Consider the following 57,392-nt stretch of genomic DNA (forward strand, 5'->3'; position numbering starts at 1 on the left):
GTCGGGGCGGGTCGTCAGTCGGGTTGGGTCGTCGGGCGAGGGCAGGTGCGGGTGCGGGTGCGTCGTGGCATGTCGCGCCCACGCGGCGGAGCCGCACATTCGATACAGCCCCGCGCCCCCTGAACGCGCGCCCTCGTGGGGGGGGGGGGGCGGCCCTACGCCGTCGCCAGCCGTCGCTCCCAAGTCGCGTCCGGGGTAGCCATGGCCTGGTCGTAGCGGTGCAGGACCAGGCTCGCCATCGCCGGGTGGGTGCCCAGGGGGGCCGAGGCGATCCAGGGGGCCGCCTGCGCGCACTCCGTGGCGAAACGGCCGGGGGCCGTGAAGCAGGAGGCGACCGCCACCCGGGTGCGGCCCCGGGCCGCGAGGGCGGCGACGGCGTCGGGGACGGTGGGCGCGGCGGTGGTGGCGTAGGCGGGGACGACGGGCACGCCGAGGCGTTCGGCGAGGAGATGGGCGGTACGGCCGGTGTCGACCCTCGACTCGGGGTCACGTGAGCCGGCCGCGGCGAGGACGACGGCGCTGGTACGGCGGGTCTCGGCGTCCATGCGGGTGCGCCAGCCGGCCTCGACGAGACGGGCGTGCAGGGTCTCCACGAGGAGCGGGTGCGGGCCGAGCGGAGCGGCGACACGCGCGCGTACCGCGCTGTCGGCGGCCATCTCGGGGATGTCCCGCTTGACGTGGTAGCCGCGGCTGAGGAGGAGGGGGGCGAGGACGGCCTCACGGTCACCGAGAGCGGCGAGGGTGTCGGGGAGCAGGGGCTCGTTCAGCTCGATGTGGCCCAGATGCACCGACAGACCGGGGCGCTGCTCGCGCACGCGGTCCATGAGGGTGCGCACGGTGGCGAGGGCGCGGGGGTCGCGGCTGCCGTGCGCCACCAGGACGAGCGCGGGGGCGGGCGGGGCGGGGCGCCGGGTCCCGTTGAGCGAGACGAGGCTGAGCTGACTGGCCAACTGGTCACCGATCCGGTTCATGAGGTGCGCCGTACTGGCGAGGTCCGCGTTCGGCTGGCCCGTCGTGTTGCTCGTCGTCGCCGTCATGCGTCGATGGTGTCGGGATGAGGTTGCCTCCCCGTTGCACCGTGGTGACGGGTGTTTTCCAGCGGTTCACGGCGTGCCCTGCGGGAGTGTGAGCCCCCCTTGACCTGCGATTTCAACACGATCGAGTGAAACTTGCCACGCTCCGCGGTGAACCGGATCACCGTCGATGACGTCTTCGTTGGTCGGAAGGACGGGCCGGGTCGGGTCCGTCGAAACAAGCACGACACAAGTGTGCGTGCCACGGACGGGGGCTTGCGGTGGGACGTGTGAGACGGGTGCTCCGGCTGCCGCGAACCCGTACGGGGCGGCGGCGTGCGGTGCAGGTGGCGATGGCGCTGTGCGTACTGGCGCTGCTGCCCTCGACCTGGATGTTCACCGCCGCCGACGGCCGGCTGCGGACCACGGCCGACGTCCCGCGCACGCAGGTCGCGATGGTCTTCGGGGCGGGGCTGTGGCAGGGCGAGCCGTCGCCGTACCTGGCGCGACGACTGGACGCGGCGGCCGAGCTGTACCGCTCGGGCCGCATAGAGGTCGTGCTCGTCACCGGCGACAACAGCCGGGAGGAGTACGACGAGCCCGACGCGATGCGGGCCTACCTCACCGACCACGGGGTGCCCGACCGGCACATCGTCAGCGACTACGCCGGGTTCGACACGTGGGACTCCTGTGTCCGCGCCAAGAAGATCTTCGGCGTCGACCGCGCGGTGCTCATCAGCCAGGGCTTCCACATCCGCCGGGCGGTCGCCCTGTGCCAGGAGGCGGGCGTCACGTCGTACGGCGTCGGCGTGCAGGACCGGCACGACGAGACCTGGTACTACGGCGCCACCCGCGAACTGTTCGCCGCGGGCAAGGCGTCCCTCGACGCCCTGTTCGAGCCGGACCCACGGTTCCTCGGACCGGAGGAGCCGGGGGTGGCGCGGGCGCTCGCGTCGGCGCGCCAACGCTAGTGGATCAGCGCGTTCGCGAGGATGATCGCCAGGCCGATCAGCATGTCCATGGTGCCCGCGCGGCACGCGGACGGCCATCCGTAACCGGCGGTGCGGGCGGTCACCACGCCCCACCCGAACAGGGCGACGGTGTTGAACAGCAGGGCCACGTTCACCGCGACCGACTCGGCCCACCAGCCGGCCGCCGCGCCGAGCAGGAGCGCCACCGTGGGCAGAACGGCCGCCACCAGCGGCCACTCGCCGAGCACCAGCCGCAGCCTGCTCGGGACGGCCGCCCCGTCGGCGGACGCGCGGTGTGCGATGACGTGCGCGTACCCATGTGCGGCGGCCGACGCCAGCGCGGTGAACACGACCCACAGCGCGTCCGAGCCGGGGTCCGCCTCCTCGCCCGCCGGGTCGAGCGCGGCAGCCAGGGCGCTGGCCAGGACCAGCCCGTAGATGCCGTTGAACAGGGACTGCTCGGGCGGCCGGTGCCGTGAGGTCCACCCCGGCGCGGCGCCCTCGGTGCGGATGTGGCCGGAGCGGTCGGGCATCGCATCGCCTCGGTCGGGAAGGGGGGAGCTGGATCCGCCCATGCTGGGCCGTGCGCGCTCGGCGGGCGTGGCGCCACGCGGGGGCGGCCCGAGCGGTGCGCCCCAATGGTGGCGTGCGGAGGACGGGTCACCGGGGCCTCGGGCGTCACGGCCTCACGGCCTCACGGCCTCACGGCCTCACGGCGCCAGGGCCAGGGCCTCGGGGCCGAATGTGCCGCCGGACTCGCCGGGCCTGCCGGCTTCGCTGCCGACGTGGTGCGGGCCGCCGACATGCGTCGGCCGGGGCCCCTGTGTCGGGACCCCGGCCGATGCAACACGGGACAGGCCCTAGTTGTGGTCGATCGTGCCCCACCAGCCCTGGTCCACGGCGCAGTCCCAGCCCTTGCCGCGGACGGTGAGCTTGACCTCGTAGTCGCGCTCGACGTCGCCCATACGGGTCTTGACGCGGAAACCGGACTTGCCCAGGGCCGCCAGCTTCTTGGTGGAGACGGTGACGGTCTTCGTCGTCCGCTTGGTGATCTTGCTGCCCTTGGTCGGCGTCGCGTAACCGAACGTCAGGTTCTTGGGCTTGTTGATCGTGAGGCTGACGCTGGTGAAGCTCTTGCTCTTGCTGGTGTTCTTCAGGCCGAAGTACAGACCGCCGTTGGTCACCCAGCCGTTGTGGTCGACGTAGAAGCGCTTCGGGGTGGAGATCTTGATCGGGCAGCCGCCGGCCTGGGCGTCGGCGCCCGCCGCGGCGGCGGTGCCGGCGAGGCCCAGCTGGGCGGCGGTCAGGGCGCCCGCGGCACCCAGGACGGCGACGGTCGTGCGCATGCGGTTCACGGTGATGATCCTTCTTCCCCCTACGGCCCTCCCGGGCCACGTGACAGGACGTGCGCCGCACGGGACTCATGCCACGACCCCCGTGCCGGTGCGCCCGTAGTTCTAGCACGCGGCACCGAACGCCTGGACGGTCAGCGCCCGGACGGCCGCACACGGTGACAGAACTGCGACATCGCCCGAACCGTTCACGCACCCACCGCCCGTCCGCACCTCACTCCCGCCCGGCACCCGCCGGGAGGTCCCCGTGCCGGTCGCGTAACGCCAGGGCGCCCCGGCGCGTAACACGCCCGACGCACGCTGAGTGGTATGCCGAACTCCGCGACGCCCACCCACTGCCCGTACTGCGCCCTGCAGTGCGGGATGAACCTGACGCCCGCTGCGGACGGGACCGACGGTGTCGTTGTGGTCTCGGAGCGCGCGGACTTCCCGGTGAACCGGGGCGCGCTGTGCGGCAAGGGCCGTACGGCGCCGGCGGTGCTCTCGTCCCGGGTGCGGCTGACCACTCCTCTGGTCAGAAGGGCGGGCGTCCTGGAGCCCGCCTCCTGGGACGAGGCACTCGACCGGATCGCCGAGGAGCTCACCCGCACGCGTACGGAGCATGGCCCGGACGCGTGCGGTGTGTTCGGCGGCGGCGGACTCACCAACGAGAAGGCGTACGCGCTCGGCAAGTTCGCCCGGATCGTGCTCGGCACCTCGCAGATCGACTACAACGGGCGCTTCTGCATGTCCTCCGCCGCGGCCGCCGGCATCAAGGCGTTCGGGCTGGACCGGGGGCTGCCGTTCCCGCTGGAGGACATCCCGAGGACGGGGTGTGTCGTCCTCGTAGGGTCGAACCTCGCCGAGACAATGCCGCCGGCGCTGCGGTACTTCACGGAACTGCGGGAGAACGGCGGCAAGCTCGTCGTCATCGACCCGCGCCGCACCCGCACCGCCGAACAGGCCGACCTGCATCTCGCGCCACGGCCCGGTACCGATCTCGCGCTCGCCCTCGGACTGCTGCATCTGATCGTCGCCGAGGGACGCACCGACGAGCAGTACATCCTCGAACGGACGAGCGGCTGGGAGGAGGCGCGGGCCGCGGCCATGGCGCACTGGCCGGAGTACGTGGAGCGGATCACCGGGGTGCCCGTTCCCCAACTCCGGGACACGGTACGGCTGTTCTGCGAGCCGGAGCACGCGATGGTGCTCACCGCGCGCGGGCCCGAGCAGCAGTCCAAGGGCACGGACACCGTCGGCGCGTGGATCAATCTGACACTGGCGACGGGACGCGCCGGGCGACCGCTGTCCGGGTACGGGTGCCTCACCGGGCAGGGCAACGGGCAGGGCGGGCGGGAACACGGGCAGAAGGCCGACCAGTTGCCCGGCTACCGCAAGCTGGTCGACCCCGAGGCGCGCCGGCACGTCGCCGAGGTGTGGGGCGTCGACCCCGACAGCCTGCCCGGCCCCGGGCGGAGCGCGTACGAGCTGCTGGACGCGCTCGGCACCGACATCCGGGCGCTGCTGCTGATGGGGTCCAACCCGGTGGTGTCCGCGCCGCGCGCCGCGCACATCGAGGAACGGATCAAGTCGCTGGAGTTCCTGGCGGTGTGCGATGTCGTGCTGTCGGAGACGGCGGCGCTCGCGGACGTCGTACTGCCGGTGACGCAGTGGGCCGAGGAGACCGGCACGACGACCAACCTGGAGGGCCGGGTCCTGCTGCGGCGGCGGGCGATCACACCGCCCGACGGTGTCCGCAGCGACCTGGAGGTCATGCACGAGCTGGCGGACCGGCTGGGCGTCGAGAAGGGGTTCCCGACCGACGCGGAGGAGGTCTTCGAGGAGCTGCGGCGGGCCAGCGCGGGCGGGGTGGCCGACTACTCGGGGATCACGTACCGCAGGCTCGCCGAGGAGAACGGGGTGTTCTGGCCGTGCCCGGCGCCGGGGGGCGCGGCGGAGGGAGCGGCGGGTGACGAGTTGGGGGCCCGTGGGGGTGCGGATTCGGGCTCCGGTGGGGGCGCGAATCCGGGCTCCGGTGGGGGCGCGAATTCGGGCTCCGGTGGGGGTGCGGATTCGGGCTCCGGTGGGGTAGCGGTTTCGGGCTTCGGTGGGGAGGGCGTGGCGGGTGAGGGTGCGCATCCTGGGACGCCGCGGCTCTTTCTTGAACGGTTCGCCACGGAGGACGGGCGGGCGCGGTTCGTGCCCGTCTCGCATCGGGCGGCGGCGGAGGAGCCGGACGACGAGTATCCGGTGCTGCTCACCACCGGGCGGGTCGTGGCCCAGTACCAGTCCGGGGCGCAGACGCGGCGCGTGGACGAGTTGAACGCGGCGGCGCCGGGGCCGTTCGTGGAGCTGCATCCGCGGCTGGCCGAACGGCTGGGCGCGGCGGAGGGGGACCCCGTGGCCGTCGTCTCGCGGCGGGGGCGGGCGGTGGCGCCGGCGCGGATCACCACGGCGATCCGGCCCGACACCGTGTTCATGCCGTTCCACTGGCCGGGGGAAGGGCGTGCCAACACGTTGACGAATCCGGCGCTCGACCCCACGTCCCGGATGCCGGAGTTCAAGGCGTGCGCGGTGCGGGTGGAGGCCGTGGGGAAGTAGGGGGCGGGGCGGTCGGTCCCGGGTGCGGGGGGGGCGGTGGCGTGCGGGGGGGGGCCGCCCGGTGCGTGGGGCGCCTCGGTTCGTGGGGCGCCTCGGTTCGAGGGGCGCCTCGGTTCGAGGGGCGCCTCGGTTCGTGGGCGGCTATCTGTGCGTGGGGCGCCTCGGTTCGTGGGGCGGGGCCGTGCCGGTGCGTCAGCCCGTCGCTTGGTGCCCTACTGCCCGGGGGTGAGGAGCGACGCGTTCTCTGGGCCGCTCTACGCGACGGGCTCGACGCACCGGCACGGCCCCTTCCGTGCGGGGGCGGCCGACCCGCCGTCGGGGTGGCCGCTTGAGCATTCGGGCGTTGTTTCTCGTAGACCTCAAGTGGTGCTCACGGCGGGTGGCCGGGGCTGCCGTGCACACCGGGAGCACCGTCGAGCCGGGGGGGGATCGCATGCCGCAGTCGGAGAGTGAGTGGGCCAACGCCTTCCCGTGGAGCCTCTCCTATCGGTGGGGGCATTCCGCGCTCGCCGTCGACTTCGACCTGAGCGGTGACACGGCGCGGTTGGTGCGCGTACGGCGTCCGGGTGATCCGGAGGAGGTCGAGGCCGACGTCCTGCTGCCGCTGGTCGATGTCGTGCTGCACGGGGAGGGGAGCGGGAGGTCTCGGCCCCCGTTCACGGGTTCCGTGCTCGGTGAGCGGCTGCGCTACCGGGCGCATCGTTCGGCGCTCGAAGCGGAGGGCGGACCCGGTGTCCGCTGGCATCGACTCGTCGTCGAGTTGCGGGACCCGGAGAGCGGGGTGGCCGCCTTCGTGGAGTTCGCCTCTCCTGACGGGGTCTGCGTGCTGCGGTCCCGGGTGCGGCTGCGCAACGAGGGGGACGCGCCGGTCACCATGCGGTCGCTGGGGAGTCTGCTGCTGGGCGGGCTGCCCTCCCCCGAGGAGTTGACGGTGTTCCAGGGGCGCGACGAGTGGCTCACGCAGTGTCCTTGCTCGGGGGACGGGCCTTTCACGATGGGGGCCCTGCGGTGCCGTACGGACGGGCGGACGTGGCTGTGGCAGATCGAGTCCGCGTCGAGTGGGGTGGGGGAGGTGGGCGAGGCTGCGGGGCGGACGTATCTGGCGCTCGGCGGGCCCGCCACCGGTGAGCACCAGGGGGGTGAGGGGCTGAAGCCGGGCGCGGAGTTCGCGAGTGGGTGGGTCGCGCTGGCGCTCGGTACGGGCTTCGACGGGGCGCTGGCCGAGCTGACGGCATACCGCCATGCGGTACGACGACCGCGGTTGGGGGTGGGGCCGGGCGCCTAGGAGCTCGGGGGCCACTGTTGTCGGGCGGGTGCGGGGCCGTCGTGGTTTCTCGCGCAGTTCCCAGCGCCCCTGAAAAGCGACCGGGGCTGCGCCCCGTTCCCTTCAGGGGCGCTGGGAACTGCGCGAACAGACCCCACCCACCCGCAGCTGCCCACGAACCCGCGGCCCCGAGCTATGAGGCGCCCACACGCCCCTCCCCCGACCAGTCCCCGCTCTCGATCCGTGTCCCCCGCGCCCGCAGCCGCGCAGCGACCGTCGGCGCGGCGACGTACACCCACGCCTGCACCGACGTGCCGTCGGCGAGGACGGCGGCGCGGCTGACTCGTTCGTACAGGTTGGTGGGGGCGCCGGGGCTGTACTCCTCCAGGTGGTCCAGGGACCGCAGGAGCGCCTCGTACGCCTCGGGGCGGGCCGTGATCAGGTCGCCCTTCACCGCCGCCGCTTCGCCGGGAGCCTCGACGGCGTACGGGTAGCCGGGGCCGGCGTAGAGCGTCAGGCCCCGCATCGTCGCCGGTTCCTCGGACCTCGTGCGGCCCCGGAGGAAGAGGTCGTGGTTGTGCTCGCCGGGGCGCAGCGTGCCGTAGACGAAGAAGGGGAGCACCGTTCTCCTCTCCAGGGTCGGATGCGGGCGGGGTGTCACTCGGCCAGGGGCGGGAGGGCGTCCGTGTAGCCGTTCGTCGGGCGGGTGATCTTCTCGATGGTGCGGACGTCGAGGGCGACGTCGGCGGAGTTCGTGCCGAGGGTGCCGCCGACGTGCCAGGTGCCGGTGACCGTGACCCAGGTGTCCGCGGACGGGGCCGGGGTGCCGTGGGCGCGGACCTTCACGAACTGTGTGTCCGCCGCGCAGCAGCTGAAGATCGAACGGGTCAGGTACCAGCCGTCGCCGCTCCCGTCGGGCGTCGCGAAACCGGTCATCCGGACCACTCGCCCCTCGATGGCCTTCGCCCGGTCCTGCTGCACCCGGCTGGTGAAGTCCGTGAGGGTCATCGGCAGCGGTGACGTCGCGGGGAGCGGATCGAACTCGTCCTGGTCCTTCACCGCCACAGCCTTCGGCGCCTCACGGGACGCGCTGTACGCGCCGATGGCCGGCGGCGCGTAGAAGAGCAGGCTCAGGGCGGGGAGCAGGAGGAGCCACGCTATGCGGGGCGGGGTGGAGTGGTCATGGCCGTGGTCATGACCGTGGTCATGGCCGTGGTCATGGCCGTGGTCATGGCCGTGGTCCTCGTCGGGGGTGGCTTGCGCGTTGTTCGGGGTGGGGGTGGTCGGTTTGCGGAGCGACCACGCTTCCGCCGTGCCCAGTAGGAGCAGCACGGCCCCCGAGACGATGAGCAGAGGGCGCATGCCCTCCTTCACGTACCTGAGGTAGAGGTCCGTGAACACCGTCGCGTGGAGCAGGCCGAGACCGCTGACGAGGAGCAGGAGGGCCTGAAGAGGTCGTTTCACAGCAGGACGCCTCCGATCAGGGCGCTGGCGAGGATCGCCACGATGACAGTCGCGGCGGAGAAGCGGAGCGCGAAGGCCCGGCCGAACGTGCCCGTCTGCAGGGCGATCAGCTTCAGGTCGACCATCGGTCCCACCACCATGAACGTCAGCCGCGCGAGGGGCGAGAAGCCGGAGAGGGAGGCGGCGACGAAGGCGTCGGCCTCGGAGCAGACGGACAGGAGGATGGCGAGCCCGGCGAGGAACAGCACCGAGAGCCAGGGCGAGTCGGCGAAGGTGTCGAGCACGGAACGCGGGACCACGACGTTGAAGGTGGCCGCCGCCATCGCGCCGACGACCAGGAAGCCGCCCGCGTGCAGGAAGTCGTGCTGGAAGCCGAGCCGGAACTCCGTCCAGCGGCTGCGCCCCACGTGGTGTCCCGTGTGGCGTGGGACCGGCTTCAGCCACTCGGCGCGGCCCAGCCACAGCCACAGCCAGCCCATCGCGGCGGCGGTGAGGAGCGAGGCGAGCAGCCGGGCCAGCACCATCTCGGGGCTGCCGGGGAAGGCGACGGCGGTGGCGACGAGGACGATCGGGTTGACGGCGGGGGCCGACAGCAGGAAGGCGAACGCGGCCGCCGGGTCGACCCCCCGGCGTATCAGGCTGTTCGCGACCGGCACGGACGCGCACTCGCAGCCGGGCAGGACGACTCCGGCGGCGCCCGCCACCGGGACCGCCAGGGCGGGGTTGCGGGGCAGCAGCCGGCTGAACACCTGCGTCGGTACGAACGCGTTGATGGCCCCCGACAGGGCCGTACCGAGGAGCAGGAACGGCAACGCCTGCACGGCGATGGACAGACACACCGTCCGCCACGCCTGGACGGCCGGTTCCTCCAGCCCCCGCCCGACGAGGAACAGCACGGCACCGGGGACGACGGCCGCGCCGAGGAGCAGGAGGAGCCAGTGGCGGGGCCAGGAGTGCTCGGCCGCGTCCTCGGGCGTGTCCGAGTCGATCGCCTTCGAGTCGGCCGCGTTCGAGTCGGTCGCCTTCGGGTCGGTCGCCTTCGAGTCGCGCGCCTTCGCTTGGGCCGGTCTCACCGCCGCCGTCTCCTCGGCCGGTTCGTCTGTCTTCTGCAATGCCAGCTCCGAATGTCGGATGAACGGCTCGAACATAGCGGGCGGGTCGGGTGACGGGGGTGCTGGGTGGACAGCAGAGGCCGCGGGTGTAACTCGCTGTGTCGCGCATCACGTTGAGTGATTGCTTGAGTTTTTCGTCATCTCTACATACAAAATCGACCTCGTCCCATCAGCAGGCGACAAGAGAGCGTTCCTGCCATGACCGACGGTCCCGCCACCCCACCGGCCGCGCCCATTACGCCCACCGTGCCCGCCCAGGGGTCCGCGCCCACCGTGCCCGCCCAGGGGTCCGGGCCCGGGTCCCACTCCGCGTCCGCCACCAAGGCGTACACCCGGATCTACGAGGAGCAGCACTCGCGTCTCGTCGCCTACGCGCGCTCCCTCACCCGGAACAGCTGGACGGCGGAGGACCTGGTCGCCGAGGCGCACTTCCGGGTCTGGCGGCGCCTGTCCGCGGGGCACGAGATCGACAACGTACCGGCGTATCTGATGACGACGGTGCGGCATCTCGCGGCAGCCGCCGGGAGCGCGGTCCGCGAGACGCCGCAGGACCCAACGGCGCCCGAGCGGGCCGACGCCGAGGTCCACGCGGACGGCGCGGCCGACCCGGCCGAGCAGGTGTCGTCGGTGGATCTGCTGGTGCGGGTGCTGGGCCAGTTGCCCGAACGGTGGGTGCGGGCGCTCTGGCTCGCCGAGGCGGAGGGCCAGCCGTTGGAGGCGGTCGGGCAGCGGATCGGTGCCAAACAGGGGGCGACGGCGGTGCTGTTGCACCGGGCGCGGGAGGGGATGCGGCAGGCGTTCCTTCGGGAGCAGCCGGGGGCGCCGGTCGATCCGGCGTGCCAGGTGCGATGGGGGCGGATGCCGGCGTATGTGCGCGGGACGGCTACCGCGCGGCAGTCGGAGCAGTTGCTCAGCCATGTGGACGCGTGCGACGACTGCCGGGCGCGGCTCGCCGTCCTCATGCGCACGAACGACCGGCTTCCCGCGCTGGTCGGTCCGGCGCTGGTGGTGTGCGCCGTGGGCGGGAGCGGGGCCGGGGGCAAGGTCCTGCTGTCGTTCGTCGCGGGGAGTGCGGGGAGCGCGGGAGGTGCAGGGGGCGCGGGGAGCGCGGGAATTGGCGGCGCCGCCTCGCATGGGGTGCGGCAAGGTGTGGTGGGTGGGGTGAAGGCCAAGGGGCCGGGCGTTGCGGTCATGGGTACGGCCGTCGCTGCCGCTGCCGTCGCCGCGGGGATCGTCCTCGGTGGCCTCGGGCCCTCGACGACCCCGCCGGAGAGGGTGCCGGTGGCTGAGGCGCCTGCGCCTCGGGGGCCGGAGGCACCTCGGGCCGAGGAAACCGGGCCGGCTGCTGACACCGACACCGACACGACCGCGGTGGACTCGTCCGGTGAGGACTTGGGGGCGGGTGCGGATGAGTCGGCGGGCGGTGGGGGTGCGCCTGGCGGGAGTGGGGACGGGGGTCGTAGTACGGCTGAGCCTCCCGGGGGAGAGGGGGAGCGGGAGGTTCCTGCGCAGCCCGAGGTGCCAGCCCACCCTGACGTGCCAGCCCACCCTGACGTGCCTGTCGAGCCTGACGTGCCTGTCGAGCCTGACGTGCCTGTCGAGCCTGACGTGCCTGTGGAACCCGAAGTGCCCGCTGAGCCTGAGGCGCCTGCGCAGGAACCCGAGGTGCCCGCCGAGCCACAGACGCCTGCGGAACCCGAGGTGCCCGCCGAGCCCGAAGTGCCTGCGCAGCCGGAGGGGCCGACGACTCCTGAAGTCCCGGGCACACCGGGCTCACCGGATACGCCGGATACACCGGATACGCCCGACGCGCCAGGTGGTCCTGATGTGCCGGGTACCCCGGAGGTTCCGGGTGGGCCAGGTGCTCCGGAAGGGCCAGGCACACCGGATGTACCGGAGGGTCCGGGTGCGCCCGGTACCCCAGAGGGTCCGGGTGTGCCGGACCATCCGGATGCACCGGGGTACCCGGGAACGCCGGACGGTCCAGGTACTCCGGACGGTCCAGGTACTCCGGACGGTCCAGGTACTCCGGACGGTCCGGGAACGCCGGACGGTCCGGGAACGCCGGGAACACCTGGTGGACCGGGGACTCCGGACGGTCCAGGTACTCCGGGTACTCCTGGCGGTGGTTGCGGGGGGTGAGCGGTCGTTGTGGGGGCGCATCAGGGTTTCGCCCCCACCACCCCTACCCGTTCCCATTCCCCAGGGGCTGCGCCCCTTCGGCCCCGCTGGGGCGCCTTGGGGCTCGGGGGTGCGGGTGGCTGCGGCGGGTGCGGGTGCGTTGTGGTTTCTCGCGCAGTTCCCCGCGCTCCTGAAGCGCGGCCTCCGACCAACGCGATCCGAGTCCGGGGCTCACCTTTTCTGTTATCGCCCGCTCCGTGTCACGTCTCCTCTACGCAGGCACCGTCCCCACGAAAGCCCGAGGAACGACGCAGTGACACTTCGGATCAGTCGACGCAGCATGCTCAAGGCCGCTGGAGCGGCGACCGGCGCGGTCGGTATCGGTATCGGCACGGGCGTGGCCGCATCCCCCGCGGCGGCGGCGGGCACGCCCTTCGTGCACCCGGGGATGCTCCACACCCGGGCCGATCTCGAGCGCATGGCCGCCAAGGTGAAGGCGGGCGCCGCCCCCTACACGGCGGGTTTCGAAAAGCTCACCCTCACCACCGGCCGCCACTCGCAGGCCGCATGGCGGCCCAACCCGCAGGTGACCCCGATCCGGGGAGGGAGCGGCGTCCAGAACTACGGGGCCCTCTACCGCGACATCCACGCCGCCTACCAGAGGGCGCTGCGCTGGAAGATCACCGGCGACACCGCATACGCCGACACCGCGCGGGACATCTGCAACGCCTGGTCGGGGACGCTGAAGGGTATCGGCGGAGGCTCCGAAGTCGTGCTCCTGGCGGGCATCTACGGGTACCAGTTCGCCAACGTCGGCGAGCTCTTGCGCGGCTACCCCGGCTTCGACCTGGCCCGTTTCCAGGACATGCTGGTCAAGCACTTCTATCCGATGAACCGCCACATGATGTACCGCGAGACCAATTGCATCGGCCACTACTGGGCGAACTGGGACCTGTGCTCCATGGCGTCGATCATGGCCATCGGGATCCTCTGCGACGACCGGGCCAAGTTCGACGAGACGGTGGACTACTTCTACAACGGCGAAGGCAACGGCGCGCTGGCCAAGGCGATCCCCTACGTCTACAACGACGTGGGCCTGGCCCAGTGGCAGGAGAGCGGGCGCGACCAGGCCCACAGCATGATGGGCATCGGCCTGATGGGCACCATCTGCGAGATGGCCTGGAACCAGGGCGTCGACCTCTACGGCGCGGACGACTCCAGGTTCCGCAAGGCGTGCGAGTACGTCGCCCGGTACAACCTCGGCTACGACGTGCCCTACACCCCCTACACCTGGACAAATGGCGTGCACTGCGTGGATACGGTGCAGAACACCATCTCCGAAGGCGGCCGCGGCGGTGGGCGCCCGGTCTGGGCGCGGGTCTACAACCACTACGCCAACAGGCGCCGCATGGCCATGCCGAACACCCGCGAGATGCTGGCCCGCAGCGGGCCCGAGGGAGGCGGCGGCCACTACGGGCCGAACAGCGGCGGATTCGACGAACTCGGCTTCGGCACACTGGCGTACACCAGGGACAAGGCCACCGCGGCCGAGGCGGCGGCCTCACTGTCCCCGCCGAAGTCGGCGACCGCCAAGTCCGGCACCTCCGGGAAATCCGGTTCGTCCAAGTCCTCGGCCGGGCAGTCCTCCGGGGGCGTCAGCACCCAGGGCGCAAAGAGCGACAAGGACCTGGCCGCCACCGGTACCTCGGACCTCCCTCTGTGGACGGCCGCGACCGGCGTCACCGCGGTCGCCGGCGGCCTCCTGCTGCTCCGCCGCCGCGGCCAGGCCCGACGCGACGCGGAGTGACACCCGCGGCGACATGACACACGGCCGCCCCCCACACACACATCGACCCGCAGGGCCGTTCAGGGGCGCGGAGCCGATCAGGGGCGCAGGGCCGTTCAGGGGCGCGGGGAACTGCACGAGCAGCCCCCACTCAGCCGCACCCGGCCAGGCACCCCAAGCCGCCCCTCACCCGTACGGTCGCCTCTCCTTCGCCTCCCTCAGGGCCCTCCCCCACCACGCCAGCTGGTCCAGCATCACCTTCGCCGCGGCGTCGGGGCCGGTCGGGTCCTTCAGGCGGCCGGTGTCGTCGAAGGAGCCGTGCGCGTTGTGGAAGGAGACGGTGTCGCGGACCGTCGTGGCGTGCAGCTCGGCGAAGACCTGGCGGAGGTGCTCCGTCGCGCGGAGGCCGCCCGAGACCCCGCCGTACGAGACGAGGGCGACCGGCTTGGCCCGCCACTCGTGGAAGTGCCAGTCGATGAGGTTCTTCAAGGCCGCCGGGTAGGAGTGGTTGTACTCGGGCGTCAGCACCACGAACGCCTCCGCGGACGCCAGCTTCGGCGTGACCTCCGCCAGCTGCGCCGTCACCTCGGGAGTCGGCGCGAACGTCGTCGGAAGGTCGATCTCGGCGACATCCACGACGTCCACCTCGAAGTCGTCGTGTTCGTTCACGCGGTCCACGAGCCACTGGGCCACCACCGGCCCGAACCGGCCCGTGCGGTTGCTCCCGACGACCACCGTCACCCGTACCGGGGCGGAGGACGAGGAGGCGGAGGCGGAGGAAGGGGTCACGGCGGTGTGGGGAGCGGCTTGCTCACCTGTCGAGGTCGTCATGGCGACCACCCTCCTACCTCAACTGAACTTGAGGTCAAGTCGCAGCCGCACCCCTGTCCGTCCTCCTCAGCCTCCTCCCCGCTCACTCCCAGCCCTCCCCCGCGTCACCCATTCGTACGTCCCCCGCCCCCTCCACCCCACCCGCTCCCCCCACCGCACCAATGACCTGCCCAAACACCGTCCACCCCCACCCGTGTCCGCCCTCCCCCAGCCCCCGCCACCCCCCTTTCTGACGAGCCCTCAGCGAGCGCCGCGCTCCATGTGCCCCTTACCTCGAAAGGGCAAGGTGGACTCACGGGAGGAGCCGGCTCGATGCGACGTATCGCCCGCCCGCTGACCGGCACCGCGCTCGCCGTCCTCACTCCGGCCCTCATCGCGGCTCTCCTCCTCCCCTCCGCCCCGGCGTACGGCGGGGAGGACCGTGGGCGGCTGGAGTTGACCCCCGCCGATGTCATCCCCGGTGACGAGGTGACCGCCCGTACGGCGGCCTGCGGTGCGGACGGTAAGGGTGCGGGCGACGCCAGCGCGGTCGGGGCCGGCTCCTTCCCGCTCGCGCCCGGCGCCGGCCGGCCCTGGCCCAGCGGGCGGTTCGAGGTGCCGCCGAGCGCCCAGCCGGGGACGTACGAGATCGTCGCGACCTGCGCGAAGGGCGGACGGCGGGTGGCCGGGGACCTCGTGGTCTCGTTGACCGGCGGTCACAGCGCGCCGCCGGCGCATCCGAGAGGGAGTGTGAAGACGGGGGTCGGCGGCGCATTCGGCACCGATCCCGTGCAGACCGCGGCCGGCATGGCGGCTCTCGCCGTCGCCGCCGCGGGCGGTACCTGGCTCCTGCATCGCCGGGCGAGAGGCGACAGGATCTGACGGACGCCCTCCGCAACCCGTCCGCCGGTACCGCCGCCCTCCCCTCCGGGCCTTCCTCCCCTTCGGCCCGGAGGGGAGGAACAAGACGAACAAGATGACGACCGGCCGCCAAGCCTGGAGGAGGCCCCGTGCGATGACTGGAGGAGACCCCGTGCGGCGGTGCGTCGACGTCGTCCTGACCGGTGTCACCGTCGTCGCCCTCTGCTGCGGTGCCTGGCTGGTGCGCAGCGGTACCGCCTCCCACGCGCCCCCGCAGCCGTCAGCGGCGCAGGGGCTCGGTCGGGGGCAGAGTCGCCCGGGGCCCGAGGGGGCGGTCGTGGCCGCCCTGGCTCCCTCGCCGCCGGAGCGGATCCGGATTCCCTCGATCCGTGTGGACGCCCCGCTGACCGGGCTCGGCCTCACCCCCGCCGGCAGCCTCGACGTGCCGCCCGCCGAGAAGGAGAACCTCGCCGGCTGGTACGCGGCCGGCACCAGCCCGGGCGAGCGGGGCACCGCGATCGTCGCCGGGCACGTCGACAACGCGGACGGGCCGGCCGTCTTCTACGACCTCGGCGCGGTGCGGCGGGGCGCCACGATCGAGGTGGACCGGCGGGACGGCGGCACCGCCGTCTTCACGGTGGACGCGGTCGAGGCGTACGCCGCGCGGGACTTCCCCGACGAGAAGGTGTACGGGGCTGCCGCGCGACCGGAGTTGCGGGTCATCACCTGCGGCGGCCCGTACTCCCGCTCGACCGGCTACGAGGGCAACGTCGTCGTCTTCGCCCACCTCACCGGCAGCCGCCTCCGCTGAGGGGAGCCCCTCGCCCTCGTTCCCGCCCTCGTCCTCATGCCAGCCACTGTTCGTACGCCATCTTCGCCACCAGCGTGAACACCACCGTCAGCAGCACGACGCGGACGAAGCCGCTGCCCTTCTTCAGTGCCGTGTGCGCGCCGACCGTGCCCCCGACGAGGTTGAAGACGGCCATCAGCGCGGCCAGCTGCCAGTACACCGTGCCCTTCCAGGCGAACGTGGCGAGGGCGCCGGCGTTGGTGCAGCAGTTGACGATCTTCGCGGTCGCGGAGGCGGTGACCAGGTCGAGGTGGAGGACCGCGGTGAGGGTGAGGACGAGGAACGTGCCGGTGCCGGGGCCGATGAGACCGTCGTAGAAGCCGATGCCGACGCCCGCGAGGCCGATCGCGGCGAGGACGCGGCGGGGTGAGACCGGGCCGGTGGCGGGTGCCGTGCCGAAGGAGGGGCGCAGGATGACGAACGCGCCGACGCCCAGGAGGACGACCATGACGACCGGTTTCAGGATCTCCGTGCTCATGCCGGCGGCGACGAACGCACCGGCCGTCGAGCCGGCGAGCGCCGCGAGGCCGATGCGGACGGCGATCCGTACGTCGACCGGGGTGCGGCGGGCGTAGGTCACGGCCGCGCCGGTGGTGCCGACGATCGCGACCGCCTTGTTGGTGCCGAGGGCGTACTGGGCGGCGGAGGCGCCGTTCGGCAGACCGAGGAGCAGGGCGGGCAGGAGCAGCAGCCCGCCGCCGCCCACCACGGCGTCGATCCAGCCGGCCGCGAGAGCCGCGAGGCACAGGACGACGACCATGGTCAGCGATATGTCGGGCATGATCGGACCCTACGGGTCGACATAGGTGTGCCGTCCATCGACCTGAGGGTTTTCTGAGGTTCCCCGTCGGCCCGCTCGCGGCGGGGGCGATCGGGCGCCGTCCTCCAGTAATCGGGCGACCGTCCTCCCGTATACGCCCGCGTCGCGGGCCGTCTCTCCTGGTCAGGGGTGGTCCGGGCGTTGTTCTCACACCCCGCCCCGACCCTCCGGAAACCCCTCACACTCCTGTGCGGGTCGTGGGGAGGGCAGCGTTCCTCGTGGGAAACAGGGGTGATGCGATCGGGTAACACCGGCACCGCACGCTCAAGGACATGACCTCGAATGAGCGTGTGGTGGTGATCGGCTCCGGCCTCGCGGGCGTACGTCTCGCCCGGCGGCTGGGAGAGCTCGGTGTGCCCGCCACCCTGGTGGGCGAGGAGGAGCACACACCGTACAACCGGGTGCTGCTCGCCGATGTCCTGGCCGGGCGGTACGCGCCCGAGGTCATCGCGCTGCCCGCGCCCCCTCGGCTGAGCCGGGGCCGGGTCGTCCGTATCGACCGCGAGATGCGAGCCGTACATCTCGCGGACGGTACGGAGATCGCCTACGACACCCTTGTCCTCGCGACCGGTTCGAACCCCGTGCTGCCGCCGCTGCGCGGTCTGTGGGACCCCGAGCGGCACGAGTTCCCCGAGGGTGTGCACGCCTTCCGGACCATGGACGACTGCCTGGGGCTGTCGAAGGCGGTGCGGCCCGGTGTGCGGGCCGTCGTCATCGGCGGCGGGCTGCTCGGCGTCTCCGCGTCGCGGGCCCTCGCCCAGCGCGGCGCCCAGGTCGTCCTCGCCCAGCAGGGCGAGCGGCTGATGGAACGCCAGCTCGACCCGTCGGCGTCGAAGCTGGTCCGCCGACACCTCACCGAGCTGGGTGTCGAGGTGCACACCGAGACCCGGGTCCGCGCGGTGCGCAGCGTCGGCGGGAGCGTGCGGTCGGTGTCCCTGGCCGACGGGTACGCGCTCGACGCGGACCTCGTCGTCATCGCCTGCGGAGTCCACCCCCGCGTGGGTCTCGCGCAGGACGCCGGACTCGCCGTGCACAAGGGCGTCATCGTCGACGAGGAGCTGCGCACCTCCGACCCGCACATCCACGCGATCGGCGACTGCGCCCAGTTCGAGGGCACGGTCTACGGCCTCGCCACCCCGGCGCTCGAACAGGCCGACGTACTCGCCGAGTTGCTGGCGGGGGACACGGGCTCCCGCTACACCGGCACCCGCGCCCTGACCCGGCTGACGCTCGCCGGGCAGGACTTCCTCGACCTCGCCGCGTTCGGCGAGCCCGACGCCCGGCCCGGAGACGACGTCATCCAGCTCGCGGACGCCACCCGCGGCACCTACCGCAAGGTCGTCGTCCGTGACGACCGCCTGGTCGGCGGGGTGCTCGTCGGCGAACTCGGCACTGTCGGCGCGCTCGCCCGCGCCTGGGAGGGAGCAGAGCCGCTCCCCGACAACGGCCCTCTGCTCCACCTGCTCACCAACGATGGAGGCTCCTGATGACCGCCACTGGGGCGAACCCCACGATCGTGCTCGTCGGCCATGGCATGGTCGGCCAGCGCTTCCTCGAAGCGCTCGCCGAGCGCGGCCTGACCGCCACGCACCGCGTGGTCGTGCTCTGCGAGGAGCCGCGCCCCGCCTATGACCGTGTGGCATTGACCTCGTACTTCTCGGGCAGGACGCCCGAGGACCTGTCAATGACGGACATGGCGTTCATCGAGAGCCACGGCATCGAGCTGTACATCGGCGACCCCGCCGAGACCGTGGACCGCGAGGCCCGCAAGGTCACGGCACGGTCCGGGCAGGTCTTCGACTACGACGTCCTCGTCCTCGCCACCGGCTCCTACCCGTTCGTGCCGCCGGTGCCGAACAAGGACGCCGAGGGCTGCTTCGTCTACCGCACCATCGAGGACCTCCTCGCGATCGAGGAGTACGCGAAGAGCCGGGCGCGGGTGGGTGCCGTGGTCGGCGGCGGACTGCTCGGCCTGGAGGCCGCGGGCGCGCTCAAGGGCCTCGGGATCGAGTCGCACATCGTGGAGTTCGCGCCGCGGCTGATGCCGGTGCAGGTCGACGAGGGCGGTGGCGCGGCGCTGCTGCGGACCATCGAGGAGATGGGCCTGTCCGTGCACACCGGGGTGGGCACCCAGGAGATCGTCGTCGGCGAGGACGGCGCTGTCACCGGGATGAAGCTGTCCGACGGCTCCGAACTCGCCACCGACATGGTGGTGTTCTCCGCCGGTGTCCGCCCCCGCGACCAGCTGGCCCGCGACTGCGGCCTGACGGTCGGCGAGCGCGGCGGCATCACGGTCGACGAGCAGTGCCGTACGGTCTCCGACCCGCACGTGTTCGCGATCGGCGAGTGCGCGCTGGCCTCCGACGGCCGGGTGTACGGCCTGGTGGCCCCCGGTTACGAGCAGGCCGAGACGGCCGCCGCGACGATCGCCGAGGACGAGGCGGAGTTCACCGGCGCGGACCTGTCCACCAAGCTGAAGCTCCTCGGCGTGGACGTGGCGTCCTTCGGCGACGCGCACGGCACCACCGAGGACTGCCTGGACGTCGTCTACTCCGACTCCCGCTCGGGCCTGTACAAGAAGCTGGTCATCGGCCGGGACGGCACGCTCCTCGGCGGCATCCTGGTCGGCGACGCGGAGGCGTACGGCACGCTGAAGGCGTTCACCGGGTCGGTGCCGCCGGTCTCCCCCGAGTCGCTGGTGCTGCCCGCGGGTGCCGGGGAGTCCGCCCAGCTCGGCCCGACCGCGCTGCCGGACGACGCGATCATCTGCTCCTGCAACAACGTCCGCAAGGGCACGATCCGCGAGGCCGTCACCGAGCACAAGTGCACCACCGTGCCCGAGGTGAAGAAGTGCACCAAGGCCGGTACGACCTGCGGCTCCTGCGTCAAGGTCCTCGGCCAGCTGGTCAACGCCGAGCTGGAGGCCGGCGGTGTCGTCGTCGACAAGGGCCTGTGCGGCTGCTTCTCGCAGACCCGCGAGGAGCTGTACGAGATCGTCCTGGCGCTGCGCGTCAACACGTACCAGGACCTGCTGGACCGGTACGGCCGCGAGGAGGCCCGGGGCGGCGACGGCTGCGAGATCTGCAAGCCGGCCGTCGGCTCGATCATCGCCTCCCTCGCCCCGACGATCGGCGCCGACGTCTACGTCCTGGACGGCGAGCAGGCGGCCCTCCAGGACACCAACGACCACTTCCTCGCCAACCTCCAGAAGAACGGCTCGTACTCGGTCGTCCCCCGCATCCCCGGTGGTGAGATCACCCCCGAGGGCCTGATCGTCATCGGGGAGATCGCCCGCGACTTCGGCCTCTACACCAAGATCACCGGCGGTCAGCGGATCGACATGTTCGGCGCCCGCGTCGAACAACTCCCGCTCATCTGGACCCGGTTGGTGGACGCCGGCTTCGAGTCGGGCCACGCGTACGGCAAGTCCCTGCGTACGGTGAAGTCCTGCGTCGGGCAGACCTGGTGCCGCTACGGTGTCCAGGACTCCGTCCGCATGGCGATCGACCTGGAGCTGCGCTACCGGGGCCTGCGTTCTCCGCACAAGCTCAAGTCGGCGGTCTCCGGGTGCGCCCGCGAGTGCGCCGAGGCCCAGTCGAAGGACTTCGGCGTCATCGCCACCACCAACGGCTGGAACCTGTACGTCGGCGGCAACGGCGGCGCCACCCCGCGCCACGCGGACCTGCTGGCGCAGGACCTCTCCGACGCCGAGCTGATCCGGCTGATCGACCGCTTCCTGATGTTCTACATCCGCACGGCGGACCGCCTGGAGCGCACGTCGACCTGGCTGGAGCGGCTCCCCGGCGGACTGGACCACGTACGGGACGTGGTGGTGGAGGACTCCCTCGGCATCTGTGAGGAGCTGGAGTCGCTGATGGCGGCGCACGTCTCCCACTACCGCGACGAGTGGGCCGACACCATCAACGACCCGGAGAAGCTCGCCCGTTTCGTGTCCTTCGTGAACGCGCCGGACACCCCCGACCCGGTCGTGGGCTTCGTGCCCGAGCGCGACCAGATCAAGCCCGACCTGCCGCTCCTGTCCATCGGCCTGCGCCCCGCCGAAGACGTCCTGGAAGGAACCGCCCAGCGATGACCCTGGCACCCGAGACGACCGACCTGAAGGTCCAACTGCGGCTCACCGACGGCTGGCTCACGGTCTGCGACCTGAGCGCCCTGCTGCCGGGCCGCGGTGTGGCGGCCCTGCTGCCCGACGGCGAGCAGGTGGCCCTGTTCCGCGACCGCGCGGGCACCCTCTACGCCATCGACAACCGCGACCCGTTCGGCGGCGCGGCGGTCCTCTCCCGCGGCCTCACCGGCTCGCACCAGGGCCGGCCGTTCGTCGCCTCCCCCCTGCTGAAGCAGCGCTTCGACCTGGAGACCGGGCAGTGCCTCGACGACGAGACGGTGCGCGTCAGGACGTACGAGGTACGGGCGTCGTAAACCCTCCCCCGTCGTGCGTGGGCGCCGGAACGGGCACGTACCGTTCCGGCGCCGCCGCGTTCACCGCCGGCCGGTACGGGGCGCCGCTGCCCCGGGTCAGGACTTCAGCTGGTCGAACGTCACCCCGGTCAGCCGCTCCGAGCGCTCCCAGAGGAGTTCGCCGGCCCGGTCGTCGAGGGTCCAGGGGGCGCGCGGCGACCTGGCGGGCGCGCCGCGCCACATCAGGAACCGGGGGCCGATGAAGGAGTCGGGTGCGACGCCGGGCGCGGTGGCCGCGTACAGCGTGGGCAGGGCGCCCGCGTCGGCGGACTGGGCGAAGAACCGGTTGCCGACCCGCATGAACCGCTCGGTCGCCTTGCGGCCCTCCGCCTTGGCCCCGGCGGTCTGGAGGTTGGTCGCCGCGTACCCGGGGTGGGCGGCCGCGGCGACGACGTCGGAACCGGCCGCCGCGAGTCGCCGGGCCAGCTCGTGCGTGAACAGCAGATTGGCCGTCTTGGAACGGCCGTACGCCAGCCAGCGCCCGTATCTGCGCGCGGTGTCCAGGTCGTCGAGGTCGATGTTGGCGCGCAGGTGCATCCCGCTGGAGAGGGTCACGACCCGCGCGTCTGCGGTGGCGAGCAGCAGGGGCGCCAGCAGTCCGGTGAGCGCGAAGTGGCCGAGGTGGTTGGTGCCGAACTGCGTCTCGAACCCGTCGGCGGTACGGCCCTCGGCCACGGCCATCACGCCCGCGTTGTTGATCAGCAGATCGAGCCGCTCGTACGTCTCCTCGTACGCGGCGGCGAACTCCCGCACGGAGGCGAGGTCCCCGAGGTCCAGCCGCAGCAGCTCGACATGGCCGCCGGGCACCTCGGCCCTCATCCGCTCCAGGGCGGCGAGACCCCGCTCCTCACTGCGGCAGGCGAGCACGACCCGGGCACCGCGCCGGGCGAGCTCACGGGCGGCGACGTACCCGATGCCACTGTTGGCACCGGTCACGACGGCGACACGGCCACGCTGGTCCGGAATGTCGCCCACGTTCCACCCCGCCATACCGCCACCCTTCCGAAAGCCCCTTTGACCCCGCCAGCGTAGGAGCAGCCGGGACGCTTGTCTGCGGGTGTGACACACCGCGGGCCGCGGGGGAAGCGGGGCGCAGCCCGGCCTCCCAGGGGCGCGGGGACGGCCGATGCCTGCGGGCCGCGGGGGAAGCGGGGCGCAGCCCCGGCTTCTCAGGGGCGCGGGGAACTGCGCGAGCGACCACGACGGACGCCGCACTCGCCGACGCACCCCCGCCCCCGAGCTGGAAGGCGCCCTACCAGCCGGCCCAAGCCTCCTCCTCCACCCCCTCCGGCATCGGCCGCGTATCGAGATAGAACCACTCGGCATCAGGCCCAGGCCCAGGCGACCCGGTCGGCACCTGCACAACCCCCGGCACGGGCACCGGCACCGACATGGGCCTCGACACCGGCGGAGCCTCCGGCCGCGGCGGCACGGCCCCCCGCCCCTCGGGGACCGACCCCGTCGCCGTCAGCTCCGGCATCAGCAGTTCGACCCGCACCCCTGCTCCCCGCTGCTGCGCCACGAACTCCTCCACCTGGCTGCGGCACGCATGGTCGAGATGCGTGACCCCCAGCAGATCGAGCCGGATCCGCGGCTTCCCGGAGGCCGCCGCGTTCTCCAGCGCGTCGATCAGCCGCGGCAACCGCAGAAACGTCGCGTTGCCCGCCATGACGACCTTCGCCGTGTCGTCCTCGATGTGCTGCCGTACCACGGTCTGCGACATCCGCAGCGCGGCCAGCACGACACCCGCCGCGAGTCCGAACAGCACCCCTTCGAGCAGCGCCGTCGCCGTGATGACGAGCGTCGTCAGCGTCATGACGGCGAACTCACCGCGGTCCTGCCGCCACATCTTGGGGAACTCCTCCGGCGCGAACAGTTTCCACCCGCTGTGAACCAGCACGCCCGCGAGCACGGAGATCGGGATGAGGGCGAGCACCTGCGGCAGCAGCAGCGCGAAGGCGAGCAGCCAGAGCCCGTGGAGCGTACGGGAGAGCCGTGTCTTGGCCCCGGCCTGCACATTCGCCGAACTCCGGGCGACGACGGCGGTGATGGGCAGCGCGCCGAGGAGACCGGCGACCGTGTTGCCCGCCCCCTGCGCGATCAGCTCGGTGTTGTAGCGGGTGCGCGGCCCGTCATGCATCCGGTCCACCGCGGCGGCGGTGAACAGGCTCTCCGCCGAGGCGATCACCGTGAACGTGAGGATCGCCGTGATGATCCCCGCGTCGGCGAGCCCGGCGAGCTGTCCCGGTCCGGGTACGTCCACGGAGGCCAGCAGGTTGCCCACCTGGAGCGTCCGCACGTCGACGCCCGGCAGGGAGGCGACGGCGATACCGATGCCGACCGCCACGAGCGCGGCCGGGATCTTCTTGACGGCCGCCGGACCGGGCAGCCGCTTCCACAGGAAGCTCAGCACGACGGTGACGATGCCGAGCCCGGCGGCGACGAGCGCCTGCGGATCGGTCAGGGTGTCGGCGATCAGCCCGGGGACTCCGGCCATGTTCTCGAAGGGGGTGCCCGGCGCCTTCGCGTCGGTCAACGGGTACAGCTGGCTGAACATCAGCGGCAGTCCGATGCCGGCGAGCATGCCCTGGACGACGGCGAGGGAGATCGCCTGGAACATCCGACCCAGTCTCACCAGGCCCAGCACGATCTGGAGGATGCCGGAGAAGAGGACGATCACGCCGAGCATGGCGACGCCGAACTCCATCACCGTCTCGGCGACCAGCGCGGCGAGCCCGGCCGCCGGCCCGCTGACCTGGAGGGTGCTGCCGCGCGCGGCGCCGACCACCAGACCGCCGATCACCCCGGAGATGATGCCCAGCTCGGCGGGGACCCCGGAGGCGACGGCCACGCCGATGCAGAGCGGCAGCGCGACGAGGAACACCACGAGGGAGGCGGTGATCTCGGTACCGAGGTCGCCCCGCCCACCATCCCGCGCCCGCCCGGCACGTTTCGTCGAGGCGGAGGCCCCGGCGGGCGACTCCGGGAACAGCGCCTCGGGCGGCCCCCACTCCGCTCCTCCGGGGCTGCCGCCCCACTCCGCCCCTCCAGGGCCACCGCCCCAGTCGGTCGCGGGGGGCCTCCGGTGGGCGCCCGCCGCGTGTCGGCCGTGTGCGCCGCTCATGAGCCGTGCACCTCGAACCCGCCGTCCTCGTCGAGTTCATGGATCGTGCCGGTGTCGATCTCGTAGTACCAGCCGTGCAACCGCAGCCGTCCGGCCTCCAGTTGCTGCCGGGCGACGGGGTACTCGCGGAGCACGGCGAGCTGGTTGCGGATGTTCAGCTGGACGACCTCGCGCAGGGCGGGGTCGTCGGACACGGCGGCGACCCCCGTCGCGGGCCCGCCCTCACCGTCCGCCCCGTCTCCGTCGCGCAGGACGGGGGCGAGCGCGGGGCGGGCGTAGTCGAGCCACGCGTCCACCCGGGGCAGCCCGGACAGGTCGGCGCGGTACTTCAGCGCGCCCATCGCCCCGCAGTGCGAGTGACCGCAGACGACGATGTCCTGAACGCCGAGGACCTCCAGTGCGTACTCGATGGTGGCGGCCTCGCCGGAGGCCGCTCCGTACGCGTCGTGCGGCGGCACGATGTTGCCCGCATTCCGTAGCTCGAATATCTCTCCGGGGCGCGCTCCGGTGATCAGCGCGGGAATCACCCGTGAGTCCGAGCAGGTAATGAACAACGCCTCGGGGAATTGCCCGACGGCGAGTTTCCGGTATTCGTCGCTCTCGAAGTCGACCCGGCGCCTGAACGACCGGGCGCGATCCAGCAACGCCTTCATCCTGCCCTCCTTGCTGCTTCCGACCAGGTAGGACGACCGTAGGGGGGCGATCACCAGAGGAAGGTTAAGCGAACACTAAAACGCCGCCAGGGTTTCCATAGATTTCAGCCAGGGCACCCTTCTCCGCAGGTCGACCGGCTGAATACAAGCGGTTTCTGAGGGTCATTTCACAATGCTCCGGATTCGCTGCGCATCACTGTTCGGTCTCTTGTAGCGTGGTCGATCCCACAGCACGGGAACCGTGTTGTACGGACCCTTTGGAGAGACAGGACGCCATGGGCGTACGAGTGCTGCTCATCGAGGACGACGAGACGATCGCCGAACCGCTCGCAGACGGGCTGCGCCACTTCGGCCTGACGGTCCACCACGTGGCCACCGGCGCGGACGGGTTGAGAGGTCCGCACGGCGATGTCGTCCTGCTGGATCTCGGTCTGCCCGACATGGACGGCATCGACGTCTGCCGTGGCATCCGCCGGTCCTCCGACGTCCCCATCATCATCCTCAGCGCGCGGGGCGAGGAGGCCGACCGCGTCCTGGGCCTGGAGCTGGGCGCCGACGACTACCTGGCGAAACCATTCAGCATCCGCGAGCTGGTGGCCCGGATCCGAGCGGTGTCCCGACGGCGCCAACGGCCCGGGCCGGAACCGGGACAGGGAGCGGGACCGGCACCGGTACCGGGTTCGTCGGGCGACCCGTTCGCCCAACCCGACTTCCGGACAGGGGAGTTCACGGTACGAGGAGAGGTGCTGTCCGGGACCGCGTCCGTACCGGGGGCGTCCGGCGCGCGGCGCGGCATCGGTGCCTCGCCCGAGTACGACTGGGCGACGGCGTACGAGACGCCCGCGCACGGCACCCGTGTGAACGAACCCCCTGCCGGCGACCACACCGTTCACGAACCCCCGGTCTACGAGCCGACCGCCTACGAGCCCCCTGCCTACGCACCCCCCTCCTACGAACAGGCCCCGGTCGAGCCCCGTGACGCCTCCGGCGTGGCCAGCGCGGGCGGTGCGGGCAGCGCGGGTGACCGTTCCGTGCCGTCGCCCGGGCCGCTGGTCGTGGACCGGCGGACCCGGCAGGTGTGGGTGGGGGACGTGCCGGTCGCGCTGACGCCGAAGGAGTTCGAGCTGCTGGCGCTGCTCACCGAGGACCCGGGGGCGGTCTACTCCCGGCAGCAGATCCTCAACCGCGTCTGGGACGACCACTACCAGGGCCCCACCAAGACCCTGGACGTGCATGTCGCGACCCTGCGCCGCAAGTTGGGCGACCCGGCGTGGATCCAGACCCTGCGGGGTGTCGGCTTCCGGCTCGCCGTCCGTGGGCCCGGGCCGGGGCAGGGCCGCGGGCCGGGGCCCGGTCCGGGCCGGCACCACACGCCCGAGGCGGCGGCCTCATGACCCGCCGGCTGCTGCTGAGCTACCTCAGCCTCGCCGCCCTCGTCCTGCTGGGCCTGGAGATCCCGTTGGGCTTCGTCTACTCACGGGCCGAACGCGAGCGGATCGTCAACTCCGCCAATGACGAGGCCGAGTCGGTGGCCGCGTTCGCCGCGCTGTCCCTCGCCGCCCGGCGTCCGGACGAACTCGCCGAACGGGCCGCGCACTGCGCCGAGCGCATCGGCGGCAAGGTGGTCATCGTCGACGCGCGGGGGAATCTGCTGGCCACCTCGCACGACCTGTCCGCGGAGGAGAGGCGGGACCTGGCCTCCCTCCCCGAGATCTCCGCCGCGCTCCAGGGCCGCGCCACCACCGACGTACGCACGACGACGACCGGCGGGGTCCACTACCTGTCCGTGGCGGCCCCCGTGGGCCACACGGCCACGGCCACAACCGCCGACACCGCCCCAGCCACAGCTGCAAGCCCTGGCTCAGGCCCAGCCGCCTCGACGGTCACGCACACGCGTGCGCGTACGACCCCCCGCTCCGCCGACGAGGCCCCGGCCGCCGTCGGCCCGGCCTCCGTCGGCGCGACCCAGGGTGCCGTGCGCGTCACCCTGCCCACGACCATGGTGCACGCGCGCGTGTTCGCGGTGTGGCTGCTGCTCGTGCTGGCCGGGCTGGCGGTGCTCGCCGGTGTGACGGTGGCGGCGTTCGCGTTCGCGCGGTGGGCGGGGCGGCCCATCCGGCAGTTGGAGGAGGCCACGCACCGTCTCGCCGAGGGCGGCGCGGCCACCTCCGTGAAGGTCACCTCCGGCCCGCCGGAGGTGCTCCGCCTGGCGGCGGCCTTCAACACGACCGCCGCCCGGCTGGAACACCTGCTGGCCTCGCAGCGGGCCTTCGCCGGGGAGGCGTCGCACCAGCTGAAGACACCGCTGGCGGCGCTGCGGCTGCGTCTGGAGAACCTGGAGCCGGACATCGCCCGGCCCGCCCGGCCGAGCCTCGACGCCGCCGTCACCGAGACCGACCGGCTGGCCCGGATGATCGAGGGACTGCTCGCGATGGCCCGCCTGGAGGAGGCGGCGGCCATCCCGGTGCCGGTCGACGTGGGCGCGATCTGCGCGGAGCGGCACCGCACCTGGGGCCCGTTGTTCGAACGCGAGGGGGTCTCGCTGGTCCTCTTCGCGGGCAGCGTGGGACCGGTGACCGCACTGCCGGGGGCCGTGGAGCAGCTGCTCGACAACCTGCTCTCCAACGCGCTGCGGGCCTCCCCGTCCGGCAGCACGGTCACCATGGAGCTACGGCTCCTCGTCCCGGCCCGACGGAGCCTGCGCGACGCCCGGCCCGCCTGGGTCGACCTCCATGTCACCGACGAGGGGCCCGGGATGACGGCCGAGCAGCGGGCCCGTGCCTTCGACCGCTTCTGGCGCGCCCCCGGCGCCCCCAAGGGCGGCACCGGACTCGGCCTCTCCCTCGTCCAGCGGCTCGCGCACGCCAGCGGCGGCGAGGTCACGCTCCACGAGGCGGCCACGGGCGGCCTGGACGCCGTCGTCCGCCTGCCCTCGGCGGAACCGCCGGTCCCGCCCGGCGGCCACGGTTTCGGTACGCGCCCCGGTCCGCGCAAGCGCGAGGCGCCGCCGCTGCCCGCGTGAGCCGGCGCCCCCGGCTCGGGGGGCGCGCGGCGTTCAGCGACCGCGGCCCCCGCCCCGTCGGGGCGGGCCGCCCGAGAACGCCCCCGCACGGCCATTGATTGTCCATGCTCCGTCAATCACGCTCGGCTAAGTTCCGTCACCGCGCGACCCCGCCGCCGACCGGCAGGCGGGCCGGTCAACGCACCTTTGGAGCGACAGTGGAACGTCGTACCCTGCTACGCGCGGCCGTCCTCGGCGGCACCTCGATCGCGTTCGGCGGAACCCTGTGGCGCGGCGCCGCGTACGCCGCGCCCGCCCAGCCCGGCGCGGGCCCGTACGGTGCGCTCGGTGCGCCGGACGCCAACGGCATCAGGCTCCCGAGCGGTTTCACCAGCCGGGTCGTCGCCCGCTCCGGCCAGCGGGTCCCCGGCACGTCGTACACCTGGCACAACGCGCCCGACGGCGGGGCCTGTTACGCGGACGGCAGCGGCTGGATCTATGTCTCCAACTCGGAGATCAGCCCGTCCGGCGGTGCGAGCGCGGTGCGGTTCTCCTCGACGGGCACGGTCACCTCGGCGTACCGCATCCTCTCGGGCACCCGGACCAACTGCGCGGGCGGAAAGACGCCCTGGGACACCTGGCTGTCCTGCGAGGAGGTCGACCGGGGATACGTCTACGAGACCGACCCGTGGGGTGTGAAGGCGGCGGTGCGCCGGGACGCGATGGGCCGGTTCAAGCACGAGGCGGCAGCCGCCGATCCCGTGCGCGGGGTCGTCTACCTGACGGAGGACGTCACCGACGGCTGCTTCTACCGCTTCCGGCCGACGACTTGGGGCGATCTGTCGTCGGGCACGCTGGAGGTCATGGTGGCCGGCACCGGCACCAGCGGCCCGGTGACCTGGACCAGGGTCCCCGACCCGTCCGGCGCGACCGCCACCCGCAACCAGGTGTCGGGCGCCAAGCGCTTCAACGGCGGCGAGGGCTGCTACTACGCCGACGACACCTGCTGGTTCACGACGAAGGGCGACAACCGCGTCTGGCAGTACGACGCCGCCGCGCAGACCATCGAACTCGCCTACGACGACTCCCTGGTGACCGGCGGCAGTGCCCCGCTCACCGGCGTCGACAACGTCACCGGCACGGCCTCCGGCGATCTGTTCGTCGCGGAGGACGGCGGCACCATGGAGATCTGTCTGATCACCCCGGACGACGTCGTCGCCCCCTTCCTCCGCGTCGACGGCCAGTCCGCCTCGGAGATCACCGGCCCGGCCTTCTCCCCCGACGGCCGCCGGCTGTACTTCTCCAGCCAGCGCGGCACCAGCGGCAGTTCGTCGGGCGGCATCACGTACGAGGTGACGGGTCCGTTCCGTACCTGAGCGTTCCCCCGGGAGAATTTCGAACTCTTTTACACCTAAAACTCATTCTATTTGCCTTCTGCTAGGTTCTGCGCGTGGTCATGCCCAAAGAATCAGGGCCGGCGAGCCCCGGAATCGGCATCCGCCCGCGCAAGGTTCTCCTCGCGGCATGCGGTACCAGCGAGGACGTGCGGCCCTTCCTCGCACTGGCCGTGGCGCTCCGTCGCCACGGCCACACACCGTTATTGGCCGCTCCGCCGCCGTACGCGTCCGAAGCAGCCGCGTACGGGGTGGATTTCGCGTCGATCGACGACGGCCCCACCCGGATTCTCGACGAGCCGGAAACCCGCCGGATCATCGACAACGGGCTGCTGGGAGTACGTGGGAACATCGCGGCCGCGAGAACGGTCGCCCGACTGAAGAAACTACTGATTCCCTCGCTGCAGGACGTGGCAGCGATCGCCCACGATCACGGGGACGTGGCGGCCGTGGTGCATTCGGCGGCGTTCCCCGCCCAGCATGTGGCCGACATGCTGGAGGTGCCCGCCGTCGTCGTCGCCCTGCAGCCCGGCTGGATTCCCACCGATGAATTCCCCTGCTCTCTACTGCCGTTGCCGCGGGTACCCCGTTTCCTGAACCGGAGCACCTACGCCGTCGTGACGGCGACCCAGCGGTCCCGTGAGGTGGAGCGCTGGCGGACGACGGAGCTGGGGCTCACGGCGCGCAGGTACGGCGCCCGGGGGTGGCTGCGCGATCCCGAGGGCAAACGGCGGCTGGTTCTCCAGTCGTTCAGCCGGCATGTGATGCCCGTCGACCCCGTCTGGGGCGACGCCGTGCGCACCACGGGCTTCTGGTTCATGCCGGCGCGCCACGACTGGACGCCGCCCGCGGAGCTGACCCGCTTCCTGGACGAGGGACCTGCACCGGTCTGCATCGACTTCGGGAGCATGTCCGACACCTGGGCGCCCTCGTACAACGCCCTGGTCCTCGAGGCGGTCCGGCTGTCCGGGGTGAGGGCCGTCGTGGCGACGGGGCGCGGCGGCATCGAGCCGTCTCCCCCGTCACGGAACGTCCTGACGATCGACGCGGCGCCCCACGACTGGCTCTTCCCGCGTACGGCGGCGGTCGTCCACCACGGTGGCCCCAGCACCGTCGCGGCCGCCCTCGCCGCCGGTCGCCCCCAGGTCCTCTGCCCGCACATGGGCGACCAGTCCTACTGGTCCGAACGGATGCGGGCGCTGGGCGTGGCCCCCGCTCCCGTCCCCGCCCAGCGCCTCACGGCGGAGAGGCTCGCGGAGGCGATCGGCCGGGCGGTCGAGGACCGGCACCTGTGGTACCGGGCGACGGAGATGGCCCCCTTGATCCGCGCCGAGAACGGCGTCGACGCGGCGGTGAGTTCTCTGCTGGCCCGACTCGCTTGACCTGTTTCCCCGATTCCCGGTGCCCGGTTCCCGGTCCTCGCCGGAAATCCGCACCCCTGCCCGCGTCCCCCACTCCCCCACTCCCCCACTCCCCCACGCATACGAACAGAGAGCCTCGGAGTGCTACAGATTCCTTTCACCGACACCCGAATCGCGCCCGGCACCGTCGTTTCCTGGTCCCTGCGCGCCAAACACACCCCCCGTTCCAGGGGAGACGATCCGGCCGCCGTGTCCAAGTCCGCGTCCTTCAACCAGGACAAACACCATTCGTCGTCCCAGGCGACACGGAGCACGAGTGACTGCATCGCCAGTTCCATCACGATCACCTTCGAGATCGAGGGCCGGCTCGACATCGCGGCGCTGGAATCCGCCCTCCTTCTCCTCGTACGCCGCCACGAGGTGCTCCGCTGTGAATTCCGGCGGCTGGCCGGTGATCTGACCTGCACGGCCCTCTCACCCGAATCGGTCTCGCTGGAGGCGGAACAGGTCGGCCATTTCCACACCCCGGAGGGACTGCACACCCATCTGGACAAGGAGTTCAAGAGCATCGACACGCTGTCCTGGCCGCTGATCCTGATGGGCGCGGTGGTCCGGGAGTCGCGTTCCACGGTCTATCTCTGTTTCGACCACCTCGTGTGCGACGGCATGTCGATGCCCGTGGTGGTGAACGAGATCCAGACGGCATACGCGGCGCACACGGCCGGCCGTCTCCCCGAACTGCCGCCGACGGCCAGCTATCTGACCTTCGGGGACGCGCAACGCCGCCGCTGGTCGTCCCTGCGGCCCGACGACGACCGGCTGGACTACTGGAAGGGATTCACCGCCCGGAACGGTGGGTTCTTCCCCCGGTTCCCCTTCGACATCGGGGTGGCGGACGACCGCCTGTACCCGATGGCGAACCGCAGCCGCCGGTTGCTGGACGCCGACGAGACGAAGGCGCTGGCCGCGGGTGCCCGTGCGGCTGGGGGCAGCGTCTTCACCGGCGTCCTGGCGGCGGTCGCGACGGCACTGCGCCGGTTGGGAGGCCCCTCGGTGTACCGGGGGCTGCTGCCGGTCAGTGAGAGGAACGCGGAGGTCTGGGAGCATTCCCTCGGCTGGTTCGTGAACACGATGCCCATCGAGTTCGAGGTGGGCGAGGCGGGCGTCGGGGGCCTTGCCGCCACCATCGCCGGGGCGAGCGCCGCCTATACCGAGATGCAGCGGCACGTGGACGTCCCGTTCGTACGGGCCTGGGAGCTGCTCGCACCGGAGGCCTACCGTCTGCACCACTGGCCGTACGCCGTGAACTTCTTCTCGTACATCGACTTCCGCAGGGCTCCGGGCGGCGAGCAGCACCCCCTGTGGAAGCCCAAGCTGCACGTGTGGGCGGCCTGCGGCAACGGCATCAGCCACTGGTTCCACCGGACCGCGGCGGGCCTGCACGTCAACACGCTGCACGTCGACACACCCGAGGCACAACAGATCAACGACGCGCAGCTGGACGAACTCGTGGCGGTGCTGCGGGAGATCGGGGGCGCTCAGCGGAACTCGTGAGTGACCTCGATGGGGCCCACGATGTGCGCGTTGAACTCGTCGAGCTCCTCGGCGGGCACCCACAGCTCCAGGATCGTCTCGCCGCCGGCCTGGCGCACCGGGTAGCGGCGCAGGAACCCGGTCTCGACCTCGAACCGGGTCACGAAGCCGGCCCCGCTGTGCTTCACGTTCCAGTCCCGCGCGATCTTCACGGCGTAGTCCTCGTTGAGCACCGGGTAGAAGATCGGCTGCTCGGGCAGGCGCGGCGGCCAGGCCCTCCACCCCGACTCCCGTACCAGCGCGAGCTCCTCGGGGCCGGTGGGACGCCACAGCGTGGTCGTGGCGGACGACGTCCTGCGCGGCGTACTCACGGAACTCACCCTCGGGGAACGGGCCGGCTGCCCGGCGCGGTCGGCGGTGCCCCGACGCTACCGACAGCCCGGCCTCACGGGCCACTGAGTTTCCCTCACGCGGAGGGCGGCACCCCCCGCACGGGGTGCCGCCCTCTTTTCGTGATCCGGAACCGCCGCCCATCGGTGAGGGTCGGTCGGGGACAAGCGGCGGTTCCGGGGTCCGGGATGCGTGGCGGGTGCCTCGCGGTGCACGTCGGCGGGGGTCGCTAGCGGTGGTCGCTGCCCTCCGACTGCGTCGCCGCGCGGCCGGCCTCCAGGCGGGCCACGGGGATGCGGAACGGGGAGCAGGAGACGTAGTCGAGGCCGACCTCGTGGAAGAAGTGGACCGACTCGGGGTCGCCACCGTGCTCGCCGCAGACGCCGAGCTTGAGGTCGGGGCGGGTGGCGCGGCCGGCCTCGGCGGCCAGCTTCACCAGGGAGCCCACACCGTCCTTGTCGATCGTCTCGAACGGGCTGACGCCGAAGATGCCCTTCTCCAGGTAGGCCGTGAAGAAGCTCGCCTCCACGTCGTCCCGGCTGAAGCCCCACACCGTCTGCGTGAGGTCGTTCGTGCCGAAGGAGAAGAACTCCGCCGCCTCCGCGATCTGACCGGCGGTCAGCGCGGCCCGCGGCAGCTCGATCATGGTGCCGATCGCCAGCTTCAGCTGCGTACCGGTCGCCGCCTCGACCTCCGCGATGACCTGGTCGGCCTCCTCGCGGACGATCTCCAGCTCCTGGACGGTGCCGACGAGCGGGATCATGATCTCGGCGCGCGGGTCGCCCTTGGCGTTCTTCCGCTCGGCCGCCGCCTCCGCGATGGCCCGCACCTGCATGGTGAACAGGCCGGGGATGACCAGGCCGAGGCGGACGCCGCGCAGACCCAGCATCGGGTTCTGCTCGTGCAGCCGGTGGACGGCCTGGAGAAGGCGGAGTTCGTTCTCGTGGGGCTCCTGGCGGGACTCCGCGAGGGCGACCCGGACCGACAGCTCGGTGATGTCGGGCAGGAACTCGTGCAGCGGCGGGTCGAGGAGACGGATCGTCACCGGCAGTCCGTCCATCGCCGAGAACAGCTCGACGAAGTCCTGCTTCTGCAGCGGGAGCAGCGCCTTCAGGGATTCCTCGCGCTCCGTCTCCGTGTCGGCCAGGATCAGCCGCTCGACTAGCTCACGCCGGTCGCCGAGGAACATGTGCTCGGTGCGGCACAGGCCGATGCCCTGGGCGCCGAAGCGGCGGGCGCGCAGCGCGTCCTCGGCGTTGTCGGCGTTGGCCCGGACCCGCAGCCGGCGCTTGCGGTCGGCGAAGGCCATGATCCGGTGGACGGCCTCGACCAGTTCGTCGGCGTCGTTGGCGCCGGCGTGCATCCGGCCCTCGAAGTACTCCACGACCGGGGACGGGACGACCGGGACCTCACCCAGGTAGACCTTGCCGGACGAGCCGTCGATGGAGATGAGGTCGCCCTCCTCCACCACATGTCCGCCGGGCACGGTCATCCGCCGGCGCTTGGTGTCGACCTCCAGCTCCTCGGCACCGCAGACACAGGTCTTGCCCATGCCGCGGGCGACGACGGCCGCGTGGGAGGTCTTGCCGCCGCGCGAGGTCAGGATGCCCTCGGCGGCGATCATGCCGTCGAGGTCGTCGGGGTTGGTCTCCCGGCGGACCAGGATGACCTTCTCGCCGGACCGGGACCACTTCACGGCCGTGTACGAGTCGAAGACGGCCTTGCCGACGGCCGCGCCCGGCGAGGCGGCGATGCCCCGGCCGACCTGCTGGACCTTCGCGTCCTCGTCGAAGCGCGGGAACATCAGCTGCGCGAGCTGCGCCCCGTTGACGCGCTGGAGCGCCTCGGCCTCGTCGATGAGGCCCTGGTCGACGAGCTGGGTGGCGATCCGGAAGGCGGCGCCCGCCGTGCGCTTGCCGACGCGGGTCTGGAGCATCCACAACTGTCCGCGCTCGATGGTGAACTCGATGTCGCAGAGGTCCTTGTAGTGGTTCTCCAGCGTCTCCATGATCTGCATCAGCTGGTCGTACGACTTCTTGTCGATCGACTCCAGCTCGGCCAGGGGGACGGTGTTGCGGATGCCCGCGACGACGTCCTCGCCCTGGGCGTTCTGCAGGTAGTCGCCGTAGACGCCCTGGTGGCCGGAGGCGGGGTCGCGGGTGAAGGCAACGCCGGTGCCGGAGTCGGGGCCGAGGTTGCCGAAGACCATGGAGCAGACGTTGACGGCGGTGCCGAGGTCGTGCGGGATGCGCTCCTGACGGCGGTAGAGCTTCGCGCGGTCGCCGTTCCAGGAGTCGAAGACGGCCTTGATGGCCAGGTCCATCTGCTCGCGGGCGTCCTGCGGGAAGTCCCGGCCGGCCTCCTTCTTGACGATCTTCTTGAAGGTGGTGACCAGCTTCTTGAGGTCGGCGGCCTCCAGCTCGGTGTCGACCGTGACGTTCTTGGTCTCCTTGGCCTTGTCGAGGGCGTCCTCGAAGAGTTCGCCGTCGACGCCGAGGACGGTCCTGCCGAACATCTGGATGAGCCGGCGGTAGGAGTCCCACGCGAAGCGCTCGTCGCCGGCCTGGTCGGCGAGGCCCTTCACGGACTTGTCGGAGAGGCCGATGTTGAGGACGGTGTCCATCATGCCGGGCATGGAGAACTTGGCGCCGGAACGGACCGAGACGAGGAGCGGGTCGTCGGCCTGGCCGAGCTTCTTGCCCATGCGCTTCTCGAGCGCCTCCAGATGGGCGCTCACCTCGTCACGCAGTGCCGCGGGCTCGTCGCCGCTGTCCAGGTAGACCTTGCATGCCTCGGTGGTGATGGTGAAGCCGGGAGGCACCGGAAGACCGAGGTTGGTCATCTCGGCGAGGTTCGCGCCCTTGCCACCGAGGAGGTCCTTGAGGTCCTTGTTGCCCTCGGTGAAGTCATAGACGAACTTCACGCCCTCAACGCTCTGAGTCACGTGGCCTACGTGGGGATCTTTGTTTTCCGACACAGGTCCCAACTCCTTGAGGACGCGGTGGCTGCCCTGACGGCGAGGAACATACCCAGATCGAAGGCTCCTGGGTACGTCCACTTGTGCGTCATGCGCCTGTAACCACCCGTCCGCCAGCAGATCGAAAGTCAAGGCTTGGCAAGGTGTTGAACGCTGATGTGTTCACCTCTTGAAGGCGACACGGTTCGAGACCCGCAATATCCGCTCAGATGAGCGGCAATCAACACGTCTGAGTTCGCGCGATGAACGATCAAAGGGTGGCACTCAGTGCCACCCTTTGAAGACCCGGAACCACCCAAGATCCGCTCATCTGAGCGCAGCCCTTATCAGGGGTGGCGAGAATCACGCGTTCACGGAGGCCGGGATTTCACCATGCGGACCGCCGCACGGGACGGAAACCCGCCTGTCACACGCCCGGCGGACGCACCCGTCACACCCCCAGGGCCGCGAGCCGCTCCTCCGCTCGTTCGGGCGCGTACAGGTACTCGACGACCAGGGCGCCCGCCCCGACCAAACCCGCCCGCTCCCCCAGCCGGGACGTGACGACGTCCAGATGGGCCGTGGAGCGCGGCAGCGCCCGCTGGTAGAGCAGTTCGCGCACACCCGTGAGGAAGGGGGTTCCGGCCAAGTCTCCGGCGATCATCAGGACGCCGGGGTTCAGCAGGGTCACCACCGTCGCCAGGACGTCGCCCACGGAGCGACCCGCCTCCCGTGCGAGCGCCGTCGCGCCCGGGTGCCCGGCGACCAGCAGATCGCGCACATCGGAGCCGGAGGCCGCCGGAACCCCGGCCTCGCTCAGCCGCCGCGCGACGGCGCCGCCGCTCGCGACCGCCGCCAGACAGCCGTAGGACCCGCACTTGCACTGGGCGTCCGCGCCGGCGGGCACCCTGATGTGGCCGATGTCGCCGGCGCCGCCGTCGACGCCCCGGTAGATCGAGCCGCCGACCACCACGCCGGCGCCGATACCCGTGGACACCTTGACCAGCGCGAACGCCGAGCAGTCCGGGTATCCCGTGCGCTGTTCGCCGTACGCCATGAGGTTGGCGTCGTTGTCGACGAGGACGGGGACTCCGGGCGGGCCGGACGCGTGGTCGGCGAAGGCGCGGGCCAGCCGGCCGCGTATGTCGTAGCCGTCCCAGCCGGGCATGATCGGCGGCTGCACCACCCGGCCGGTGTCCATCTCCACCGGTCCGGGCACGGCGAGCCCGATGCCGCAGACCGCGTCGGCCGGCTGCCCGGCCTTCTCCAGCAGTTCGGCGAACCAGCGCCCGAGGCCGTCCAGGACTGCCTCGGGGCCGTCCTCGAGGACGAGGGTGCCGCTGTGCTCGGCCTGTATCTCGCCGGTGAGGGAGACGACGGCGGCGCGGGCGTGGCGGGTGTCGAGGTCGGCGGCGAGGACGACCGCGTGCTCGTCGTCGAACTCCAGTGTGATGGAAGGGCGTCCGCCCAGCGGGGAGCCGACCGGGCCGCCTGCGCCCTCACGGAGCCAGCCCGCACGGAACAGCCGGTCGAGGCGCTGACCCACCGTGGCCCGGGACAGGCCCGTCGCCTGCTGGAGCGCGCCACGGGTGGTGGCCCGGCCACTGCGGACCAACTCCAGCAGATCTCCTGCACCGGCGTGACTGCCCACCTTCACGACCTCCCGTTCGCCCGGTCCCTCACCCGATCATCCCCGCCCCGGCGGCCCGGCGACGCACCGCTCCCGCGATCGTCCGCGGACCGTTCCGCGCGACCGCTTGCGCTCACCCTCTTGCGTTCCCCAACTCTGCATTACATATTGAGTTTTGCGTGTTAAATAGACGTAACCCTACGGTACCTACTGCCGAACCGGTCGGCACCTTGTTCTCGGGGAGCCCTGAGTGGATCGCACAACCCAGCTCACAGCCCGCCGACCAGGCACGGGCGTCCGTCCTGAAGGCGCTGTATACGATCCGGGCCTCCGGGGAGGATCGCTGCACCGCGGGGCCGCCGAGGTGCTGGAAGGCAACTGGACGGGGGCGTCCACGGTGCCCTCCCACCGGCTGTACCCCCACCAGTGGTCGTGGGACTCGGCGTTCATCGCGATCGGGCTGCGCCATCTGTCGCAGCTGCGGGCGCAGACCGAGCTGGAGACCCTGCTCGACGCGCAGTGGGGGGACGGACGGATCCCGCACATCGTCTTCAACCCCTCGGTGCCGCTGGAGGCGTACTTCCCGAGCCCCGACTTCTGGCGCTCCTCGACCGCGGGGCGCGCTGCGGGCGCCCCGCGCACCACCCAGACCTCCGGCATCGTGCAGCCGCCGGTGCACGCGCTGGCCGCGTGGCTGGTGCACCGCTCCGACCCGGGGCTCTCCCGGGCACGCGGCTTCCTGCCCCGGGTGTATCCGCGGCTCGCCGCCTGGCACCGCTATCTGCTGCACCGCCGGGACCTGGGCGGCGGCGGGCTGGCCTCGGTCGTCCACCCCTGGGAGCAGGGCATGGACAACAGCCCCGCCTGGGACGCGCCCCTGTCCCGGGTGGCCCCGGCCCCGGCCCGCTCCTTCCGCCGCGCCGACCTCGAGCACGGCGCGGCCGAGGACCGGCCGACGGATCTGGACTACGGGCGGTACGTGCGACTGGCGACGGACTACCGGGACGGGGGATACGCCGACGGGCGGAGCGAGTTCGCCGTCGAGGACCCCGCCTTCAACGCCCTCCTCATCGCCTCCGAGCACGCCCTGGCCCGTATCGCCGCGGAGCTGGGGGCGACCGGCACGGCCCGCGACGCCCGCGCGGAGCGGCTGACGGCGGCCCTGGTGGAGCGGCTGTGGGACCCGGCGGAGGAGATGTTCCTGTGCCGGGACGTCATCGGTGGCGGCCTCGTCCCCGAGCGCGGTGTCTCCGGACTGCTGCCCCTGCTCGTGCCCGGCCTGCCCCGCGAGATCGTCGCCGCCCTCGTGCGGACGGCGCACGGACCGCACTTCGGGCTCGGGGACACCACCCGGCTCGTGCCCTCGTACGACCTGCTGGGCGAGGCGTTCGATCCGCACCGGTACTGGCGGGGCCCGGCCTGGTTCAACACCAACTGGATGCTGGAGCGGGGCCTGAGGCTCCACGGGGAGCTGGGGCGGGCGGACGCGCTGCGGTCGGCGCTGCTGGAGACCGCGGGCGCCTCCGGTTTCGCCGAGTACGTCGACCCGTACACGGGCGAGCCCTGCGGTGCCCTCGGTTTCAGCTGGACCGCCGCGCTCGCCCTCGATCTGCTGCATCAGGACGACCACGGCCGCCGAAGCGGCGACGGACCGGACCGCGACGACGACCGTCACCACGACAACCGGGCCGGATTCGATACGTGCGACATGAGTGACCAGGGAGGGGACCGGCGATGACGGACCGGCATCATCTGCTCGTGCGCGGCGGCACGTTCGCCGCCGTGGGCGACGGCGGCGACATCAGCGGGCGGCGGGGCGGCAGTTCCCCGGACGGCTTGTTCGTACGGGACGCACGGCATCTGAGCCGGTGGCAGCTCACCGTCGACGGTGCCGTCCCCGAGACGCTCACCCCGGTCGGCGACGGCGACACCGCGCGGTGTGTGCTCGTCCCCCGGGGCGGGCGCCAGGAGCCGCCCGCGTACACGCTCTTCCGGGAGCAGGCCGTCTCCGACAGCGCGTTCGTCGAGGCGCTGCGCGTCACCAGCAACCGTCCGGTGCCGACGACGGTCCGGATCGCGCTCACGGTGGACGCCGACTTCACCGACCAGTTCGAGCTGCGCTCCGACTTCCGTACGTACGCCAAGACCGGCGCCGTCAGAAAGCGTGAGGTCCTCGACGACGGGGTGGAGTTCAGCTACCGGCGCGGCGAGTGGCGGTCCTGCACGACGGTCACGGCCGAGCCCGCGCCGGACGCCGTGGAGGAGACCGGGACGGGCGCGCGCCGCCTCGTCTGGGCGCTGGACCTCGAGCCGCACGGCTCGATGGAGCTGACCCTGCGGGTGATGGCCCGCCCGCACGGCGACCGGCGGCCCCTGCGCGTACCGGCCTCCCCGGCCTCCGTGACGCACCAGGTCCTCGCCTCCGAGGGCGAGTTCATGGAGGGCATCGCCCTCCCGACCGGCTGGCCGGAGCTGGCCGCGGCCTGTTCGCGGGGCCTCGCCGATCTCGCCGCGCTCCAGGTCCCCGCGACCGGACCGGACGGCGAGAACCTCCGGGTGCCGGCGGCCGGGGTGCCGTGGTTCCTGACCCTCCTCGGCCGCGACGCGCTGCTGACGTCGCTGTTCACCCTGCCCTACCGCCCGGAACCGGCCGCCGCCACGCTCCTCGCGCTCGCCGCCACCCAGGCCACCGAGGTCGGCGTGGACGCAGTCGCCCAACCCGGCAAGATCGTCCACGAGGTGCGCCACGGCGAGCTGGCCCACTTCGGGCAGGTGCCGTACGGCCGCTACTACGGCTCGGTCGACGCGACCCCGCTGTTCCTGGTGCTGCTCGGCGCGTACGTGGAGCAGACCGGTGACGTCACCCTGGCCCGCCGACTGGAGCCGCAGGCGCGGGCCGCGATCGGCTGGATGCTGGACCACGGCGGCCTCACCTCCCGCGGCTACCTCGTGTACCGCGCCGACCAGGGCGGTCTCTCCAACCAGAACTGGAAGGACTCCCCCGGCGCCATCTGCTCCGCCGACGGCAGCCGCCCGCCCGCCGGGCCGGTGATGGCGGCGGGCGCCCAGGGCTACGCGTACGACGCGCTGCGCCGCACCGCCGCGCTGGCCCGGACGGTCTGGGAGGACGAGGTCTACGCGGCGCTCCTGGAGCAGGCCGCCGGTGATCTCCGTGACCGTTTCCAGCGGGACTTCTGGATGCCGGAGCACGACTTCCCGGCGCTGGCCCTGGACAGCGAGGGCCGCCGCACGGACGCGCTCGCCTCCGACGCGGGGCATCTGCTGTGGTCGGGGCTGCTGGACAAGGAGTACGGCAAGACCGTCGGCCGGCGGCTGCTCGAACCGGACTTCTTCTCCGGGTGGGGCGTGCGGACGCTCGCCTCGGGGCAGCCGGCGTTCCATCCGCTGTCGTACCACCGGGGATCGGTCTGGCCGCACGACAACGCCCTGATCACCCTGGGGCTGGCCCGGTACGGGCTGCACGACGAGGCCCGCACGGTCGCGGGCGGGCTGGTGGACGCGGCCACGGCCATGGGGCACCGGCTGCCGGAGGTGCTCGCCGGGTGCGGCAGGGACACGCATCCGGAGCCGGTGCCGTACCCGCACGCGTGTGTGCGGGAGTCCCGGTCGGCGGCGGCGCCGCTGGCGCTGCTGACCGCGGTCGGGGGCGCGTAGCCGCGCGCCCGGGCGCGCCTCAGGGCAGGTCGACGAGGAGCCTGCCCGCTGTCTCCCTCGCCTCCGCCTCGGTGCCCGCCCAGGCCACGGTCGCGCCCGGCGCGGTCGGGGGCCGGTGGGCGGTCCAGGTGTCCCAGTAGCTGCGGATCTTGCCGTAGCGGTCGGGGACGAGGACGTGCGGCAGGGCGAGGAGCAGACCGAGGACATGGCCGTGGAGGCGGTCGGTGACGGCGACCCGGCCGGACGTCAGCAGGCGGCAGCCGCGCGCGAGTTGGAGGCGGGCGAGGCCGTCGTAGACGGCGAGGAGACCGGGGGCGGCCCCGACGGGGTCGCCCGAGGAGGCCCGGCACAGGGCGCGGGCCCGGCCCCGCCACAGGGTCTCCTTCGCCTGCCGCCACTCGGCGTCCGTGGCCTCGCGGGCCCAGTCGAAGACGTACGGGCCGCCGCACCGGCCGCCGAGCGCGCCCCGCACGGCGGGCGGGCCCTTCGCGGACTCCTTGTCCTCCCGGGCCAGCCAGACGACGTCATGGCTGGCCGCCCCGCCGGTCAGCGCGTCCGGGGGCACGGCGAACGCGAGGTCGGGCACGAGCAGCGCGGGCGCCTCGAAGACGGTGCGGCAGCGGTGCAGGCTGTGCCGGTCGCGCAGCAGCAGGGTGAGGTCGGGGTGGGCGTCGAAGACCCGGCGGGCGCGGGTGAGGTTGGTGTGGTCCGTGAAGTGCACGGACTGGGGCAGCTGGACGATCCGGCGGTCGGGGAAGTCACGCAGCACCCGCTCCCGCAGCAGCTGGCTGTCCTCCCAGAGGTCGCCGAGGGTGCCGCCGCCGGTCAGCATGATCGGCCCCTCCGGCACGCACGCCGCGAGGTGGGCGGCGTCGTACGACATCAGGTCGCAGGCGTAGCGCACCTCGGCGCCGAGCGCGGCGAGCAGGGCGCGCTGGCCGAGCCAGATCGCGCTGTCGCCGACGTTGGAGTTGAGCGGGGCTCCGATGACCGCGCACCGGGTGCCGACGGGCACGAGCCGGTCCAGGACGGTCAGGAGGTAGGAGACGTGGTGGGAGCAGTGCGGGACGTAGGACGGCGGGGGTGGGGGCGGCGCGGGGGGCGGGAACTGCCGGTTCGGCCGTGCGGCCGGTTTCCGCGCGGTACGGCGAGTGGGCCGCTCCGCCGTCTTCTTCGTCGTCTGCCTCGTCGTCTTCGTTGTCGTCTTCGCCGTCTTCGGGGTCTCGTTCGCTCCGCACACCGAAGCGCGCTACCCGGACATTTCCCCACTCATTCCGAGATGACGGAAACCGGCCGTACAACGACCGGAACGACCCGGAACGACGACGGAACGGGACAACAGGCCCTCGATCGTGGCCAGTTGTGGGCGCTTGGGCCGGGGGGCGGCAGCCGGGTGGCGGTGGCCGGGTCAGCCGCCGGAGGTGTCGAGTTCGGCGTCCTCGCCGACGCCCGCGCAGTCGTAGGGGTCCTTGAGCCAGCCGTCGGGGAGGACGACGCGGTTGTTGCCGGAGGTGCGGCCGCGGGGACCGTCGGCGCCGGCCGGCCACGGCTGGTCCAGATCCAACTCGTCGAGGCCCGCACGGAGTTCGGCGAGGGAGGAGGTGATGGCGAGCCGCTTGCGCATCTCGGAGCCGACGGCGAAGCCCTTGAGGTACCAGGCGACGTGCTTGCGGAAGTCGACGACACCCTTGGACTCGCCCGCCCGTCTCCCGCCACCACCCTCAACCGGGGCCCTTTGGGCCGCCCCGCCATTTTCGATCCACTCCCCGAGGAGGGTGGCGTGCCGGACCATGACGTCGGCCACCTCGCGCAGCGACGGGCGAGCGATGTCCTCGGTACGCCCCTCGAAGGCGGCGACGAGATCGGAGAACAGCCACGGCCGGCCCAGGCAGCCGCGTCCGACGACGACTCCGTCGCAGCCGGTCTCGCGCACCATCCGCAGGGCGTCCTCGGCGGACCAGATGTCGCCGTTGCCGAGCACCGGGATCTCGGGGACGTGCTCCTTCAGCCGGGCGATGGCGTCCCAGTCGGCGGTGCCGCCGTAGTGCTGGGCGGCGGTGCGGCCGTGCAGGGCGATGGAGGTGACGCCCTCCTCGACGGCGATCCGGCCGGCGTCGAGGAAGGTGATGTGGTCGTCGTCGATGCCCTTGCGCATCTTCATGGTGACGGGGAGGTCCCCGGCGCCGGAGACGGCCTCGCGGAGGATCGCGCGGAGCAGGTTCCGCTTGTACGGGAGGGCGGAGCCGCCACCCTTCCTCGTCACCTTCGGGACCGGGCAGCCGAAGTTCAGGTCGATGTGGTCGGCGAGGCCCTCCTCCGCGATCATGCGGACGGCCTTGCCGACGGTCACGGGGTCCACGCCGTACAGCTGGATCGAGCGCGGCTTCTCGGTCGCGTCGAAGTGGATCAGCTGCATGGTCTTCTCGTTGCGCTCGACCAGCGCCCTCGTCGTGATCATCTCGCTGACGAAGAGACCCTTGCCGCCGCTGAACTCCCTGCACAGGGTGCGGAAGGGCGCGTTCGTGATCCCGGCCATGGGGGCCAGGACGACGGGCGGGGTGACGGTGTGCGGACCGATCCGGAGGGGCGCGACGGCCGCGGTCGAGGGCGTGGACATTCCCCCATTGTCCCGCACGCCGGCCGAGCCCCGGCCCGGGGCCGGTGGCGGGGGTGGTGGGGGTGGTGGGGGTGGTGGGGGTGGTGGGGGTGGTGGGGGTGGTGGGGGTGGTGGGGATGGTGACGGTGGCAGTAGCGGTGTTGGTGGCAGTAGCGGTAGCGGGGGCGCACCCTCGCCCCGCCGATACCCCCTGCCCCCGTCGACACCCCAATTCATTAGTTAGGCGCACTATTGACTCGGGCGTACGATGGAGGGCATGCCCGAGCTCAGCCGTCGCCATCGTCTGCTGGTGCTCGCGATCTGCTGCACCAGCCTCCTGATCGTGAGCCTGGACAACACCGTCCTCAACGTCGCCCTGCCCACCCTGCAACGCGACCTGGGCGCGAGCGTCGCCGGTCTCCAGTGGACGATCGACGCCTACACCCTGGTCCTGGCCTCGCTGCTGATGCTGGCGGGCTCCACGGCGGACCGCATCGGTCGCAAACGGGTCTTCATGGCGGGCCTCGTCGTCTTCACCATCGGCTCGGCGCTGTGCTCGCTCGCCCCGAACCTCGACGCGCTCGTCGTGTTCCGGATGGTGCAGGCGGTCGGCGGTTCGATGCTCAACCCGGTCGCGATGTCGATCATCACCAACACGTTCACGGAGCCACGCGAGCGGGCCCGGGCGATCGGGGTGTGGGGCGCGGTGGTGGGCATCTCGATGGCGGCGGGGCCGATCATCGGCGGTGTCCTGGTGGAGTCGGTGGGCTGGCGCTCGATCTTCTGGATCAACCTCCCGGTCGGTCTGGCCGCCCTCGCCCTGACCTGGCGGTTCGTCCCGGAGTCCCGGGCGCCGAAGGCCCGCCGCCCCGACCCCGTGGGGCAGCTCCTGGTCATCGCGCTGCTGGGTTCACTGACGTACGCGATCATCGAGGCGCCGACAGCGCCCGTGGGGCGGACGCTGGTGTTCGGCGGTGTCGCCCTCGCCGCGCTGATCGGCCTGCTCCGGTACGAGCCGCGCCGGGACGAGCCCCTCATCGACCTGCGTTTCTTCCGTTCGGCGCCGTTCAGCGGGGCGACCGTGATCGCGGTCAGCGCGTTCGCGGCGCTCGGCGGTTTCCTGTTCCTGTCGACGCTGTACTTGCAGAACGTGCGCGGGCTGGACGCCCTGCACGCCGGGCTGTGGATGCTCCCGATGGCCTTCCTGTGCTTCGTGTGCGCGCCGGTCGCCGGGCGGCTGGTCGGCAGCCGGGGCCCACGGCTGCCGCTGCTCGTCGCGGGGGTGACGATGACCGCGAGCGGGGTGCTGTTCGCCGCGTTCGAGGCGGAGACGGCGAACGTCACCCTGGTCATCGGGTACGTGCTGTTCGGTATCGGCTTCGGCTTCGTCAACGCGCCCATCACCAACACGGCGGTCTCCGGCATGCCCCGCGCGCAGGCCGGTGTCGCCGCCGCGGTCGCCTCCACCAGCCGGCAGATCGGCCAGACCCTGGGGGTCGCCGTGATCGGGGCGGTGCTGGCGGCGGGCGTGGGGGCGTCCTCGTACGCCGAGTCGTTCGTGTCGGCGGCCCGCCCCGCGTGGTGGATCATCGCGGCCTGCGGCTTCGCCGTCCTGACCCTGGGCGCACTGACCACCGGCCCCTGGGCCCGCGCCACCGCCGAACGCACGGCGGCCCGCCTGGAGTCCCCGGAGACACGGGACGCGGCGGGGGTCGGGGCGCCCTGAGGGCTGTCCCGAAAATGATCGCTGGGGTGCGGGATGACCCGTCGGTCGTGTGCGTTGTTCAGCGATGGTGAGGTTGTGCGGTCGGGTGATGCCGAGCGTGGTGTGGTGGACGCCGTCGCCTTCCGGGCGGCAGTGATCACTCCTGCCGAACGGAGATCATCTCGCGCGGTGATCTCCACCCTGAGGGCCTGTCCATGTGGACTGCAACTCGCGGACTCGGGCACGGAAGACACGCCAGCGCCGCTCGTTGTCATGCACGAGCATCGCCGACTCCGCCATGAGGTCCGCCGCCCGGTCCAGCAGTTCGGAAGCCGAGTGCAGGTAGGCGGGCGACCGCCGTTCGCCTGTCAGGTCGGCCCGCAGTGCCGCCGGTGCGAAGTCGACCTCGGTCAGCACGTCCAGGGCGCGCCGCAGCAGCCGAGCGATCAGGGACTGCAGTGCAGCCGACTGCCAGTCATTGGAGATGATCCGGTGCCGTTCCCCGAGCAGGTCAGCCAGCGCGGGGTAGATGGCCAGGCTCCCCGCGATCTCCCACGCCTGCTCCATCGCCTGAGCCAGCCAGGCACCCGTCTGTTCGGCGTCATCCGCGACCTGTCGCACCTCACGCTTCAGCCGCTGCAATTCGGCCGGCTCGCCCTCACCCTCCATGAACAGGACTCCCGACTCGGCGACAAGTCCCGGGGCATTCAGGTCCTCCGCACCGGTGAACCCGACCGACGACGCCCGCTCCCCCACGGTGACCTCGCTCCACCGGTCGGCCAACGCCTTCAGCACCCGAGAGCGCGCCTGCAGCTCACCGGCCTGCCGCAAGGGCGCCTGAGAGTAGTACTCCTCATGCTCGCGATGGAACCGTGCGAGATTGTCGATCAACAGGAGGAGCGACTCAGGAGGGCTGACCTGCGCTTCGTTCTCGGCCATGCCGACAGTGTGCACCGCTCCCCCGTACACAGCTGTCAAGGCACACGCCCGCCGCAACAGATGCCGGCCATCCGTCACACATCAAAGGTTCCCTGCTACGGCGCTAATCCCTGTCCGCCAGCGCCTCCTGGCGGTACTCCGTGGGCGGGACGCCGTACGCCGTGCGGAAGGCTCGGGTGAAGTCGGAGGCACGGGGGTAGCCCCAGCGGGTGGCGATGACGTGGACCGGGGTGGCGCGCAGGGAGCGGTCGGCGAGGTCGCGGTGGGCGCCTTCCAGGCGGCGGGCCCGGATCCACGCGGCGACCGTCTCGCCCCGGGTGTGCTGCTGGAAGACCCGGTGCAGATAGCTGACGGAGATGTGGTGCGCGGCCGCGATCACCGGCGGTGTCAGCTCCGGGTCGTGCAGGTTCTGCCGGATGAACGCGGTGATGCGCCGGGCGAGGGCCTCCTGGCGGGTCTCCGGGGGCAGCGCGGCCTCGGCGTCCAGCGCCTGGCCCAGCACGGCGGACACCAGGTCGAGGACGACCGTCCCGAGGCGCGGCGCGTCGGCCGGGCTGAGGGTGTCGGCCTGCCGTTCCAGACCGAGCAGGAAGTCCGTCAGCAGCGCGGCGATGCCCTCCCGGCCCGGAAGGCCACGGCCCAGCAACTCCCCCACGCGGTGCGGCGGGAGCGGCAGCAGCGACTTGGGGAAGTCGACGCCCACACCCCGCAGGGGCGCGGGCCGCAGATCGTCCGCCGGCCGGAGGTCGTACGGCTGCGAACTGTCCGCGAGGTGCAGGTCGAACGCGCCGAACGCGCCATTGCGTCCCGCGTGGTCGAGGGTCAACTCGCCGTCGAGCAGCAGCGACAGGTGGTACAGCTCGGGGTCGGACTGGCGCACCATCCTCTGGCTGCGCCGATAGCGCGTCGGCAGGAACGAGGTGGGCCACACGGTCACCGGGCCCAGCTCCATCAGCCGGAACTCCGCCCAGAAGTCGGTGGTGTGGGCGCTGATGATGTCGCTGGGCGAACGCATCCGGCCGACCATCTCCCGCCAGTGGTCGAACCTGTCGTCCGCCGGCACGTCCTCGCTACGGAACACCGTCCCGATCATCGCGTCCCAATCTCCGCCGCCCCGGCCGTCTCAAAACAGCCGTCGTCCTCGAACAGCCGTCATCCTCGCACGCGGTACACGCACGGCCGACACGCGGGGAGCACGGCGGCAGCGCATACGGAGGGCACGGGTCCGCCGCCCCGGCCCGACCGGCGCCCGGGTGGGACAACTCATGGCCGGATCGACCCTGTTGATGTTGGTCTTGCTGCACACTCCTCACGGGCAGCGGTCGGTGAAAGGCCGACGACCCTCGACGTGTCGGCTGGAGACCTGATGTCGGAGAACAAGTCGAGCAACTCGATCAACTCGAACAACTCGAGCAAGGTGAGCCGTTGGGACCAGCACGGGCGACAGCACGTCGTACGGGTCCAGCGCTCCGGTGTGCAGCGCACGATCAGATGCGACACGTGCGGCTGGCGCAAGGGCGCGCAGTTCCTGCCGTGGCTGAAGGCGCAGGAGCATCTCGCCGAGGCCCACCAGGCGACGGTGGACCCCGCGGCCTCCTGAACCGGCCGGGTGGTCAGGCCCGTGCGTCGAGGGCCTGTGCGACCCGGTCCAGCACGCGCCGCCAGTGCTCCCTGCGCCGCTCGCGTTCCCCGGCGCTCGCCATCCGCTCCTGGTGGAACCGGAGGACCGCCCTGCCCCCGGTGGCGGCCGAGACGGTGACCTGGGCGGTCGTGTCGCCGTACGTCACCCGGATCCGTTCGCCGGGCCGGTATCCGCGCACCTCGCCGCCGATCCCCGCGTCGGTGGTGTACGGGGCGCCGCGCTCGGGGGTGAGCCGCGCCCCGACCCCGAGCCACAGCGCCAGCCCCCGCGGTCCGCTGATGAACTCCCAGACAGCGGCGGGTGGTTGGGCGAGCGTGCGGGAGACACCGATCTCCCATCCCGCGTCCTGGGTCAGTCCGGTGGCGGCCATGGCGATCACTCCTCGTGCGGGGCGGACTCGTCGGTGCGGCGCGCGCGTTGGGCGCGGTGGGCGCGGACCTTGCTGCGGTTGCCGCAGTGCTCCATGGAGCACCAGCGGCGGCGGCCGGGCCGCGAGGTGTCGACGTAGATCAGATAGCAGCGCTCGCCGGAGCACATGCGGACGCGGTCCGCGTACGGCCCGGTGAGCAGGTCGACGGCGTCGCGGGCGACGGTGGAGGCGAGCTGGGCGCCGCTCGCCGGGGCGGGCGACCAGCGCCGGGTGCCGTCCTCTCCGAGGGCGGGGGCGAGCGGGGGTCGTGCCGCCGCGTCGTTGATGACGCGCAGGTCGGCGGGGCCGGCCGCCGGGAGGTCCAGTGGGGCCAGTCCGTCCGGGTGGAGGCGGGAGACCACCGTGCGCAGCAGCGCGTCGCGCAGTCGCCGTACGTGCTCCACGTCGGCGTCGGTGAGGTCCAGGGTGTCCGGGGTGGGGGTGAGCCGGGACCTGCCGACCCAGGCGGCCAGGTCCTCGGTGGTGTGCAGCACCTCGTAGCGGGCGAGGGCGCCGGGACCTCCGGTGACGAGGAGTTCCAGACAGAGGGCGCCCGGATCGAACCGGAAGACATGGCCGGTGTACGAGCGCAGGGGGATTCCCGGCCCTTCCGTGGACCTGGAAGGCGCCCCTTCCGGCGTGGCTGCTGTGGACGACGAGGGCATGTAACCACTATAACCGGTTACATGAGTGCCGCACTGAGCTGGAAACTGGTCATCGACACCCGCGACGCGCAGCCCCTGGCCGATTTCTGGGCCGCCGCGCTGGGCTACGAGGTGGAGGATCCGAGCGCGCTGATCGCGCACCTCCGCTCCACGGGCGACCTTCCCGAGGAGGCCGTCGGCGAGCACGCCGGCCACGCCGTGTTCCGCGGGTACGCCGCCGTCCGCCACCCCGAGGACCCGTACGACGCCTTCACCGGCATCGGCCGGGGCCGCCGCCTCCTCTTCCAGGACGTCCCGGAGCCGAAGACAGTGAAGAACCGCCTCCACATCGACGTCCACGCCGAACCGGGCGGCCTGGACGACCTGGTGGCCCGCCTGGAGACCCTGGGCGCCACCCGACTGCACGAGGTGGACAAGGGCCCGGCGGGCCACTGGTGGGTGATGCACGACCCGGAGGGCAACGAGTTCTGCGTGGCCTAGGGACGCGCCCCACGCACAACACCCTGACGCCGGGCGCCGGGCGGGGGGCGCCGGACGCCGAGTGCCTCAAGCCGGGCGCCGGGGGGCGGACGGCGAGCAGCTGGACGCCGGGCGGCGGGCGGCGCGCTTCCCAAGCCGGACGCCGGACGCCCCACGCCGGACGCCTGGCGGAGGCGGCGGAGGTGGACCGCCGGGCGCCGGGCGCCCCCAGCTGAACGCCGGGCGGCGGACGCCGAGCGCCCTCCGTCGGACGCCCACCGCCGGTCCCCCTCCCCCTCAGGCCCGCAGCCCCCGGACCACCAGTTCCACGACGGCCTCGAACTGGGCGTCGATGTCCGGCTGGTCCCAGTCCTGGGCGTAGCCGGGGTCGTGGAAGCGGGCGGTGGCGTGGAAGACGGCGCGGGCGGTGGTCGGCGGGTCGGTGACGGTGAAGGCGCCGGTGTCCGCCCCGTCGCGGATGATCCGGGTCAGCTGCCCGGTCAGGTCGGTGATGTGGGCGCCGACGGCCTCGACGTTCTCGCCGGTCAGGACCTGGTACGTGGCGAACAGCTCGGGGTCGTCGCCCGCCTTGCGCCGCTTGGCCGTGAAGAGGGCGGCGAGCCAGTCGCGCAGCCGGGCCTCCGGGTCGCGGGCCTCGGCGACGATGCCGGTCAGGGACGCGGACGTACGGTCCAGCCACCTCTTGGTCACCGCCTCCCGCAGCGCCGCCTTCGTACGGAAGTGGCGGTAGACGCTGCCGTGGCTGACGCCGAGCGCGCGGGCCACGTCGACCACGGTGGCCTTGGCCGGGCCGTGGCGGCGCAGGACCTCCTCGGTCGCTTCGAGGATGCGCTCGGCGGTCAGGGTCTCGGTGGTCGGCGTCATGTCCGGAACCGTACCCGGAGCGGGAGTCAGCGCTCGCTGTCGAGGTGTGCCATCTGGGCCGCCGGGTAGCGGTCGCCCGCTGCCGCGCCGGCCGGGACGGCCTCCTCGATCGCCGTCAGATCGGCCTGGTCGAGCCGTACCTCCAGCGCGCCCAGCGCCTCGGCCAGCCGGTCGCGGCGGCGGGCGCCCACGAGCGGCACGATGTCCTCGCCGCGTGAGAGGACCCAGGCGATCGCGATCTGCGCGACGGTCACGCCCTTCTGCTCGGCGATCTTCCGCAGCGCCTCGACCAGGTCCAGGTTGTGCCTGAGATTGTCGCCCTGGAAGCGGGGCGAGAGGGAGCGGAAGTCACCGGCCGCGAGCTGCCGGTCGGGGGTGAAGTGGCCGGAGATCAGACCGCGGGAGAGCACCCCGTACGCCGTCACGGCGATGCCCAGTGCGCGGGCGGTGGGGAGGATCTCGTCCTCGATGCCGCGCGAGATGAGGGAGTACTCGATCTGGAGGTCGGTGATGGGGGCGGTGGCGGCCGCTCGGCGGATCGTCTCCGCGCCGACCTCGCTGAGTCCGATGTGGCGGACGTACCCCTTCTCGACGAGTTCGGCGATCGCGCCGACCGTCTCCTCGATCGGGACGTCGGGGTCGACGCGGGCGATGCGGTAGATGTCGATGTGGTCCGTGCCGAGTCGCTGGAGCGAGTAGGCGGCGAAGTTCTTCACGGCCGTCGGCCGGCCGTCGTAGCCGGACCAGCCGCCGTCGGGGTCGCGCAGCGCCCCGAACTTGACGCTGATCAGGGCCTGTTCCCGGTGCGCGGCCGGTGCGGCGCGCAGGGCTTCGCCGATCAGCAGCTCGTTGTGGCCCATCCCGTAGAAGTCGCCGGTGTCGAGCAGGGTCACCCCTGCTTCGAGGGCGGCGTGGAGCGTGGCGATGGACTCGGCCCGGTCGGCCGCGCCGTACAGCGCGGACATGCCCATGCAGCCGAGGCCGAGGGCGGAGACCTGGGGGCCGGTGGTTCCGAGGGTGCGGGTTCGTGTGGTCATGCCACCACCCTGACATGACAGCTGACAGATTTCAATATCTGTCAGCTGTCATCTGTCAGCCCTCCTTGGTCACCAGCGCCCCCTGCTCACCGGCGGACCTTGCCCACCCGGGTCAGCCCTGCCGCAGCGGTATCGCCAGATCGATCACCTGCCTCGCCCTCGGGAAGCTCCCCAGTTCGCGCGCCCGCCCGGTCAGCAGGTCGACGCCGTACACCCGCGACCCCGTCACCGCGTATCCGGCGTTCACCCCGTTCCGGCCGGTGCCGTAGATGTCGAACCCGGCGGTCGGCGGCAGGTCGACGCCGAGCCCGCCGGTGGGCGCGAGGTTCCCCGCGTTGGCCGGGGACTGCACGGAGATCCGGTCCAGGGCGGTGTCGAGGTCGAACAGCGTGGTGGCCGTGCCGACGTCGAGGTCGTTGTTGGTGTACGCCGCCCCGGTCACCCCTGACGCGGTCGCGCCGCCGGTGGCGGGCGGGACCGGCGGGTTGGTGAGGGTGCCGTCGACGGCGGTCGTCCCGGCGGCCGGGGCGCCCTGTGGGTCGTCGAGGTTGTGGCGGAGGTTCTGCCCGGTGTCGCTGATCACCCGGAGCCGGTTGGCTGCGGGGTTGAAGTCGACGCCGTACGACCGGCCCTGGAGCGGAACGGAGAGCTGGGAGACCTTGGTGGCCTTGGCGCCCGCCTCCCGCAGCGTGTAGACGCCACCCTGGTCCCCGACGCCGTACAGCTTGTTGTTCTGGACGCGGTAGTCGATGCCGACGAGCCGGGTGTCGCCCTTGAGCCCGCGGACCCTGCCGAGCGGTACGGCGGCCCCGGGCCTGTCGATCCGGAAGACGACGAGCCGCTGGTCGGCGGTGAGCCCGACGGCCTTCAGCCCGCTCGGCACCCGAGCCCCGCCGACCGGCACACCGCCCTTGGCCTCGATACCGGTACCGTCACCGGAACCGGCCGCGTCACCCGCCGCCCCGGACATCGACGCCCTGGACGTCGCCCCGGACCCCGACCACGAGGCTCCGCCGAGCGCCCCCGATCCGACCGCGCCGACCGTGCCGACCGCGACGGCCATGGTGAGTACGCCGATGACTGCCTGCTTGCGCATGTACGCCCCCGTGGAAGATGCGCGGCCCGCCTGCTGCGGGCCTCATGACCTCTCCTTCGGAGCGGGGACGGATGCGGATGGGTGCCGCTTACGAGAAATTTCCGGGAACTCCGGAAGTCGCCCTGACATTCCGTTGGACACGGTTCGTCCGCCCTCCGACAATCGGACCATGCGAAGGGTCGGCGCGCGGTCACCGCGCCCCGGCATCGGCCGCGCGGCTCCCTGGAGGGCGCATGACGATCCGTATCGCCACGTTCAACGCCGAGAACCTCTTCCGCCGGCCGAAGGTGTTCGGCCTCCAGGACCCCGAGCGGCGCAAGGAGATCCTGGACGACTTCAACGAACTGGTCGCCCTCCTGGACAAGGACATCTACGCGGAGGCGGACAAGGAGCGGATCGCCGAGCTGATCGTGAAGCACGGCGCCCACGACCCGGCCGGGGGCGGCGACCACCCGTTCCTCGTCAACCAGCCACGGGGCGGCGCCAAGTTGTTCACGGTCGGCCAGGCCGGCGGCTCGGGCATCCGGATCGTCGCCAAGGGCCGCTCGAAGTGGGCGGGTTGGGCGGAGATGGTGCGCGGCGACCTCAGCTGGCAGGCCGTGGAGAACACCGCCCGTGTGATGGCGGAGGTCGACGCAGACATCCTCCTCACCGTCGAGGTGGAGGACCGCATCACCCTGGACCGTTTCAACTCCCAGGTCCTGGGCGGGGCGTTGGGCAACCGTCCCTACCCGTTCAACCTGCTGGTCGACGGCAACGACAACCGGGGCATCGACGTGGGCATCCTCAGCCGGTTCCCGATCACGTCCGTGCGGTCGCACATCTTCGACCCGGGCGAGTCCGGGCAGCCGGTGTTCAGCCGGGACTGCCCCGAGTTCGAGATCGAGATACCGGGTGAGCCCCTGTGGGTCCTCGGCAACCACTTCAAGAGCAAGGGCTTCGGCCGCGCCTCCGAGAACGACAGGCGCCGCAAGGCCCAGGCCCTGCGCGTACAGGAGATCTACGAGGCGGCGCTCCGCCGTTCGCCCCGTGTCGTCGTCGCCGGCGACCTCAACGACTCCCTCGACAGCGCCCCCGTCAAGCTCCTCCTCGACGCGGGCCTGCGCGAGGCCATGACCCACGACAGCTACGAAGGGGTCCTGCCCGGCACGCACGGCACCGGCAAGCGCGACGAGCAGAAGCTCGACTACCTGCTGTTCTCGCCCGAGCTGTGGGACGCGGTGACCCATGTGGGCGTGGAGCGCCGGGGCATCTGGGCCCCGAGGACCTTCCCGTCCTTCACCACGGTCACCTCGAAGCTCGACCAGGCCTCGGACCACGCGGCCCTGTTCGCGGATCTGGACCTGTAGGAGCCGGACTGCTGGGGCCCTCGTAAACGAAGAGTTCCCCGGCCCCGGTAAGGGGCGCGGGGAACCGCACGGCCGACCACGAGCGAACCCGCGGCCGGCCGAAGTCACGGGCCGGGCAGACGCCGACCCGCGAAGAACGACCTAGCAGCCGATGAGACGCGCGGCGAGGTACCCCTCGATCTGGTCCAGCGACACCCGCTCCTGCTTCATCGAGTCACGCTCACGCACCGTCACCGCGTTGTCGTCGAGCGTGTCGAAGTCCACGGTCACGCAGTACGGCGTACCGATCTCGTCCTGACGGCGGTAGCGGCGGCCGATGGCGCCCGCGTCGTCGAACTCGATGTTCCAGTGCTGCCGCAGCGCCTGCGCGAGCCCCTTGGCCTTCGGGGACAGCTCGGGGTTGCGGGACAGCGGCAGGACCGCGACCTTCACCGGGGCGATGCGGTGGTCGAGGCGGAGCACCGTCCGCTTCTCCAGCTTGCCCTTGGCGTTGGGCGCCTCGTCCTCGGTGTACGCGTCGAGCAGGAACGCGAGCATCGTGCGGCCGACACCGGCGGCGGGCTCGATGACGTACGGGGTGTAGCGCTCGCCGGCCTCCTGGTCGAAGAAGAAGAGGTCCTGGCCGGAGGCCTTGGAGTGCGCGGTGAGGTCGTAGTCCGTGCGGTTGGCGACGCCCTCCAGCTCACCCCACTCGTTGCCGCCGAACTGGAAGCGGTACTCGATGTCGGCGGTGCGCTTGGAGTAGTGGGAGAGCTTCTCCTTCGGGTGCTCGTACCACCGCATGTTCTCCTCGCGCAGACCCAGGCCGGTGTACCAGTTCCACCGCTCCTGCATCCAGTACTCCTGCCACTTCTCGTCCTCGCCCGGCTTGACGAAGAACTCCATCTCCATCTGCTCGAACTCGCGGGTGCGGAAGATGAAGTTGCCGGGCGTGATCTCGTTGCGGAAGGACTTGCCCATCTGCGCGATGCCGAACGGGGGCTTCTTGCGCGAGGTGGTCTGCACCTGGGCGAAGTTGGTGAAGATGCCCTGGGCGGTCTCGGGGCGCAGGTACGCGATCGAGCCGGTGTCCTGGGTGGGGCCGAGGTGAGTGGAGAGCAGACCCGAGAACTGCTTGGGCTCGGTGAACTGGCCCTTGGTGCCGCAGTTCGGGCAGTTGATGTCCGCGAGACCGTTCTCCGGCAGGCGGCCCTTCTTCGCCTCGAACGCCTCCTCCAGATGGTCCGCGCGGAACCGCTTGTGGCAGGAGGTGCACTCGGTGAGCGGGTCGGAGAAGGTGGCGACGTGACCGGAGGCGACCCAGACCTCGGGGGCCAGGATGACGGACGAGTCGAGACCGACCACGTCCTCGCGCGACGTCACCATGTAGCGCCACCACTGACGCTTGAGGTTCTCCTTGAGCTCGACACCCAGCGGTCCGTAGTCCCAGGCGGCACGCTGGCCGCCGTAGATCTCGCTGCACGGGAATACGAAGCCACGGCGCTTGCTCAGGCTGACGATGGTGTCGATCTTGTCGGCGGCCACGGTGCTCTCTTCATTACGACGACGGGCGACGAAGCGATGCGCTTCAGAGCGAATGCCTCAGGTTACCGGCGGAGGCTGCCCTCCAATCAAATCGGTTCACGGCCAGAACGGACATAGGCCTTACCCAGGGCTTACCAACAGGCTTGTTGACAATCGTTTCCAGAAAAGCTGAAAATGACTGTCATGAACGTAGTACGACGACGACTCCTGATACCCGCGGCGGCGACCGCGGCCGCCGCCCTGAGCCTCACGACCCTTTCGGCCTGCTCCACCGACAGCGCCGCCGCGGGCAACACGGACAAGTTCGACGTCGTCGCGTCGTTCTACCCGATGGCCTTCCTCGCCGAGCGGATCGGCGGGGAGTACGTGAACGTCACCAACCTCACCGAGCCCGGCCAGGAGCCCCACGACCTGGAGATCAGCGCGCGGCAGACCGCGCAGCTCCAGGAGTCCGACGCGGTTCTGTACCTGAAGGGCCTCCAGCCCGCCGTCGACGACGCCGTCGACCAGTCGGAGATCAACACGAAGATCGACGCCGGCTCGCTGACCTCCCTGGAGGAGCACGGCAACGAGGTCGGCGGGCACGCCGCCGAGCACGACGACCACGAGCACGAGGAACTGTCCGGCAAGGACCCCCACGTCTGGCTCGACCCGGTGAAGTACGCCGAGATCGCCAAGGGCGTCGGCGCCGCCTTCGAGAAGGCCGACCCGGACCACGCCTCCACGTACAAGACCAACACCGAGGCCCTCGTCGAGAAGCTCGACGCGCTGAACGACCAGTACGAGAACGGCCTGAAGAACACGAAGACCAAGGTCTTCATCACCACCCACGCCGCCTTCGGCTACCTCGCCGAGCGCTACGGCCTCGTCGAGGAGGCCATCTCCGGCCTCGACCCCGAGTCCGAGCCGAGCGGCGCCCGCGTCCGCGAACTGGAGAAGATGGCGAAGGCCGACGGCGTCACCACCGTCTTCTACGAGACACTGGTCAGCGACAAGACCGCGAAGACCATCGCCGCCGACGCCGGGCTGAAGACGGACGTCCTCGACCCGATCGAGGGCATCACCGAGAAGTCCCGCGGCAAGGACTACTTCTCGGTCCAGGAAGCCAATCTCAAGGCGCTCCAGACGGCCCTGGGAACCACGTGACCATCCGGAGGATGCAGGCATGACCGAGCCCGTCATCTCGCTGCGCGGGGTACGCGCCGAACTGGGCTCGCGCACGGTCCTGCGCGGCATCGACCTCACCGTGAACCGCGGTGAGGTCGTCGCCCTGCTCGGCGCCAACGGTTCCGGCAAGTCCACCGCCGTCCGCACCGTGATCGGCCAGGTGCCGGTCACCGACGGCGAGATCGAACTGTTCGGCACCCCCCGGCGCCGCTTCCGCGAGTGGCGGCGGCTCGGCTACGTACCGCAGCGCACCACCGCCGCGGGCGGCGTACCCGCGACGGTGACGGAGGTCGTCGCCTCCGGCCGGCTCTCCCGCGCCCGCCTCGGCATCCTGCGCAGGGCGGACCACGAGGCGATCCGCCGGGCCATCGACCTCGTCGGCCTCGCCGACCGGGCCAAGGACTCGGTGAACGCCCTCTCCGGCGGCCAGCACCAGCGGGTCCTCATCGCCCGCGCCCTCGCCTCCGAACCCGAGCTGCTGATCATGGACGAGCCGATGGCGGGCGTCGACCTGGCCAGCCAGGAGGTGCTGGCACGCACCCTGCGGGGCGAGGTCGCCCGCGGCACCACCGTGCTGCTCGTCCTGCACGAGCTCGGCCCGCTGGAGCCGCTGATCGACCGCGCGGTCGTCCTGCGCGACGGCTGCGTCCTGCACGACGGCCCGCCCCCGAAGGCGGTCGGCCAGCACGCGCTGCCCGGCCACGACCATGTCCACCCGC

The 57,392-nt window shown here is 71.9% G+C and carries 47 protein-coding genes (1 of these 47 cut by a window edge); 23 read left to right on the forward strand and 24 right to left on the reverse strand.

The window, feature by feature from the left end; all coding sequences use genetic code 11:
• Positions 1-155: 155 nt before the first annotated feature.
• Entirely contained in the window at positions 156-1,037 is an 882-nt protein-coding gene (locus tag M8J73_RS13205) for a sirohydrochlorin chelatase (protein ID WP_249828632.1), read from the reverse strand.
• A gap of 275 nt (positions 1,038-1,312) precedes the next feature.
• On the opposite strand from M8J73_RS13205, the gene M8J73_RS13210 reads away from it, so the two are divergent.
• On the forward strand, positions 1,313-1,984 hold the full coding sequence (locus tag M8J73_RS13210) for a SanA/YdcF family protein (RefSeq protein WP_249828667.1): 672 nt from the start codon (positions 1,313-1,315) through the stop codon (positions 1,982-1,984).
• Here the strand turns inward: M8J73_RS13210 and M8J73_RS13215 are convergent.
• Positions 1,981-2,517, reverse strand: a complete 537-nt coding sequence (locus M8J73_RS13215; protein ID WP_055541859.1) for a hypothetical protein — start codon at positions 2,515-2,517, stop codon at positions 1,981-1,983. The two genes, M8J73_RS13210 and M8J73_RS13215, sit on opposite strands and share 4 nt — an antisense overlap.
• A 327-nt stretch (positions 2,518-2,844) precedes the next feature.
• Complete coding sequence (locus M8J73_RS13220) at positions 2,845-3,330, reverse strand: hypothetical protein (RefSeq protein WP_240501653.1); 486 nt, start codon at positions 3,328-3,330, stop codon at positions 2,845-2,847.
• A 315-nt stretch (positions 3,331-3,645) separates the two neighbouring features.
• Between M8J73_RS13220 and M8J73_RS13225 the strand changes: the two genes are divergently transcribed.
• On the forward strand, positions 3,646-5,916 hold the full coding sequence (locus tag M8J73_RS13225; RefSeq protein WP_249828633.1) for a molybdopterin oxidoreductase family protein: 2,271 nt from the start codon (positions 3,646-3,648) through the stop codon (positions 5,914-5,916).
• A 433-nt stretch (positions 5,917-6,349) separates the two neighbouring features.
• Positions 6,350-7,201 (forward strand): hypothetical protein, encoded by an 852-nt coding sequence (locus M8J73_RS13230; protein WP_249828634.1) that lies wholly within the window; start codon positions 6,350-6,352, stop codon positions 7,199-7,201.
• 172 nt (positions 7,202-7,373) lie between these two features.
• Here the strand turns inward: M8J73_RS13230 and M8J73_RS13235 are convergent, their stop codons facing one another.
• Genes M8J73_RS13235 through M8J73_RS13245 form a run of 3 tightly spaced genes read right to left on the reverse strand, consistent with a single transcriptional unit; the run spans position 7,374 to position 9,792 of the window.
• Entirely contained in the window at positions 7,374-7,802 is a 429-nt protein-coding gene (locus tag M8J73_RS13235) for a gamma-glutamylcyclotransferase family protein (protein WP_249828635.1), read from the reverse strand.
• A gap of 35 nt (positions 7,803-7,837) precedes the next feature.
• Positions 7,838-8,644 (reverse strand): TIGR03943 family putative permease subunit, encoded by an 807-nt coding sequence (locus tag M8J73_RS13240; protein ID WP_249828636.1) that lies wholly within the window; start codon positions 8,642-8,644, stop codon positions 7,838-7,840.
• The gene (locus M8J73_RS13245) at positions 8,641-9,792 is read right to left on the reverse strand and encodes a permease (protein WP_055542053.1); all 1,152 of its coding nucleotides are present in this window, start codon (positions 9,790-9,792) and stop codon (positions 8,641-8,643) included. The genes M8J73_RS13240 and M8J73_RS13245 overlap by 4 nt, the downstream gene beginning before the upstream one ends.
• A 162-nt stretch (positions 9,793-9,954) precedes the next feature.
• On the opposite strand from M8J73_RS13245, the gene M8J73_RS13250 reads away from it, so the two are divergent.
• Together M8J73_RS13250 and M8J73_RS13255 are read left to right on the forward strand one after the other, a co-directional pair.
• Positions 9,955-11,898, forward strand: coding sequence for a sigma-70 family RNA polymerase sigma factor (locus M8J73_RS13250; protein WP_308408345.1), 1,944 nt, complete (start codon positions 9,955-9,957; stop codon positions 11,896-11,898).
• Positions 11,899-12,190: 292 nt separating this feature from the next.
• Complete coding sequence (locus M8J73_RS13255) at positions 12,191-13,684, forward strand: alginate lyase family protein (protein WP_308408346.1); 1,494 nt, start codon at positions 12,191-12,193, stop codon at positions 13,682-13,684.
• A 165-nt stretch (positions 13,685-13,849) separates the two neighbouring features.
• On the opposite strand, the gene M8J73_RS13260 is transcribed toward M8J73_RS13255, so the two are convergent.
• Positions 13,850-14,494, reverse strand: coding sequence for an NADPH-dependent FMN reductase (locus M8J73_RS13260; RefSeq protein WP_249828637.1), 645 nt, complete (start codon positions 14,492-14,494; stop codon positions 13,850-13,852).
• A gap of 312 nt (positions 14,495-14,806) precedes the next feature.
• Between M8J73_RS13260 and M8J73_RS13265 the strand changes: the two genes are divergently transcribed.
• Entirely contained in the window at positions 14,807-15,355 is a 549-nt protein-coding gene (locus tag M8J73_RS13265) for a GVDTG sorting domain-containing protein (protein ID WP_249828638.1), read from the forward strand.
• A gap of 133 nt (positions 15,356-15,488) precedes the next feature.
• Positions 15,489-16,145 carry a class F sortase gene (locus tag M8J73_RS13270; RefSeq protein ID WP_249828639.1) on the forward strand — a complete coding sequence of 219 codons (657 nt, stop codon included), beginning with the start codon at positions 15,489-15,491 and terminating at the stop codon, positions 16,143-16,145.
• 34 nt (positions 16,146-16,179) lie between these two features.
• Here the strand turns inward: M8J73_RS13270 and M8J73_RS13275 are convergent, their stop codons facing one another.
• Positions 16,180-16,965: a sulfite exporter TauE/SafE family protein gene (locus M8J73_RS13275; RefSeq protein ID WP_055539532.1), complete on the reverse strand. Its 786-nt coding sequence runs from the start codon at positions 16,963-16,965 to the stop codon at positions 16,180-16,182.
• A gap of 311 nt (positions 16,966-17,276) precedes the next feature.
• Here M8J73_RS13275 and M8J73_RS13280 point away from each other — a divergent pair, with 311 nt between their 5' ends.
• Genes M8J73_RS13280 through nirD form a run of 3 tightly spaced genes read left to right on the forward strand, consistent with a single transcriptional unit; the run spans position 17,277 to position 21,444 of the window.
• Positions 17,277-18,491 carry an NAD(P)/FAD-dependent oxidoreductase gene (locus M8J73_RS13280; protein WP_055539531.1) on the forward strand — a complete coding sequence of 405 codons (1,215 nt, stop codon included), beginning with the start codon at positions 17,277-17,279 and terminating at the stop codon, positions 18,489-18,491.
• Positions 18,491-21,097: a nitrite reductase large subunit NirB gene (gene nirB, locus M8J73_RS13285; protein WP_055539530.1), complete on the forward strand. Its 2,607-nt coding sequence runs from the start codon at positions 18,491-18,493 to the stop codon at positions 21,095-21,097. Before M8J73_RS13280 ends, nirB begins: the two co-directional genes overlap by 1 nt.
• Positions 21,094-21,444, forward strand: coding sequence for a nitrite reductase small subunit NirD (gene nirD, locus M8J73_RS13290; RefSeq protein ID WP_055539529.1), 351 nt, complete (start codon positions 21,094-21,096; stop codon positions 21,442-21,444). The genes nirB and nirD overlap by 4 nt, the downstream gene beginning before the upstream one ends.
• 96 nt (positions 21,445-21,540) lie before the next feature.
• Here the strand turns inward: nirD and M8J73_RS13295 are convergent, their stop codons facing one another.
• The 3 genes from M8J73_RS13295 to M8J73_RS13305 all read right to left on the reverse strand — a co-directional run bounded on the left by M8J73_RS13295 (position 21,541) and on the right by M8J73_RS13305 (position 25,260).
• Positions 21,541-22,473: an oxidoreductase gene (locus M8J73_RS13295; RefSeq protein WP_249828640.1), complete on the reverse strand. Its 933-nt coding sequence runs from the start codon at positions 22,471-22,473 to the stop codon at positions 21,541-21,543.
• A gap of 262 nt (positions 22,474-22,735) precedes the next feature.
• Positions 22,736-24,607 (reverse strand): SulP family inorganic anion transporter, encoded by a 1,872-nt coding sequence (locus M8J73_RS13300; RefSeq protein ID WP_079055061.1) that lies wholly within the window; start codon positions 24,605-24,607, stop codon positions 22,736-22,738.
• Positions 24,604-25,260, reverse strand: coding sequence for a carbonic anhydrase (locus M8J73_RS13305; protein WP_055540899.1), 657 nt, complete (start codon positions 25,258-25,260; stop codon positions 24,604-24,606). Before M8J73_RS13305 ends, M8J73_RS13300 begins: the two co-directional genes overlap by 4 nt.
• 275 nt (positions 25,261-25,535) lie before the next feature.
• Here M8J73_RS13305 and M8J73_RS13310 point away from each other — a divergent pair, with 275 nt between their 5' ends.
• From M8J73_RS13310 to M8J73_RS13330, 5 genes are all read left to right on the forward strand, one after another.
• On the forward strand, positions 25,536-26,654 hold the full coding sequence (locus tag M8J73_RS13310) for a response regulator transcription factor (RefSeq protein ID WP_055540898.1): 1,119 nt from the start codon (positions 25,536-25,538) through the stop codon (positions 26,652-26,654).
• The gene (locus M8J73_RS13315) at positions 26,651-28,282 is read left to right on the forward strand and encodes a sensor histidine kinase (protein WP_249828641.1); all 1,632 of its coding nucleotides are present in this window, start codon (positions 26,651-26,653) and stop codon (positions 28,280-28,282) included. The genes M8J73_RS13310 and M8J73_RS13315 overlap by 4 nt, the downstream gene beginning before the upstream one ends.
• 197 nt (positions 28,283-28,479) lie before the next feature.
• A complete protein-coding gene (locus tag M8J73_RS13320) occupies positions 28,480-29,637 on the forward strand; it encodes an alkaline phosphatase PhoX (protein ID WP_055537903.1) in 1,158 nt (385 codons plus the stop codon).
• 80 nt (positions 29,638-29,717) lie between these two features.
• Positions 29,718-31,037 (forward strand): glycosyltransferase, encoded by a 1,320-nt coding sequence (locus M8J73_RS13325; protein WP_249828670.1) that lies wholly within the window; start codon positions 29,718-29,720, stop codon positions 31,035-31,037.
• 228 nt (positions 31,038-31,265) lie between these two features.
• Positions 31,266-32,570, forward strand: a complete 1,305-nt coding sequence (locus tag M8J73_RS13330) for a condensation domain-containing protein (RefSeq protein ID WP_240501660.1) — start codon at positions 31,266-31,268, stop codon at positions 32,568-32,570.
• Here M8J73_RS13330 and M8J73_RS13335 read toward each other — a convergent pair.
• The 3 genes from M8J73_RS13335 to M8J73_RS13345 form a co-directional block, all read right to left on the reverse strand.
• Positions 32,555-32,920 (reverse strand): hypothetical protein, encoded by a 366-nt coding sequence (locus M8J73_RS13335; RefSeq protein ID WP_055541903.1) that lies wholly within the window; start codon positions 32,918-32,920, stop codon positions 32,555-32,557. The two genes, M8J73_RS13330 and M8J73_RS13335, sit on opposite strands and share 16 nt — an antisense overlap.
• Positions 32,921-33,168: 248 nt before the next feature.
• Positions 33,169-35,916 carry a pyruvate, phosphate dikinase gene (gene ppdK / locus M8J73_RS13340; protein ID WP_055541904.1) on the reverse strand — a complete coding sequence of 916 codons (2,748 nt, stop codon included), beginning with the start codon at positions 35,914-35,916 and terminating at the stop codon, positions 33,169-33,171.
• A 430-nt stretch (positions 35,917-36,346) separates the two neighbouring features.
• The gene (locus tag M8J73_RS13345; RefSeq protein ID WP_249828642.1) at positions 36,347-37,546 is read right to left on the reverse strand and encodes an ROK family protein; all 1,200 of its coding nucleotides are present in this window, start codon (positions 37,544-37,546) and stop codon (positions 36,347-36,349) included.
• 229 nt (positions 37,547-37,775) lie between these two features.
• On the opposite strand from M8J73_RS13345, the gene M8J73_RS13350 reads away from it, so the two are divergent.
• Both M8J73_RS13350 and M8J73_RS13355 read left to right on the forward strand, forming a co-directional pair.
• The gene (locus M8J73_RS13350; RefSeq protein WP_079054849.1) at positions 37,776-39,263 is read left to right on the forward strand and encodes an MGH1-like glycoside hydrolase domain-containing protein; all 1,488 of its coding nucleotides are present in this window, start codon (positions 37,776-37,778) and stop codon (positions 39,261-39,263) included.
• Entirely contained in the window at positions 39,260-41,200 is a 1,941-nt protein-coding gene (locus tag M8J73_RS13355; protein WP_055538904.1) for an amylo-alpha-1,6-glucosidase, read from the forward strand. Before M8J73_RS13350 ends, M8J73_RS13355 begins: the two co-directional genes overlap by 4 nt.
• 19 nt (positions 41,201-41,219) lie before the next feature.
• On the opposite strand, the gene M8J73_RS13360 is transcribed toward M8J73_RS13355, so the two are convergent.
• On the reverse strand, positions 41,220-42,440 hold the full coding sequence (locus tag M8J73_RS13360) for a polysaccharide pyruvyl transferase family protein (protein WP_249828643.1): 1,221 nt from the start codon (positions 42,438-42,440) through the stop codon (positions 41,220-41,222).
• A gap of 168 nt (positions 42,441-42,608) precedes the next feature.
• Entirely contained in the window at positions 42,609-43,817 is a 1,209-nt protein-coding gene (gene dusB, locus M8J73_RS13365; protein ID WP_055543427.1) for a tRNA dihydrouridine synthase DusB, read from the reverse strand.
• A 256-nt stretch (positions 43,818-44,073) separates the two neighbouring features.
• On the opposite strand from dusB, the gene M8J73_RS13370 reads away from it, so the two are divergent.
• Positions 44,074-45,522, forward strand: coding sequence for an MFS transporter (locus tag M8J73_RS13370; protein ID WP_055538411.1), 1,449 nt, complete (start codon positions 44,074-44,076; stop codon positions 45,520-45,522).
• 156 nt (positions 45,523-45,678) lie between these two features.
• On the opposite strand, the gene M8J73_RS13375 is transcribed toward M8J73_RS13370, so the two are convergent.
• Both M8J73_RS13375 and M8J73_RS13380 read right to left on the reverse strand, forming a co-directional pair.
• Positions 45,679-46,440, reverse strand: a complete 762-nt coding sequence (locus tag M8J73_RS13375; RefSeq protein WP_055538406.1) for a hypothetical protein — start codon at positions 46,438-46,440, stop codon at positions 45,679-45,681.
• A 103-nt stretch (positions 46,441-46,543) separates the two neighbouring features.
• Positions 46,544-47,533 (reverse strand): AraC family transcriptional regulator, encoded by a 990-nt coding sequence (locus M8J73_RS13380; RefSeq protein WP_055538407.1) that lies wholly within the window; start codon positions 47,531-47,533, stop codon positions 46,544-46,546.
• Between the two features lie 273 nt (positions 47,534-47,806).
• Here M8J73_RS13380 and M8J73_RS13385 point away from each other — a divergent pair, with 273 nt between their 5' ends.
• A complete protein-coding gene (locus M8J73_RS13385; protein WP_055538408.1) occupies positions 47,807-48,040 on the forward strand; it encodes a hypothetical protein in 234 nt (77 codons plus the stop codon).
• 13 nt (positions 48,041-48,053) lie between these two features.
• On the opposite strand, the gene M8J73_RS13390 is transcribed toward M8J73_RS13385, so the two are convergent.
• On the reverse strand, positions 48,054-48,452 hold the full coding sequence (locus M8J73_RS13390; RefSeq protein WP_055538409.1) for an SRPBCC family protein: 399 nt from the start codon (positions 48,450-48,452) through the stop codon (positions 48,054-48,056).
• Positions 48,453-48,457: 5 nt separating this feature from the next.
• Positions 48,458-49,156, reverse strand: a complete 699-nt coding sequence (locus M8J73_RS13395) for a CGNR zinc finger domain-containing protein (protein WP_079054792.1) — start codon at positions 49,154-49,156, stop codon at positions 48,458-48,460.
• Between the two features lie 21 nt (positions 49,157-49,177).
• Between M8J73_RS13395 and M8J73_RS13400 the strand changes: the two genes are divergently transcribed.
• Positions 49,178-49,636 (forward strand): VOC family protein, encoded by a 459-nt coding sequence (locus tag M8J73_RS13400; protein ID WP_249828644.1) that lies wholly within the window; start codon positions 49,178-49,180, stop codon positions 49,634-49,636.
• A gap of 276 nt (positions 49,637-49,912) precedes the next feature.
• Here the strand turns inward: M8J73_RS13400 and M8J73_RS13405 are convergent, their stop codons facing one another.
• From M8J73_RS13405 to M8J73_RS13415, 3 genes are all read right to left on the reverse strand, one after another.
• Positions 49,913-50,500, reverse strand: coding sequence for a TetR/AcrR family transcriptional regulator (locus tag M8J73_RS13405; protein ID WP_249828645.1), 588 nt, complete (start codon positions 50,498-50,500; stop codon positions 49,913-49,915).
• A 26-nt stretch (positions 50,501-50,526) separates the two neighbouring features.
• On the reverse strand, positions 50,527-51,537 hold the full coding sequence (locus tag M8J73_RS13410; protein WP_055541299.1) for an aldo/keto reductase: 1,011 nt from the start codon (positions 51,535-51,537) through the stop codon (positions 50,527-50,529).
• A gap of 112 nt (positions 51,538-51,649) precedes the next feature.
• Positions 51,650-52,633, reverse strand: coding sequence for a DUF4394 domain-containing protein (locus M8J73_RS13415; RefSeq protein ID WP_055541298.1), 984 nt, complete (start codon positions 52,631-52,633; stop codon positions 51,650-51,652).
• Between the two features lie 233 nt (positions 52,634-52,866).
• Between M8J73_RS13415 and M8J73_RS13420 the strand changes: the two genes are divergently transcribed.
• Positions 52,867-53,982 carry an endonuclease/exonuclease/phosphatase family protein gene (locus M8J73_RS13420; RefSeq protein WP_055541297.1) on the forward strand — a complete coding sequence of 372 codons (1,116 nt, stop codon included), beginning with the start codon at positions 52,867-52,869 and terminating at the stop codon, positions 53,980-53,982.
• Between the two features lie 141 nt (positions 53,983-54,123).
• Here M8J73_RS13420 and M8J73_RS13425 read toward each other — a convergent pair whose 3' ends face one another.
• Positions 54,124-55,506 carry a glycine--tRNA ligase gene (locus tag M8J73_RS13425; protein WP_055541296.1) on the reverse strand — a complete coding sequence of 461 codons (1,383 nt, stop codon included), beginning with the start codon at positions 55,504-55,506 and terminating at the stop codon, positions 54,124-54,126.
• A 183-nt stretch (positions 55,507-55,689) separates the two neighbouring features.
• Here M8J73_RS13425 and M8J73_RS13430 point away from each other — a divergent pair, with 183 nt between their 5' ends.
• Both M8J73_RS13430 and M8J73_RS13435 read left to right on the forward strand, forming a co-directional pair.
• Positions 55,690-56,652, forward strand: coding sequence for a metal ABC transporter substrate-binding protein (locus tag M8J73_RS13430; RefSeq protein WP_055541295.1), 963 nt, complete (start codon positions 55,690-55,692; stop codon positions 56,650-56,652).
• 19 nt (positions 56,653-56,671) lie between these two features.
• Positions 56,672-57,392: the 5' portion of a metal ABC transporter ATP-binding protein gene (locus M8J73_RS13435; RefSeq protein WP_055541294.1), read on the forward strand. Its footprint extends 47 nt past the window's final position; only the first 721 of its 768 coding nucleotides appear in the window; it begins with the start codon at positions 56,672-56,674; its stop codon lies off the right edge, out of view.

This window comes from Streptomyces neyagawaensis (genome assembly GCF_023516595.1).
GTDB classification, from domain to species: domain Bacteria; phylum Actinomycetota; class Actinomycetes; order Streptomycetales; family Streptomycetaceae; genus Streptomyces; species Streptomyces neyagawaensis.

What these genes read in the sequence shown, in the direction of transcription:
- M8J73_RS13205 (WP_249828632.1), bottom strand. Translation starts at nt 1,037, where the DNA reads ATGACGGCGACGACGAGCAACACGACGGGCCAGCCGAACGCGGACCTC.
- M8J73_RS13215 (WP_055541859.1), bottom strand. Translation starts at nt 2,517, where the DNA reads ATGCCCGACCGCTCCGGCCACATCCGCACCGAGGGCGCCGCGCCGGGG.
- M8J73_RS13220 (WP_240501653.1), bottom strand. Translation starts at nt 3,330, where the DNA reads ATGCGCACGACCGTCGCCGTCCTGGGTGCCGCGGGCGCCCTGACCGCC.
- M8J73_RS13225 (WP_249828633.1), top strand. Translation starts at nt 3,646, where the DNA reads ATGCCGAACTCCGCGACGCCCACCCACTGCCCGTACTGCGCCCTGCAG.
- M8J73_RS13230 (WP_249828634.1), top strand. Translation starts at nt 6,350, where the DNA reads ATGCCGCAGTCGGAGAGTGAGTGGGCCAACGCCTTCCCGTGGAGCCTC.
- M8J73_RS13245 (WP_055542053.1), bottom strand. Translation starts at nt 9,792, where the DNA reads ATGTTCGAGCCGTTCATCCGACATTCGGAGCTGGCATTGCAGAAGACA.
- M8J73_RS13250 (WP_308408345.1), top strand. Translation starts at nt 9,955, where the DNA reads ATGACCGACGGTCCCGCCACCCCACCGGCCGCGCCCATTACGCCCACC.
- M8J73_RS13260 (WP_249828637.1), bottom strand. Translation starts at nt 14,494, where the DNA reads ATGACGACCTCGACAGGTGAGCAAGCCGCTCCCCACACCGCCGTGACC.
- M8J73_RS13265 (WP_249828638.1), top strand. Translation starts at nt 14,807, where the DNA reads ATGCGACGTATCGCCCGCCCGCTGACCGGCACCGCGCTCGCCGTCCTC.
- M8J73_RS13270 (WP_249828639.1), top strand. Translation starts at nt 15,489, where the DNA reads ATGACTGGAGGAGACCCCGTGCGGCGGTGCGTCGACGTCGTCCTGACC.
- M8J73_RS13275 (WP_055539532.1), bottom strand. Translation starts at nt 16,965, where the DNA reads ATGCCCGACATATCGCTGACCATGGTCGTCGTCCTGTGCCTCGCGGCT.
- M8J73_RS13280 (WP_055539531.1), top strand. Translation starts at nt 17,277, where the DNA reads ATGACCTCGAATGAGCGTGTGGTGGTGATCGGCTCCGGCCTCGCGGGC.
- nirB (WP_055539530.1), top strand. Translation starts at nt 18,491, where the DNA reads ATGACCGCCACTGGGGCGAACCCCACGATCGTGCTCGTCGGCCATGGC.
- nirD (WP_055539529.1), top strand. Translation starts at nt 21,094, where the DNA reads ATGACCCTGGCACCCGAGACGACCGACCTGAAGGTCCAACTGCGGCTC.
- M8J73_RS13295 (WP_249828640.1), bottom strand. Translation starts at nt 22,473, where the DNA reads ATGGCGGGGTGGAACGTGGGCGACATTCCGGACCAGCGTGGCCGTGTC.
- M8J73_RS13300 (WP_079055061.1), bottom strand. Translation starts at nt 24,607, where the DNA reads ATGAGCGGCGCACACGGCCGACACGCGGCGGGCGCCCACCGGAGGCCC.
- M8J73_RS13305 (WP_055540899.1), bottom strand. Translation starts at nt 25,260, where the DNA reads ATGAAGGCGTTGCTGGATCGCGCCCGGTCGTTCAGGCGCCGGGTCGAC.
- M8J73_RS13310 (WP_055540898.1), top strand. Translation starts at nt 25,536, where the DNA reads ATGGGCGTACGAGTGCTGCTCATCGAGGACGACGAGACGATCGCCGAA.
- M8J73_RS13315 (WP_249828641.1), top strand. Translation starts at nt 26,651, where the DNA reads ATGACCCGCCGGCTGCTGCTGAGCTACCTCAGCCTCGCCGCCCTCGTC.
- M8J73_RS13325 (WP_249828670.1), top strand. Translation starts at nt 29,718, where the DNA reads ATGCCCAAAGAATCAGGGCCGGCGAGCCCCGGAATCGGCATCCGCCCG.
- M8J73_RS13355 (WP_055538904.1), top strand. Translation starts at nt 39,260, where the DNA reads ATGACGGACCGGCATCATCTGCTCGTGCGCGGCGGCACGTTCGCCGCC.
- dusB (WP_055543427.1), bottom strand. Translation starts at nt 43,817, where the DNA reads ATGTCCACGCCCTCGACCGCGGCCGTCGCGCCCCTCCGGATCGGTCCG.
- M8J73_RS13370 (WP_055538411.1), top strand. Translation starts at nt 44,074, where the DNA reads ATGCCCGAGCTCAGCCGTCGCCATCGTCTGCTGGTGCTCGCGATCTGC.
- M8J73_RS13375 (WP_055538406.1), bottom strand. Translation starts at nt 46,440, where the DNA reads ATGGCCGAGAACGAAGCGCAGGTCAGCCCTCCTGAGTCGCTCCTCCTG.
- M8J73_RS13380 (WP_055538407.1), bottom strand. Translation starts at nt 47,533, where the DNA reads ATGATCGGGACGGTGTTCCGTAGCGAGGACGTGCCGGCGGACGACAGG.
- M8J73_RS13385 (WP_055538408.1), top strand. Translation starts at nt 47,807, where the DNA reads ATGTCGGAGAACAAGTCGAGCAACTCGATCAACTCGAACAACTCGAGC.
- M8J73_RS13390 (WP_055538409.1), bottom strand. Translation starts at nt 48,452, where the DNA reads ATGGCCGCCACCGGACTGACCCAGGACGCGGGATGGGAGATCGGTGTC.
- M8J73_RS13395 (WP_079054792.1), bottom strand. Translation starts at nt 49,156, where the DNA reads ATGCCCTCGTCGTCCACAGCAGCCACGCCGGAAGGGGCGCCTTCCAGG.
- M8J73_RS13400 (WP_249828644.1), top strand. Translation starts at nt 49,178, where the DNA reads ATGAGTGCCGCACTGAGCTGGAAACTGGTCATCGACACCCGCGACGCG.
- M8J73_RS13405 (WP_249828645.1), bottom strand. Translation starts at nt 50,500, where the DNA reads ATGACGCCGACCACCGAGACCCTGACCGCCGAGCGCATCCTCGAAGCG.
- M8J73_RS13410 (WP_055541299.1), bottom strand. Translation starts at nt 51,537, where the DNA reads ATGACCACACGAACCCGCACCCTCGGAACCACCGGCCCCCAGGTCTCC.
- M8J73_RS13415 (WP_055541298.1), bottom strand. Translation starts at nt 52,633, where the DNA reads ATGCGCAAGCAGGCAGTCATCGGCGTACTCACCATGGCCGTCGCGGTC.
- M8J73_RS13420 (WP_055541297.1), top strand. Translation starts at nt 52,867, where the DNA reads ATGACGATCCGTATCGCCACGTTCAACGCCGAGAACCTCTTCCGCCGG.
- M8J73_RS13430 (WP_055541295.1), top strand. Translation starts at nt 55,690, where the DNA reads ATGAACGTAGTACGACGACGACTCCTGATACCCGCGGCGGCGACCGCG.